Genomic DNA, 57,671 nt, shown 5'->3' with positions numbered 1-57,671 from the left:
TATTTTCTCGACCGGTTCGCCCAGACCATCTACGAGATTGAACAAGGCCGGACTACGAAATATGCGGGCAATTATACCGATTATGTACGTCAAAAAGAAGTGATGTTGGCTCAGTTGGAAAAGGTCTATGAACAGCAACAAGAAGAGATTCGAAAGATGGAGGAATTCATTCGGCGCAACATCGCCCGCGCTTCCACGAGCAAACGGGCGCAAAGCCGGCAAAAGGCTTTGGAGAAAATGGAGCGAATCGAGAAACCGTTCCGGTCGGACGCTGCAGCCGCTATCCGGTTTGAAACGTCCGTCACTAGCGGTCGACAAGTGTTGCAGGTGGAAAACCTGTGCATCGGCTATGACGCTGCAGCTCCATTAGCCCGAAATCTCACCTTTCAACTGGAGCGAGGCGAACGCGTGGCATTGATCGGTCCGAACGGGGTGGGGAAAACTACCCTGCTCAAAACCATCGCGGGCAAGATTGCACTGTTGGATGGAAATGTACGCACGGGTACCGGTGTCATGATGGACTTTTACGACCAGGAACAAGAAGAGCTCGATCCGGCATCCACCGTGCTGGATGAACTGTGGAATGCCCACCCTGAGCTGAACCTGACCCAGATACGCACAGTGTTGGGACAATTCCTCTTTCAGGGAGATGACGTGTACAAACAGGTCAAAGAATTGAGCGGCGGGGAAAAGGCCCGATTGTCCCTGGCCAAACGAATGCTCAACCGCGCCAACTTCCTTCTAATGGACGAACCGACCAACCATTTGGACATGAGGAGCAAAGAACGATTGGAAGAGGCGTTATCGGGATATACCGGGACTTTGCTGTTCGTCTCCCATGACCGGTATTTTATCAACCGGTTGGCCACCCGCATTTTGGAACTGTCGCCGGACGGGGTGCGATCCTATCCCGGTAACTATGACGATTACCTGGTGAAACGGAACGAAGAAACGCCTAAATCGGTGCAAAACGATGTCAAACCTGCGGAAGCGCATCGGGAAGAAAACCGCAAAAAGCGGCAGGAGGAACGCCGCCGTCAACAGATCATCGCCCGGTTGGAACAAGAAATCGAGGAGCTGGAACAACAACGGGCAAAGATCCACGAACAGTTGTGTCAACCCGATGTCTATACCGATCCGGAAGAGAGCCGACGCTTACAGGAGGAGTTGGCACGGGTAGAAACCGCATTGAATGAGAAAACGGAAGAGTGGGCAGAAATGGCGGAGTGAAATGTACGAAAGGTTGCCGATCTGTTTTCAACAGACAGCAACCTTTCTATTTATCCGATGATCGTACCCTCACGGCCATTGATCAGGTTTGTGATCGATCCAATCAATATCATTCATTTTAAAAAATATGAAAAATATATTATCATCTATATCAGGGTTGGTTTCTCCTCAACTGATCATCAGGTACAGAGATCTTAAAAATCCAGTAGGAGGATCATCAAAAAATGCAGCTCCATTCACCCCTGCGAAAAGAACGCTCCGTAGCCCAACCATCCTCTTCGTATCGCTGGCTGATTTTAGCGGTTGCCACTTGGGCACAAGCGACGTCTACCTTGGTCACCTACGGAGTAGGTCCCCTTGCGGCGATTTGGCAAAAACAATGGGGATTGACCGCTGCACAAGCCGGACTGCTAGTGTCTGCCGTTCAAGTCGGTCCACTGTTTTCGATGCTATTGATTGGCCACGCATTGGACCGTTATGGGGAACGGTGGCTGGTCAGCCTTGGGGCTTGTATGCTGGGGATGACGTTTTTCCTTGTCTCCTTTACGACTCACTACCTCCTGCTATTGTTGTTGCTTGGCATCGTCGGGATCTGGTACGGTACAGCCCAACCTGGGGGAAGCAAAGTGATACTGCGTTGGTTCCCGAAAAAGGAAAGGGGACTGGCGATAGGTGTGCGACAAGCGGGCATCCCAATCGGGGGAGCCATCGGCGGCACATTGCTGCCATACTTATCCCTCCACTTCGGTTGGCCCTCCGCCGTGTATGCTCAATCTGTTCTTGCTGTTGCCGGAGGACTGCTGTTTCTGGCGTTATATCGGGAACCGCAGGTTTTCCATGAACATCAACATCAGACAAACAGCCGTTTACGGAAAAAATTGAAAGAGATCACCAGCAATCGAAAAGCGGTGCCCATTTTATGCACCGGTGTGATCATGGTGACACTTCAGATGGTGTTGGTAGGTCATTTGATGCTCTTTTTTGGAAATGAAAAGAAAACGGGACTAGTGCTTGCAGGACAGCTATTGTCCACCACGTTGATTTCCGGTATGGTGGGGAGAATTGTCCTCGCTCACATCAGCGATCGGTGGTGGAAAGGTAACAGGGAGTCTGCGCTTCAACTGTCGATATGGGCATCCGTATTCGGTATAACCGCACTGATTTTCCTGCCCGCCGCTCCGCCCATTTGGTCGCTCTTTGTGCTGTCTGCGTGGCTGGGCTTTTTCGGCATCGGTTGGTTCAGTTCATTTCTTCTGGCTGTCGCGGAACAGGCTCCTCCGCATTCGGAAGGACTGATGGTCAGCTACGCATTGACGCTGAATCAGGTTGCCATCATCCTGGCACCTGCAGTTTTCGGGTGGATCGCTGATCTGCAATCCTACTCCTTTGCCTGGTCGCTGTTGATCCTGTTGCTGATCGGAAACGGACTGTTGCTTGCGAAAAAGAGAAAGGAGGAGATCGGATGAAACTCTTCTGCGAATCCGCAGATCTGAAAGACTATTTGTGTGAGTTGGAAGAGTGGATTTTTCCCATCCCCTGATCCAGGAAAAAGTGCGGGAAATTCAAGCGGCCCACCATTCACCGCTGGAACGCGTGAGAATCGCATTTGAGTTTGTACGCGACAAAATTGATCATTCTTGGGACATCCAACGGGATTTTGCTATCAGCGGTTGACGTTGGGTGACACTCCGGATACCGGGTATGCCGTTCATGCGTTAAACGCCTTTTACCTGGATACCGTAGGCAAATGGGTACGTCTCGATGCCAGGGGCAACAAACCGGGTGTGCAGGCCGAATTTTCAATCGACGAAGAAAAACTGGCTTTCCCTGTCCGACCGGAAATGGATGAAATCAACTATCCCATCATCTACGCCAGACCGCAAACATCCCATGTGTTGAAGAAGCACACCAACGCGCTTGAGATGTATCAATACCATCTGCCGACGCGGCTTTAGGGCATACCTGATCCATATCGTCCGCATCGCTTTCCCAGCTCGCTCCAACTGAGCCCTGAAAGAAAGGAGATCATGGCAGCCCTAGGAGTCCCGGGACGAGATCAAAGAACGCTTCGCTTAGAGAAAATGACCCACGATGATAATAAAAAACGGCCAAACCCCAAAGATTCGGCCGTTCTTCTATCTACTTTCATCTTAGATGGATGGATTGCGACGGTGAAACCCCTTATACACCGAGTAGGCAAAGGTCAGCAGTACCAACCAGCCGATCCCGGTATAAACAGCAAAGCTCCATGCCGGATCAAGCAGCATGCTGAACAACACCAACACTAACACAACCGCACCGATCCACGCGAGAGAAAAGCCTTTCTTCTGGTAACGAGAGTAGGTGAGAAAGATAATGATCCAAGTGAAAATCCCGCCGAAAATCGAAATGCCAAACAGCGTATTGTAAGCTTTTGGATCGGATAGATTGAGGAGAATCGCGATACCCAATCCAAAGGAAGATGCGAGCAAGGCAACAAGCGGAACCCCTTGACGATTCACCTTTCCTAAAACGGCGGGAGCATAGCCGCTTCTGGACAGGGAAAAAATCATGCGCGTGCATGCATACAAATTGGCGTTCATCGTCGAGAGCGCAGCGGTGAGTATGATAAAATTCATCACTCCCGCTGCGTAGGGGATATTTAGTAATTGCAGCACTTTTACAAATGGGCTTTCCTCAATCCGATCCCCCCCGATTTGATTCCATGGGACGATACATACCATGACCAGCATGGATAAAAGATAAAAAACAACGAGGCGGATCATCATCCATTTCATCGCTTTGGAAAGCGCCTGCTTTGGTTTTTTTGCTTCGCCTGCCGTGATCGCGATAATCTCGGCTCCCATAAAACTAAACATCGCCATGGCACTGCCCATCCACACACCCGACCATCCATGAGGAAGCATGCCGCCATGGTCAAGCAAATTGTGAGTGCTTTGCGGAAAATGACCAAAGATGAGAGCGGTACCCAGCAGGATAAATCCAACGATGGAGACTACCTTTAAGGTGGAGAACCAGTACTCAAACCAGCCGAAACTCCGCACCGAAATTGCGTTAATCCCAATAATCAACAAGGAGCATCCAATGATCCAGATCCAAGAAGGGAGGTCTGGAAACCAATACTTCATATAAACCCCAATCGCCGTCGCTTCTCCGCCGATCGTAATCGCGTTGGCAGCCCAATAGGTAAAACGCACGACAAAGCCAAACCAAGGTCCCAAGTATTTTTCTGCATGGATACCGAATGAACCCGCTGTCGGATGAGCAACCGACAATTTGGATAAGCAAAAAACCATTGCCAGCACAATCATGGAGCTGAGAAGATAACTGAACAAAACACCCGGTCCGGCATAATGGATCGTTAAACTGGAACCCATAAATAATCCGGTTCCGATTGCACTCCCCAAGCCGATCATGATCAACTGTCGCTCAGACAACTCTCGCTTGAGAATATCCTCTCGTTTCTCAAACTCATCTCTGCTAAAACTCAACTCTACCACCCTCAGCATTATTTGATTGTAAATGGAATATATCGCTCTGCTCTATTTTACGGGAAATGCTCAGGAATTGCATAACACATTCCGGTTTGAAAACCATCGGAAAAATAAGGATGCCTTTTCAGGAATCCGGTCAACTCCTCACGCCGGCCATCAGCAAACGCAACAGTTGCTCTCGTTCGACTGCCAACCGCTGTGCCTCTTCCACACTGACCGCTTGAAAGGCAATGGTGCCACCGGGAAGTGTTTGGGCCACTAACGGTAAATCCACGGAGATGACGGTGGCGATCCGGGCATATCCGCCGGTCGTTTGCCTGTCTGCCATCAAAATGATCGGTTGACCGTCGGCAGGTACCTGTACCGTACCCATCACCGTTGCATCAGAGAGAATATCAGCCCCGCGACGGTGCGTGATGGGCGGACCCTGCAAGCGATATCCCATCCGATCGGCTTGTGTCGTCACGGTAAACCGGTTGTGCAAAAATGTGTGGACACCCTCTTGGGTGAATGACTCATGATCCGGTCCCAACACCACTCGAACCGTCGGATTACGTGCGTAGCGGGGAAGGTGGCGACGCGACAAACATATTTTTCTCTCTTTCGAAACGTTTCCCGATGCCGTTCCGACGACCAACGTATCTCCCTTTTGAAGCGCTCGCCCGCCCAAACCACCGATCTGTCCGCGGAGATACGTCGATTTGCTTCCCATCACCTCGGGCACATCGATCCCGCCTGCAACAGCCAGATAAGCACGAACGCCACACACCGGTCCTTGGAAGCGCAACACCTGTCCTTTTTTCACAGTAAACCCGCACCACATGGGAACAGGCTCTCCGTCCACCGTCGCCCCCAAATCCGCACCGGTAATCGCGATGAGGCAATCCCGGTGAAATCCGAATACCGCACGTCCCATGGTAATTTCCAGACCCGCATCGCTCCGGTCGTTTCCAACCAAAACATTGGCAGCCTGTAAAGCGAAGGGGTCCATCGGTCCGGAGACAACCATACCATACTGTTGATACCCCCAGCGACCACCGTCCTGAACCGTGGTCAACAGGCCCGGTTCCAGCACTTCCAGTGACGGCTTCACAGCTCTCCCACCCTTTTTACTTGAATGCGGTTCGCTTCAAATGCTTGCCGCAACTGGCGAACAAACGCCACCGCCTCGGGCTGATCGCCATGGACGCACACCGTGTCCGCCCGGATGTCCAGTTCGGAGCCATCAGCAGCTGTTACTTTTCCTTCGCGAATCATGCGGATCACTCGGGCCACAGCACGGTCCGGATCGTGGATAACCGCATCCGGTCGTGTTCGCGGCGTCAGTGTGCCATCCGGCTCATATTGACGATCGGCAAACACTTCTTCTGCCACGCGAAGTCCCACTTGACGCCCCGCCCGAACCAACTCGCTTCCGGCCAAACCGAACAGGATCAGGTGATCATCCACACGGGCTACTGCTTCCGCCACGGCCCGGGCGATTTCACCGTTGACGGCGGCAACGTTAAACAACGCTCCATGCGGCTTCACATGTTGGAGCTCTCCCCCGCAAACCCGAACAAAAGCCGATAAGGCCCCCACCTGATACACCACCAGATCGAACACTTCCTCCGGTGTCAGCTCCATCCACCTTCTGCCAAACCACTGACGATCGGGCAAACCGGGGTGAGCCCCGATCGCCACCCCTTTTTCCAGTGCCAACTGCACGGTACGATGCATCACATGGGGATCACCTGCATGAAAACCGCATGCGATGTTGGCTGACGTAATCCAGTCCATTACATCGGTATCACGCCCAATCCGATAGATTCCGAAGCTTTCACCCAGATCACAGTTGAGATCGATCCGGTCAGCCATGCTTCCACCCTCTTTCTCCGGTGATCCTTCGTAATATTCCCCAATCACGTCTTCTCCTTCAGCCACTCTCCCATATTCCACACATCTTCACCTTTTTCCACCGCATCCGCGATTCTGAGATACTCCGTCCGACCGACGGGGCGGAATCGCAAACGATCCCCTGCCTTTAGAAGGACCGGCGGATTGCGGGTCGGATCGTAGAGTGGAATCGGCGTTCGTCCGATGAGCCGCCAACCGCCCGGTGTGGAAATCGGATAAACACCTGTCTGTTCACCGGCAATTCCCACCGATCCGGCCGGTACCGATGATCGCGGCGTTGCCAGTCGGGGGGCAGCAATCTCTTTGGGCAGGCCACCGAGATAGGGAAATCCGGGGGCGAACCCCATCATGTAGACCACATATTCCGCCGAGGAGTGAATACGGACGACTTCTTCCGGTGTTTTGCCACACAGCTCGGCTAACGCTTCCAGATCGGGCCCGTATTCGCCACCGTAGCAAACAGGCAAGGAAATGATCCGAGGCTGCGGCAGTGGTTCTTCATCCAGCTGCTCCGCCAGTCTTTCAAGCAATTGAATCAACTGCTGATAGCTAACTTCGGCAGGGCGGTACAGCACTGTCACAGCCGTATACGAAGGGACCCACTCGATCACACCCGGTATGAATTGCCTCTCCAGCGCTCTGCACCATCGACGGACCCTGTCGTGAACAGATGGTTCGATGCGATCCCCCAGCCGAATGCACACCGCCTGATCTCCGATCGGTTGAAAGGAGAGCATTCCGATCCTCCTCATGAAACACATATATTCCCCACTCGCTACCGTACCACATTGGCTCCCATGTCATGCCATCGTGTTGACACGGGTGGCTTTTCTTCCCTTAGGTAAAATCCTCCTTAATCCAGGGAGAATATGCCCATATCCGACATCTCCACTTTTCACCGAAATTTTAACATAATTTTGGCGGTCACTCATTCCTCACCGTTCGTCCCTCGTTCACCCCCGAAAAAGTAGTGAGATCCATTACAACATATTTCCCGCGATTCGACTGCATCCTAACAAAACGATGGGATGGTAAAAACAAAATGACTCCTGTGATGCACAGAAGCCATTTCGTAAGATATCCCCGACTGTTTGGTTTGCGTTGATCCAGCTATCACTGTATTGACAGGCACTTTTGTTCCTTGGAGTTTATTTTATCCCTGACTTTTTTCTATCCCCCATTAGATATCAGTCATTTTATCCAACGCGATGACATCTTCAGATTCAAGTTTCCATTCTGCAGCGGCTACATTTTGAATCACTTGCTCTTTGTTTTTTGCACCAGTAATGACTGTGGCTACAGCTGGCTTTGCCAGAAGCCAGTTCACCGCGATGGGATCCTGGCAGTGAACCGGGAAGGACGAATCGTCGTGGCCAATTCAGAGGCGATTCGCATATTCCAACGCGCAGGGATCGATGAAAAACCCATAGGAAAGAGCATTGAAGACTACCTGCCCACTTCCCGTCTGATGCACGTGTTGGAAAGTGGGAACCCGGAGTACGATCAGGAACATTCTTTAAACGGCATGACTATGGTGGTCAACCGAATCCCGGTCAAAGTCGGTCAAGAAGTGGTCGGAGCCATCGCCACTTTCCGGGACAAAACCGAATTGAAGCATTTGGCTGAACAACTGACAGGCGTAAAACTGTACGCAGAAGCACTTCGCGTGAAAACTCACGAATTTATGAACCAGCTGCATGTCGTACTGGGTATGGTTCAGATCGGGGAATTTGAGAAATTATCGTCGTACATCCAGCAAATTACCAACCATTATCAAATGGAGATCGGATCCGTAGCCCGGCTGGTCAAAGATCCCGTCCTCGCGGGATTTTTGTTGAGCAAACTCAGCTACGCCAGGGAACGCGGTGTCAATCTGCACATTCAGGGAGGGCCTGTGTGGCCGTCACTGAGACCGGAACTGACGGAAGAGTTGATTACGATTTTCGGGAATTTGATTGATAACGCGATCGATGCAGTGGAAGAAAGTCAAAAGAAAGAGATTGCTGTTTCTCTCTCATTTGACAGCGGCGTACTTTCCCTGACCGTAAGAGACAGCGGACAAGGCATCCCGAAAGAGCTGCATGAGAAAGTTTTTGAGAAAGGCTTTTCGACCAAAGGGAGAGATCGTGGATACGGATTGTATTTGGTGCGACAAAGCATTGACAGGTTGGGAGGGCGTTTGTCCATGACATCCGACCCCGAAGGTACAATCGTGACGGTTCACTTGCCGTATGAAGACAAGGAGTGAATGGCATGTCAGGTGTTAATCGTGGAAGACGATCCGATGGTGGCAGAAATCAACCGTCGTTATCTGACATCCATACCGGGATTCCATTGCATCGGAATTGCATCCAATGTCACGGAAGCCTGGGAGTTTCTGCGAAACGAATCCGTGGATCTGGTATTATTGGATATTTTCATGCCGGGAAAAAATGGGTTGCAGTTGTTGACAGAGATCCGCAAGGAAGGAAAAAGTGTTGATGTAATCGTCATTTCCGCAGCCAATGACATTCAAAACATCAAACGGGCTCTCCGGCTCGGAGCGGTCGATTACTTGATCAAGCCCTTTACGTTCGAACGGTTGAAAACCGCATTACAAACCTATCAAAAAGAACAGGAACTGATTCAAGAACAGAACGAGTGGAGCCAAGAGGAGCTGGACAAACTGTTGCTTTATCCAGATCAAACACACTCAGCCCCCGCCAAGCTCCCGAAAGGTTTGACACAGGAGACACTGCAACGCGTGGTGGAGTCGATTGATACCTTGAAAAAAGGATTTACGACGGAAGAACTGGCCCAAGTCATCGGCATTTCTCGCGTGTCCGCCCGGAAATACCTGAGGTTCTTGACGGAAATCGGCTTCTTGTCGGTTGAACCGGTTTATGGAACGGGCGGTCGTCCAGTCTATCGGTACGATGTGAATAAAGACCATACCGCTCGGATCGCTCCATACTTGAAAACGTGATATCGCACCCGTTAAGAAATCGGGTGCTTTTTTACTTATTTTAGTTACAAAATAATTTTCTTACTTTCGCATGATTCACGAAATATCCATTTTCACGTAACATGATAGACACAATACAAGAAACATTGGTATATTCAATGATGAAAGCGATTACCATTTTCAGACCTGTATGATAGTAAGATATTTTCCAGTAATAGGATGCCCGATACAGCAAAGGAGGTTAACCTGGATGAAAAGATTGGTCACCAATCTGACCTTTCAAGTGCTGACCGCCATTACGCTCGGAATCATTTTGGGTACTTTGGCTCCTGATACGGCCAAAGCCATGAAACCAATTGGAGACGTTTTCATCAACATGGTAAAGATGGTGATCGCCCCGATCGTCTTCCTGACCATCGTTGTCGGGATTGCCAAAATGGGCGATATGAAAAAGGTGGGGAGAGTCGGCGGAAAAGCGCTCCTCTACTTTGAGATCGTAACCACCATCGCTTTGGTCATCGGCCTCATTGTTGCCAATGTGGTGAAACCGGGCATGGGAGTTCATCTGGACCCGAGTCAAGGTCAGGATCAAGTTTCTCAATATGTCAGTGAAGGGAAGAAAATGAATCTGGTTGACTTCCTGGTTCATATCGTTCCCTCCAACATCGTGGATGCCTTTGCCAAAGGCGACACCTTGCAGGTAGTCTTCTTCTCCGTACTGTTCGGGTTTGCTTTGGCTACGCTCGGCAATTTCGGGAAACCGCTGATCGATCTGTTGGACCAGATCTCCAAAGTGTTTTTCAAAATCGTCAACATCATCATGCGAGTAGCTCCGCTTGGCGCCTTTGGAGCGATGTCCTACACGATCGGAAAATACGGCCTGTCCTCCCTCATTCCGCTTGGAAAACTGATGCTGGCCGTCTACATCACCATGTTCCTGTTCGTGTTCGTTGTCTTGAATCTGATTTGCCGGATGTACGGGTTCAGTCTGTGGAACTACCTCAAATTTATCAAAGAAGAATTGCTCATCGTGCTGGGGACCTCCTCGTCCGAATCCGTTTTGCCCCGCATGATGAAGCGGATGGAAGAATACGGTTGTTCCAAATCGGTGGTCGGCTTGGTTCTGCCGACAGGATATGCCTTCAACTTGGACGGTACATCGATCTATCTGACCATGGCCGTCGTGTTCCTGGCCCAGGTGAGCGGCGTAGATCTGAGCTTGACGCAGGAGCTGACGATTCTCGCCATCCTGATGCTGACTTCAAAAGGAGCGGCGACAGTAACGGGCGGCGGGTTTATCGTGCTGGCCTCCACGCTGAGTGCCACACATGCGATTCCCTTGGAGGGATTGGCCCTGTTGCTCGGTGTAGACCGCTTCATGTCTGAAGCGCGGGCAATCGTCAACATGATCGGAAACGGCATCGCCACGATCGTCGTGGCCAAAAGTGAAAACGAATTCCATCCTAATCATCCGCAAGTCGGCAAGCATGATGGCTCCTCTCCTTCCGATGCGGTAGGAGTGGACGCATCGTGAACTTGAAAAATTTTAAAATAATATAAACACGAATGAACCGGCTCCCTGTACGTGCAGGAGCCGGTTTTTTGTAACAATATATTTCACCATTTTGACCGTTGTATATAGCTATCGTCTATTTTTTTCGACTAGAGTATATTTTAGTGACTTGCCCCACAATTGTCGCACGCTTTGTTCAACTTTTTCATTTATTTAAAACAAATCTAACGAAAAAGGAATGGACACCTGTTACCAGTGTCCTAGTTCCTTTTTTCACTCTTATGGTTTTACCCAGCGGGAGAGACTGGTTCGCCGCTGGAACCCCATACCATAACGTTTTCAAGGAACGGAACCCATAACCAGTGGGATGAGCACCGCTCATACGTTCGATTATACTATAGACAAGTTGCTCTTGCTATCCCCACAAGGGGGATTCCGAGCAACGCCGCCTTTCATCCACGATTAAAATACCCCAAGGGCACTTCCGATGGGCGCCGTGGGCTTTTAGGCAGCAGTTTCTGTAAAATCCACAAAATGGCGTCCAATCCTATTTACCAATGTATCAAAAGGCCATTGTGTCAGAAATAAAACCTATGGTGGTTCTCAGGAACCAACTGCCCCTTTTTTCAGTGGTTCCTCCGTTTTTCACGCCATGTTCTCCATCGTTCCCTCAAGCGCGGAACCCAATGCATCATTACTCCACCCAAGCCGGTCAGAAAGATACCCGTAAGTACCAACCACCCCACCGCCGGAACCCAAGCCAGGTGGGCCAACAAAACAGCCCCCAGAATCAGTGTTTTCCAGCGTGCATCAGTCAACCAGTTCAAGCGATCCGAAACGAGGGTTCCGACATGGACCGCCAAGGTGGTGAATCCGATGCCGGTCGCAATCATCAGGACCACCATGAGAGCCAAGACGACCGGAATCCCCACGATGGATATGCCAAGCAAAAACGACACTGCCGCGGTAATCAACACCGTCAAAAAACCCATCCAAAGCGATTTCCATGGAGCCGTCGTCACTTGTTCCTGTGTCTGGTCCATTTCCCGCCGCAAAAACGTATCAGCGAGTACCACCAGGGAGATAATTCCGATCAATGTGGGAATCCACGCGGCCACGGAGCCCATTCCTCCCCTTCTTCCGTGATTCCAATCCCCGGCCGCGTGTCCATGGAAATACGAATTCTTCATGCCTTCACCCGGCATGCCGTGCTTTCCCGTCCAACCGTGCCAACCGAAGGAACCGTCCCCATGCGGGGCTACTGTTCCAAACACATGATGAGCCAACGAGCCCCGCTCCAAGAAACTGAACCCCAACAATAAACCGGCCGCCAAAACAAGGATCAACAACCCTGAAATCCATCGATTCACAATATTCCCTCCTTATTTGCGTGATAGGTTGCCTTGACCGTCCTTCACCAGAAAGGGACTGTAACCATCAAACAAATGATCGCAAATCCCAACTCACCGATCGGTGTCAAAGAAGCCCTCCATTGAATCCATGGTCCCAAAGCATCCAGAGACTTTTTCGCACCCATGCTTTCCCAAACGGGGAGGGAGACCTCCCACAAACCGGCCACTGGTTGCAGAAACTATGGAATGGTCGCATCCCCCAAGGGATCAAGCATCCCGGATAGTTCCAAAAAAACCGAATCAGAAGATCCCCACCAAAAGCAGGGTCAACACCGAAACCATACCGCTTCCCAAAATTCCCGGCAGAAGATCCCTCCGGACCAAATCCCTTTCGGGGAGGTTTTCCCGTATCAGGTCCGTACGCCGTAGAATTTCCTCTGTCAAACCCGGAGGCAATAATTCCATTGACAATGCCGAGAATAGGATGTTGTCAAGAAACCGAATTTCTTCTTATTCTTTCCTGCAATCCTCGCACACGTCGAGGTGTTCCGCCATCTGTTCACGGATTTCGACCTTTAATCGGAGACGATCGCAAAGTTTATTTCCCCCCATCGATCCCCTTCCTCTACAGTAAAACTGACATCCCTAACCGCGACTTGCTTGCCGTACCTTTACGAAGATGGGAAACCTCGATGGCCGCTTGGGAAGTACTGAGTACTCTTGAAATGGGGAATCACACCTCATATCAATTGCTCATTCCGACATCATTTGAAGGACACCTTCTTGGCCGAAAGGCGAGCAGAAGGGTTATGATGGGCAATCCCCACAAAAAGAAAGCATACGGGAAGTAAACGAGTGTTGGTATACCCATAGCCGTAGAACAGAGGATGCCATGTAAATTCCAAGGGATCAGCGGCGAAACGACGACACCCGAGTCTGCTAAACTTCTCACCAAATAACGAAGAGGAACTCCCAGCTTCTCAAATGTGGAACGAAGAGTTCGTCCCGGCACAATCACGGATAATGACTGATTGCATGCCAGTAATGACATAGAGATACTTAGTAAGACAGTCACGCCGATCAATCCGCTTTTCGAGCGGATGCGCTGCAGTAACGAATCAAGGATCGTATGTAACATACCACTTTCCTCCATGACCCCGTTTAAAGCCCCCGCCGCGACAATCAGTAAAACCTCGTTGAACATCGGCCAGATACCTCCGCCGTGGAGCAATACTTGTCCATTCACTTGAAAATCATAACCGAGCCACAGAGAACGTAAAACCGAGAGCCATGAATCTCCTTGCAGCGTGACGGCGAAGAGGGTCCCCAATACGATGCCGATCCCGAGGTTCAGCAGAATAGAAACACGAAACATGGCCAGTATGAGCACTAGAATAGGAGGGATCAACACGTACCAGGGCATTTGAAAATGTAGGATTAATTCTTTCAGTAAGGGATGGCTCATGGGATGAAGACTCCCGGAAGCTTTGCCATACCCAAGGTAAAAGAAGAGAAGGATACATAGGACGATCATCGGTATTCCCGTCTGCCACATTGGTTTGTAATTATCTTCCGCTTTGGTTTCTGTCATATGGGCAACCAAGTGAAATGTTCCTGAAACGGGTGATGTGCGATCTCCAACCATCGCACCGGAGATGAGTGCACCTCCGATGAGTGCGGGGGATAGATTAAAAACTTGTGCTATCCCTGCAATAGCAATTCCCATGGTGGATAGGGTCGCTACAGAAGAGCCTAGTGCCATCGACGAGACCGTTGCGAGTAAAAAAGCGGTCACAACAAGAAACTTGGGGTGAATCAATTGTATCCCATAGCAAATCATGGCCGGGACCGTCCCAGAAGCAAGCCATACTGAGATGATTCCAGCAATCAGCAAGAGAATGGCGACAACGAAAAAAGTGCTCTTCATCCCTTGAGATGTCGCGCGAACCACTGACCTAAATGTCCCTCCATGGAAGAGGGATATCACTACGGCTGTCAGCCATCCCGCCATAAGTCCAGAATACAAAGGGATTTTTATAAATTTTAATGCAGCGATCAATCCCACGATGGAAACAAGAAAAGGTACGGTGGACAGAGAAAAAGGAACGGTTCGGTTTTTTTTATCCGTTTTCTCCTCATGTAGACTCACTGGAATCGATCTCCTCTATAGGCTTCATCACCTTTTAGATAACCCCCTAGGGAAATAACATCAATACGATTATCATGAACATGGAGACAGTCGTAAGGATAGCGAGAAAGCGAACTTTTCGCATCCATGGTTCAAGTTCATATTGACCGGGGGACTTAAGAAAATGACGGATGTGATAGCCAAACAACCCACCGAAAGCACCGATCGCCACATAAGTGAATGCCACAAGCATCGTCCACCGGGTGGAATATTCTCCTTGCGTATATAAGAAACCGCCCGTAAACAATTGAACGACGAGAATCCATTGAGTGATAAAGTTCATCCGGTACAATACTCGGAGAACGGATCTTTTTTGAATAAACATTTTTTGCAATAAAAAGGGCAATAAGAGGTAGAATCCCATTCCAATCGCCCCTAGGACGTGAAAAAATAAAATGATCTTTACCAAAATCGTTTCCCCTTCTCAAAATAGATTTATCCGTCTTTAAATTTATCATCGGCTTCGTTTTCTCTATTCAGCATGTGGTAAATCGGTTAGCACTGCATTTATTATAATAAATAAAATCAACTCAGAGAAAGGAATATTTTTATGGAAAATGGAATGCATTGCAGCAGGTCCCTTTATTCCGAGACTTGAACCCGCAGGCCCGTGTCCAAGGAATCTCCATTTATCGTTTTTTCCGGAAAAAGAACCGCGATCCCTACTAGCGGTTTCATAGGTAACCCCCTACTCTTAAGTAAATTGAGTACCCTATTCGTTCCTTCTGTTTTTTGTTCCTGTTTCCCAATAGCGATAATAAATCGCGTATCGAAAGTTAGGGCGATGGAAAAACATTGTTGGAGGCCAACTTCTCCATGTCATTTCCACTCGGGCATTTTCGACTGAACCGGCAAAATTGGAGGGTGAAAGACCCGCCCCATCATGGATCAGCCTATGTGCATCGAATCAAAAATGCTCCCTGTACGCCACCACGGTCAAACCGATCACCACCAACAAGTACTGGATGGAGCCGACCAAGAGCGGATTCCTGAATACCTTATGCTCTTCATGCTCCATCTTTATCCCGGTGGACGCTTGAACATCCAGATTCACCGCGGACGAACCGAAACCACCCTGGCTGCTGAATAAATACACCACGACTGCACCGATCACGGCGATGAAAAATGCGATTTCTTCAAAAGGCATGGACAGCGCCCTGGCCACCGCCCAGGTCAGCCCAGCCTCCACCAAGACCGTCACAAGCGCCCACAGCGTGTACTTCACAGTGCGGTTCATCAAATGATCTTCCTCTCCAAAGAATCAAATAAATGGTTATACCAAATATTATAACTATTTAACATCATTAGCACGGATATCCGAACAAACCCCATGATGAGTTTTGTTTCCGATCTGGAACCGAGAGAGGCCTTCGCAAAACCCGTCTAGGGCTTGCAACCTAGCGGATTCTCCTTCATTGTCTCATAACTCGTTGAAACGGTCGCTATTGAGACTTTGATTTTGATACTGAGTTTTGAGACCGAAATAAAGCCTGTTTGTCGGCAACACAGGGGGTTTCGTCGGTAAAGTATGAAAAACGATCGTTTTTGATACTACTAAGGTCTACTGTGGTCAGGCATACTGTCAAACAAACAGTGAAATATGGCAATAAAAAACGCCACTTCTTGTGGCGTCGCGGCGAATCCTTGCTATCCCACTGATCGATGGCAAAAAACTTGCCAGTAAAGGGATTAAAATGTGGCTTCTTTTTTGTCTTAAAATGGGATTTTTGGTCGAATGGAAGGAAATGGAGTGGGTGGCTGACGAAAGATTGTGTAAAAAATTGACGGGAGGTTTCCTTAATTGGAAAAGGGACAAGAAGTAACCATGTCTTTACACGAAGCTGCCCGCCGTCTGAACCTTAATTATCGGACTGTCCGCTTGTTGCTATCTAAATATCTTGATATTGCTCCTAAAATAAATAGTGTGGGGCGTTTTGAGCTTACAGAACGAGACTTTAACCGGCTTCGACTACATTACATGAAACTTGTACTACAGGGAACATGGAGCTCAAAACCCTCTTGTGACGTCTACCACGGCTAAAGCCTGACATCTGCAATTCCGCGTATATACGCCCAAATTCGAATCGGTTTTAACATACCACCCATGATAAAGACTTCAATTTCAAATCGACCCCGTTTAATCAGAAATCATCCGCATGCAGCAGGAATGAACAGATGTTTTGAAAACCTTTATCGAAAGGGTAGCCGCATATTCCAACATCCTCTATCCTAGATAAACAAATACAACTAATACCAGTGAAAAGGACTGAACGTGCATGCGTATAGGATTCGTCATGCCGTCCGTATTTAAAGAAAGACTGATCATGGGCAATGTGATTGTTTCTTATTTACCGTCTTGGAAACGAATCCCCACGTCGTTTGGGGACGGGGTCTGATTTATTCAAATTAAAATGTTAGGTTCCAGTCAAACATTGTGAGAAAAATTTGATTAGACACGTAAATCAATGGAGCATGGCTTCCTACAGCCCTATGATCTGCTTCACCCGTTCCATGTCCACATACTCGCGAATCCAACGGGACAGTCGGGCATACATTGCGTCCCTGTCCGCGCGCCGACCAAGATGCTCCTTGGAACGGGGCGGCAAACCCTTTTTCCTGCGTAAACGATTGATCCAGGCGTGGGTAAATGGCACGTTATCGAACAACCCGTGCAGATAGGTGCCCCATACGCTTCCGTCAGCCGACACCGCGCCATCCATGCGCCCGTCCGACCATTGTAACACCGGGCTCGCATCCGTTCCCCGCTCGGTTCTGCCCATGTGGATTTCATATCCGGAGACGCTTACCCCACCGGCCCATTCGATCAGGATTTCTCCGGATGCCCGAACCGTCCGTTTGTCCGAAATAAAGTGCGTCCGGATGTCCAACATGCCCAACCCCGGGTGGATGCCGGGATGGGATTCCACTCCATCGGGATCGTGCAGGGAGTGCCCCAACATTTGATACCCTCCACAGATGCCGACAATTTCCACTTCTTGGTTTCGCAGGAGTTGGATGGACTCGGCCAACCCCGATGCACGCAACCACGCCAAATCCTCAACGGTGTTTTTGGTGCCGGGAAGAATCACCGCGTCGGGTTCGCCCAGTTCTTTGGCCGATCGGACATAACGGAGACGGACGTCGGGGGCGTCAGCCAACGGAAGAAAGTCAGTGAAATTGGAAATCCGGGGCAGGCCAATCACGGTGATGTCCACAAACTCTCGGGATGCGGGCATTTTCAACCGGAGCGACTCCAGTGAAAGCGAATCTTCCGGGTCAATTCCGGTTTCCAGATAGGGTACCACACCCAGTACGGGGATGCCGGTCCGCCGTTCCAACCATTCAATTCCGGGATCAAGCAGTTCCCGTTTGCCGCGAAATTTGTTGATGATAAAGCCTTTTACCCTTGCCCGCTCATCCGGGTCCAGAAGCTCCAATGTGCCCACCAACGAAGCGAACACGCCACCCCGTTCGATGTCCCCGACGAGAATAACGGGGGCATCGGCCAGTTCAGCCACCCGCATGTTGGCGATGTCCCGATCTTTCAGGTTGATCTCCGCCGGACTTCCCGCTCCCTCGATCACCAGCACCTCGTATGCTTCGGACAGAATCGACAGGGACCGGCGTACTGCGGGCAACGCTTTTTCCAATACGCTTCCGCGATAGGCGTCCGCCTCCATGTCGGCATAATGGCGCCCGTGCACGATCACTTCGGAGACCATATCCCCTTTTGGTTTGAGGAGAATGGGATTCATATGGACGGTCGGTTCGATCCCCGCTGCTTCTGCCTGGACACCTTGGGCACGCCCGATTTCGCCTCCATCGGCAGTGATGGCGGAGTTGAGCGCCATATTTTGCGATTTGAACGGCGCCACCCGATATCCTTCCTCAAAAAAATAGCGGCAAAAGGCAGTGCACAACACGCTCTTGCCCACATCGGAACCCGTACCCTGCAACATGATCGCCTTGGCCATCCTGATCTCCTTTCCCTCTAAAACTCAATCCCTTTGACGGCGGGAATACCTTCATCGTAGTAATGCTTGACGGCGTGAATCTCCGACACGAGGTCGGCCCGACAGATTACTTCCGGGTGCGCATGCCGACCGGTCAAGACCAGATGAACGTGGGACGGACGATGCTCGATCACCTCCAACACCTCGTGTAGCGGCAATACATCCTCAATGGGAAACTTCTGAATGGCCAGTGCGTTGTTGATCTCATCGAGAATCACCAAGTCGTACTTGCCGCTCATGACAGTTTGTTTGGCGGTCTGCCAGGCGGTTTCCAAGGCGGCCCGGTGCTCTTCCGGCGTACGGGTCCAGGTAAAGCCTACGCCCAGTTGACGGATTGGCACCCCCAACCGCTCCAAGGCGATTTGCTCACCATAGGTTCGTTGCGGGGATTTGATAAACTGCAACACCGTCGTTTTCATGCCCCGGCCCACTGCCCGCAGCACCAGTCCCAGCGCGGCCGTGGTTTTGCCTTTTCCTTCACCGGTATAGACCAGCGTCAAACCTTTTCGCGTCTTCGGTACCAATGTTCCCGTCCCCGGGTCCATATCCAGACGTTGTTCGTTCACCTGTGTCATACACCGCCCCTCCGCTTGCCGTATTCCCTGCAGATCGACAACCATCGCCGGACCATCTCCGGACGGGAAGCGAAATGGAGATGGACATACCCGGCCAACACGTTTCCCCTGACGTAACCCTCCAATCGGGTGCCAAACCGACCTTCGCAAGCGTATGCGCGGGGGTAGTCTTCCGTTTCTGGCGTCAGGGCAGAATAATGGAATTCGTGTCCTCTCGCCTTCTCCCCTTTTTTCAACAAGACGGAATCGGACAATGCTGTCACTTCCCGGTATCCCAACGCCGTCAACCGATCCCGCATCGTTACCTTGGCAGGGATTACCCCGATCATGGGATGTTCACGTCCCTGACGGTCGATGATCGATTCGCAAAGATACATGTAACCGCCGCATTCGGCAAACGTGGGCAAACCCGCGGCGATTTTACGGCGGATGGAGTCTTTCACGTCCTCGGCCTGTGCCAGCTCCGTCACAAACTCCTCGGGAAACCCGCCGCCGATCATCAATCCATCCGCCTCCTCCGGGACGGTCTCTCCCGCCAATGGGCTGAAAAACAGCAGATCGGCACCGGCGAGTGTCAACAGCTCCAGATTTTCCGGGTAGTAAAAATGGAAGGCGGCGTCGCGGGCGACTGCGATCACCGGGCGCTCACCCTCGACCACGGCGACAGGAACGAAAAGGCGCTCCTCCGGCCACGCCATCGCTGGAGCCTCATCGGCGAGAGAGAGCAAGGTATCCAGATCCACTCCTTGCTCAATCACATCGGCCAACCGTTCAAACAAGGGTTGCAGCTCCCCACGTTCGACGGCGGGAATCAAGCCAAGGTGACGCTCCGGAATGTCCAGTTCGGCATGGCGGGGAATCCATCCGAGGACGGGAATGCCGCATTCCTGCTCGATGGCCGCTTTGGCCAACCGGTAGTGTCCTTCACTGCCGGCTTTATTGACGATGACACCACGGATGGCCACCTCGGGATTGAGTTGTTGGAACCCCATCACGATCGCCGCGACGCTTCGTGCCATGCTGTGGATGTCGACGACCAGAACAACCGGACTTTGCAGAAGGATGGCGATGTCGGCCGTACTGCCGGTGTCGCTCAGCGGATCTTTCCCGTCATAAAGGCCCATCACACCCTCCACGACCGACAGGTCCGCTCCTTCACTCCCGCGTAAAAAAATTTCCCGAACGCGGTTGCGGGGCATCATCCACACATCCAGGTTGCGTGATAGTCTGCCTGTCAACGCAGTATGATAAGTGGGATCAATGTAGTCCGGTCCTGCTTTGAACCCCTGGACTGTCATGTTTCTTCTGCGAAGCGCCGCCATCAACCCCAGTGTAATCGTGGTTTTACCCACACCGCTACCTGTCCCGGCGATGACGATTCTCGGTCGATGTTCTTTCACCGGACGCCCGCCTCCATTCGCTCATGGGGTACCACAGCAACGGAAATCGTGACATTGCCGCTCTTTTTCTTCTCCATCAGCCACGTTTCCGCTCCGGCCGACAGCAGTGCCGCCGGCTCGCTAACACCGTACGCTCCCGTGTACCGGTACACGACTTCCGACGGTTGAGGGAGTGGAACCGTGTTCAGTTCCTCCGGCGTGTACACGATGAACGGCCAGCCGTATTTCTCCGACAGCGCCTTCAGCCCCGGTTCGTCCCTTTTCAGATCGATCGAAGCGAGATTGCGGACGCTGTTGACCGAAAGTCGCAATTCAGCGAGCGTCTCCAACACCACTTGCTCGATTTCCTCCATCGACGTACCCCGGTTGCACCCAATCCCCAGCACGATCACTTTGGGACGGTACAGCACACCGTTGGTCAAAAGGACCCGCTCTTCCTCCTCTGTCAACAACCGGTGGGTCACCACCAGTGCGGCGTCAAATCCATTCTCGATCGCTTCCGCGGCCGTACGGAACACCCGGATGTGGGCAGGCAACAGTTTGTCATACGTCCACCAATTCCGCTCTCCCGATTCCTGCACGATGGCGATCCGTTCCTCATTCACCACAGCGGCACTGACGGGCGTCACCTTGTCAAAGTTTTCGATCTCCCAACCGAAATCGCGACCGAACAAATCCACCGCGATCGTTTGCTGAACGTCAGAAGCGGTGGTGATAACGGGTCGCGCCCCAAGCAGAGAAGCGACGCGCCGGGTCAACGCATTGGCCCCACCGAGGTGGCCGGACAGTACACTGATGGCATGTTCCGCCCGGTCGTCCACAACAACAACCGCCGGGTCCGTCTTTTTGTCCTTGAGTAAAGGGGCGATCATCCGCACAACCGCCCCGAGGGAAATGAAGATGATCAGTCCATCATAGCGTTGAAACAGATCGGGCAAAATCAGCCGGACCGAACCGGTGAACAGGTGGATCCCCTCGTCTGCCTCATCCCCTGTGGCGAATTTCTCCATATAGTAAAGATCCGCTCCCGGTATCTTGTCTCTCAGTGTGCGGGCCAGCGCCGTTCCATGCTTGGTGATGGCGACGATCGCCACGCGCTCCGATGTCTGGGCAGGATCACGGCTCACGGCTGCTTCACTCCTTTCCTGTAACTGTGCGTAAAGGTTTTGTCGTACAGTTTGGACCGGAATGTTCCCTTCTCCTCCAAATCTGTGTCCAGTGCCCATCCGGCCAAAATCATTGCGTGATTGCGTATGCCCGCTTCCCGCATGTCCTGATCCAATCGGCCCAGCGTGGTGCGCACCACCTTCTGATCGGGCCACGTCGCCCGCTGAACCACGGCCACAGGTGTCTCTTCTGACCAACCGGCAGTGATCAGCTCGTGGGTCACCTTTTTGGCCAATGTCGCACTCAAAAACAAGGCGATGGTGGTATGGTGCCGGGCCAGCTCCGCCAGCCGCTCCTTCTCGGGTACAGGGGTACGCCCTTCCGCCCGGGTGAAGATGACGGTTTGGGTAAGTTCGGGGATGGTCAGCTCCACTCCCAACACGGCGGCTGAGGCAAACACCGAGCTCACCCCCGGTACCACTTCAAACGGAACCCCTTTTTTGCGCAGCAAGGCCATCTGCTCAAACGTCGCTCCAAATACGGCCGGGTCTCCGGTGTGCAGGCGTACCACGCTCTCGCCACGTCGGACGTGGGTAACCATGGTTTGGATGATTTCCTCCAGCGTCATTCCCGCACTGGGAACAATCCGTGCATCCGCTTTGGCGCGGGTAACCAAGTCTTGGCTCACCAACGAATCGGTGTAGACGACGACGTCCGTCTCTTGCAAAATCCGCAGCCCTTTCACTGTAATCAGATCGGGATCGCCCGGGCCGGCGCCGACGATGTATACTTTCGGTTCCAAGCTCATTTTCTCACCACCATCAGTGATAAATATCCCAGACGTGCACCGGCCAATTCCTCCACACGGCGCCAGATCATTTCCTGTTCCGAGGTGGCCTTGCTCACCACCATCGCTTTGTCGGTCAACCCCAATTCTCGCAACAAGTCGATCATCTGGTCGAGCACCTTGGCCACTTTGAGAAACACCACCGCATCATGCTCCAACAGGGCTTTTTCCATGGCCGCCCGGTCTTCAGTCGCCGGCACGATCGCGATCTGCTCGTCTCCGTCCGCCAATGGGATGTCGAGGCGGGAAGCGGCGGCGTTGACAGAGGAGACGCCGGGGACGGAGACGATGTTCACCTCCGGGTGTGCCTCCCGCATGCACCGGCTCATGTGAATAAACGTGCTGTACAGCATCGGATCGCCTTCGGTGACAAACGCCACGTCTTTCCCCTGAGAGAGTCGCTCCCACACTGTCGCCACCGTTTTTTCCCACTCCCGACGCAATATCTCCCGATCCCGCGTCATCGGAAACACCAAACCCAGCATCTCTTTTTCCGCCGGATTGACGTAGGTTTCCGCGATAGTCAACGCGTAGCTCTTTTCCCCCATCCGCTTTTTGGGATAGGCGATCACGGGAGATTCACGCATAATGCGGAACGCCTTGACTGTGATCAGTTCCGGATCACCCGGTCCGACGCCCAATCCGTACAAAGTCCCGATTTTACTCATCCGAATCTCTCCTCCAATCGCCAAGGCGCGTCTGCTCATTCGCCTTTGCCCGGATAAAACATTTTCCTGCTCGCTTCCTTACGGAATGACCAGACACACTCCAGGGTTTGTCGAACCCCGCAGACTCCGTTCATCGCCATCCGACAATGATGAAAACAGGGTTGAAACCCTCCAGTCGAGTCAGATTCAATATCGGCTTGCTGCGGGCGGTTTGCACCATGGTGACGCGTGTGTTGAATCCGGATTCATGCAAGCCTTCCCGTGTCTGATGCAGCGTTTCTAGTGTCGCCGCATTTACCACGATCCGACCGCCCGGTTTCAACCTGTCACAACAAACCTGCAGCAATTCCCGCAGTTCACCGCCGCTGCCGCCGATGAATACTGCATCCGGATTGGGTATTTGATCCAGTCCGTCCGGCGCCTTGGCGTGAATGACGGAAAAGTCGGCACGAAATTTCATTTTGTTGGCTTCGATATTGGATAAATCCGCTTCATTTTTCTCAATCGCAAACACCTGTCCATAAGGAGCCATCCGTGCAGCCTCCACCGAAACCGAACCGGAACCGGCACCGATGTCCCACACCACGCTGTCGGGGGCCAACCGCATTTCGGACAGACTGAGTACGCGCACCTCTTTTTTGGTGATCAGCCCTTTGTCCGGTTTGCGCTGAGCAAACTCATGGTCATCGATGCCCAACCCCCATCGCGGCGGATCGGCGTCCGACTTCCGCTTGAGAATGACAATATTGAGAGGAGAGAATGATGCTTCGGCCATCTCCTCCAGCTCCCACCAACCGCACCGCTCCCTTTCGCCGCCCAGATTTTCGGCGACGAACGCCCGGTATTCGGTCATGCCGAACCGAATGAGATAACGGGCGATGGCGGAAGGGGCGTTGGCGGCATCGGTCAGTAAAGCCACTTTCTCCTTGCCGTCGATCCGCTGTGCCAATCCCTCCAACTTGCGGCCGTGTACGCTTTCGACCACTGCGTCCTGCCAGCTCTCTTTCATGCGGGCAAACGCCAGTTGCAACGAGCTCAAATGCGGGTGAACCTCCACATGCTCCTGTCCCAGTTTCCGAGCGATCAGCCCGGCAATCCCGTAAAACAACGGATCGCCGGACGCCAGCACGACGACCCGTCCGTGATGTCTCGCCCGGTCGATCCGTTCCAACACTTTATGGAGCCCGTTTTTGATCGGAATTCGATCGGCGGAACTCTCAGGAAAAAAAGCCAAATGCCGTTCTCCTCCGACCAGGGTGTCCGCCTCCTCGATCCACTGGCGGTAGGTTGGGAACAACCCATTGGCTCCGTCATCCCCCACACCGATGATTTTCACGGGATGCATCATGACCATACCGACCTCCCCAACAATGCGCCTTTCATCGTAACCAGCACCGTTTCCACAGTGATACCGCCGCCGGCGTGCTCCCATCCCCGGCGACAAACCAATTGGCTCAACCGTTCAAAAAAGGCCGGATACCCCGCCTGTTCCATCAATTGCCCGGCATGCGTCGCCGTATTGGCCTGTCGGACCGCCTCCACCGTCTCGGGCGGCGCGCCCACCTCCCGGGCCACATCAGCCAAGAAGCCGAAATCGACGGGAGCGCTTTTGGAATGAACCATCATCACACCTTGGGCCACTTTGGAGAATTTGCCCATCATCCCCACCAGTGTGGCTCTTTCCGCCCCCGCCCGTTTGGCTTGCTGCAAAGCAAATCCGACAAAATCGCCCATCTGGATGAACGCCTCCTCCGGGAGATCGGGAAACAGTTTCATGGCGTGTTTCTCACTGCTTCCCCCCGTCGTCAACACAAGGTGACGACACCCGCCCGCCAGTGCTACTCGGATCGCTTGGGCCACGCTGGCTCGATAGGCCGCCGTCGAAAACGGAACCACAATGCCACGCGTTCCCAAGATGGAGATGCCGCCGACGATCCCGAGACGTTCGTTCAGCGTTTTTTTGGCGATCTCCTCACCGCCCGGGACGGAGATCACCACTTGGACCCCCCGCGCAATTCCATAGCGGGTCAACACTTCATCCACCGTTTGGCGCAACATTTTTCGCGGCACGGGATTGATCGCCGCCTCTCCCACCGGGACGGGCAAACCCGGTTTGGTGACGCGGCCCACTCCAGGACCGCCGTCGATGTACACACCGGGCTGCTCCCTCCACGAGACGGTAGCAACGATTTCGGCACCGTGAGTAGCGTCGGGATCATCTCCTGCATCCTTGATCACACTGCACCGGGCTTCCTTTGCCGTAACCGTGCCGTTTTCCACGATAAAAACGGCCGTTTGTCCGACCGGCAATGTGATGGTCACTTGATCCGGAACCCGTCCGGTGATGAGCGCCGTCAGTGCGGCTTTTGCCGCGGCGGTCGCACACGATCCGGTCGTATATCCGTACCGCATCTCCCGTTGATCGGTCGCTTCCGACGCCTGTTTCATGACCGCTCCCTCACTTCTGCCGTTCCGCCATCAACGACAATGCGTTGACAATCGCGACGGCTGTCGGACTTCCTCCTTTTCTGCCCCGGTTGGTGATGAACGGTACGTCCAGTTTGGTCAGCTCTTCTTTGGATTCGGCGGCTGACACGAAACCGACGGGAACGCCGACGATCAGGCCGGGCTTCGCCTCTCCCGTCCGAACCAGCCGGATCAGCTCCAAGAGGGCTGTCGGGGCATTGCCGATCGCGAAAATGCCGCCTTCCGCTTCACGCACGGCTTTTCTCATCGACACGATCGCCCGCGTCGTTCCCAATCGTTTCGCTTCCGCCGCCACATCCGGGTCAGAGATGTACACCCGTACGTCACCGCCGAACCGCTGGATCCTTGGTTTACTGATCCCCACCTGCACCATCTGAACGTCTGCCACCACCGGCTTGCCTGCACGAATTGCCTCGATCCCGGCTCGGATGGCATCGGGGTGAAACATCAGGCTCCGTCCCAACTCGAAATCTGCCGAAGCGTGAATCACCCGCTGGACGACGGGAAATTGTTCGTCCGTAAACGGGTGTTTGCCCAACTCCTCGGTGATCATGCGAAAACTGAGTTGTTCGATCTCCTCAGGACGTGTGGTGACCGGCTGAAACTCCCGTGGTGTCACGGTTGTCCTCTCCCTTCCATTGCTGTATGTGTCGGATGATCTTGTCCGGTTCGGCATAAACGGTACCGTAATCCAGACGAGGGCGGGAGATGAGAATCACATGCAATCCCATCTCCAACGCCGTCGTCACCTTTTCGTCCACCGCCCCCACTTTTCCGCTCTCCTTGGTCACAACCACATCAACACCGAAATGGCGGTACAACGCCCTGTTCAACTCGGGTCCGAACGGCCCTTGCATGGCCACGATCTGTTTTTGCTCGATCCCGAGTGCGGCACATTTCTCCATGTTTTCCTTGCGTGGCAACATCCGCGCCACCAGATGTACACCGGGTTCATGCAGCAGCCGTTTGGCAAACACGTCCAGTGTCTTACTTCCGGTCGTCAACATGACGACCCCTTTCAACCGAGCGGCCTCTTCCGCCGCCGCCTCATACGAATCGACAACTGTCAGGCGTGGATGATCGTCATATACCCACGACGGCCGTTCGTAGCGAACATAGGGCACACCCGCGGTTTGGGCCGCCTCCATCGCGTTGCGGGAGGCTTCTTCGGCAAAGGGATGACTGGCATCCACGACGCCGTATGCATGTTTTTCCCGGATCAGTGCGGCCATCTCCTCTGCTGTCAGTCTTCCTACCCGCACCTGTAAATCAGCATCCCGCAAACTTTTGGCGGCATTTTCGGTAACCACCGTCGCCAGCAGTGGATGTCCCGCTTGCCGGATGCGAACAGCCAACGCCCGCGCATCACTGGTACCGGCCAAAAACAGGATCATCCTCTCCCCTCCCGTCCTGTAAGTGGATTCCGTGTAGCGTCTACGATACCAGGTGCATTATGCTCTTCTCTGTTTCGTCCAGTTGCTTCGGGTGAGTCCCTCTCTCCTCTTTCGCAAAGCTCAACGGTCGCTCGCCGGAAAACGACAATCCTTCTCTCATCCAAGCACTGGATCGTTAGGCTGAAAGACCACCTTCACGATGGTTGGTCAACAGCCGACTCATGAGGGTGATGGTGATGGTCATGATTATGGTGATGCAAATGATGACCGTTAGCCTCAGCGACCGACACCAACTGCTCCCAATCCAATCCCTGACCTCCGGCGGCTTCCAACAGCCGGTTCATCATCACGCCGACCAATCCGTCATCCAGCCCGAGATAGTCAGTCATACTCAAATGAACACCTGCATACCGTTTACGAAGGTCGTCCAAGCGGCCGTTCATCCGTTTGATGAGCACTCCGGTAAACAGCAGATAGGGCAGAATGATGATGTTTTTGGCCCCCAGCCGGACACATCGCTCCACTCCCTCTTCCCATCCGGGATCCGTGACCCCGACAAATGCCGTTTCCACCCACCGCACTGGCAAGCGCTCCCACAACAGCCGCGCGATTTTGAACAAATCGCTGTTGGCCTCCGCATCGCTTGATCCCCGGCCCACGACCAGCACAGCCGTGTCGCTTTCGTTTCGGTCTTGCGGCAGATCGGTGACAGATCGGACACGCCGTTCCAATATGGACACCACCGATTGATCCACCCCAACCGGCCGCCCGTATGTGAACGTGACATCGGGATACCGTCGGGCGGCTTCCCGGATCGGGAACGGGATATGTACCTTGGCATGCCCCGCAAACAGGAGCATGATGGGGACCACTGTAATCCGTTTGGCCCCTTTTTCCACACAGCGGCGGATGCCTTCGGGAATGTCCGGTTCGGTGAGTTCCAGAAAACACGTCTCCACGATGGGAAAAGAGAGGAACCGTCCCACTCGCGACGTAAAGTCCAGCAACTGGGCGTTCCCTTCCGGGTCTCGACTGCCGTGACCCACAAACAAACAAGCTTCCATCGGTTTTTCCTCCTCGTTTCAGTCCCCGCAGACGGTATCCACCGCTACCGGTTGAGGTTGTTCCCGGTACCGGAACCCGTTCACCTCTTGGACACGTTTGAAAAATTTGTGGAAACGCTCGTTGGGGTGCCCTTTTTCCGCATATTCCCGCACGACGTTTTCCACCGCCACCAACATCTCTTCCGGTGAGAGTCCTTCCGCCACCCGCTGGGCGGGATGGGCATTGCGGCCGATCCTTTTACCGCCCAGAAACAAATCGTACGTGCCGCGTCGGTAGACAATCCCGATATCTTCCGTCACCGCACCATAGCAGGCCATCGCACAGCCGTTGAAGCCGATTTTCAATTCCTTGGGGATGTTCATCCCGCCCAACCGGCGAGTCAACTCCTCGGCGTGGGGAATCGACTCACCTTTATCGCCATCGCAAAAATCGCATGCTTTTACCTGCACCACATCGCCGACGGGGTGAACCGACCATCCCGCATCCGTCAGGCGACGAACCACTGAGTCGGGATCATCGGTCGGGATCCGCAGGATCATTTGATGATCGGGTGTATACGTGATCTCCCCTTTGTCTCCCGCCAGCGATGCCAGTGCAGCCATTTGGTTCGGCGTCCACTTTTTTTCGGCGACGCCGGAAGAGACGGCCACTTCCAAAACCGGGGTGACATTGGGCACCGCAGTGGGAGGAGTACCGGTGACAGGAACCTTGCCTGCGACCTGAAGAAGTGCCAACGCTTCCTCGGCCCATGCAACCGGATGTTTCGCCTCTTTGGTTCGGGGTTTGTCCAATTGCTCTGTTTGCGCGTTGAGAGACCACGGCTCGGTGTCCGTCCGCAGGCGTTCATGTGGCTTCAAGGCCTGTTCCTTTTGGGTAAGCGTATATTTTCGCTGATAGCCGCGCGGTGTGATCATCAAACCGTGATGAACAAAAGTGGTGGAATTGCCGATCAACACCGTAGTCAACATGCCAATCTCATGTCCCAGCATCTCACCCAGCTTCGTGATCACCACGTGTTGCCGTTCCCGATAGGCGCTTTTCACCAATCCGACAGGTGTGTCCGGTGACCGATACTGGAGCAGGATGCGTTGAGTCTCCACGATCTGGCGGGTACGCCGTCCACTTTTGGGGTTGTACAAAGCGATGACAAAATCGGCTGCTGCGGCCGCTTCAATCCGGCGGGCGATCGTTTCCCAGGGGGTGAGATGGTCACTCAGACTGATCATGCAAGCATCGTGCATCACGGGCGACCCCAAAAGTGCCGCGCAGGAATTGATTGCTGATACCCCGGGGATCACCTCCACTTCCACACCTTCGCCCCGATGCCTTCCTTTTTCCACCAACACCTCGTACACCAGTCCGGCCATGCCGTACACGCCTGCATCTCCGCTGGAAATCACGGCCACCTTTTTTCCGCTCTCGGCCAGCTCGACCGCCGTCTGTGCCCGACTGACTTCTTCCGTCATGCCGGTTTGCACGATCTCCTGATTGTCCAACAAATCCCGGATGATGTCGACATAGGTGTTGTACCCGACGATCACATCGCTGTCGCTGAGTGCTTCCCGCGCCCGGTGCGTCATGTGGTCGAAATGACCCGGACCGAAGCCCACCACGTACAACTTGCCGCGGCCTTTCTCACTCATTTCCGCTTCCTCCTATCTTGCCGTGATGGATGGTTGTTCCCTCTCCGTGTTGCGTTTGCCGGAACACATCGGCACCGACGATCCATGTCGTTCGTAAAACGGACGAATCCACGCCACCGCTTTTTCCACATGGGACGGCATGACAGATCGGCTCCAGCATCTGCTGCCAAATCGCCCTCATCATCTGATCCATGAGTGATTTGGAACGTGAGATGTCACCCATTTGGAAAACCTGTCCGCTTCCAACCTACAACCCCCATCTCAATTGCCTCGCATCCCATAAGAGTGCCCCAGAAAAATGCTCCGCCACGACACGAATCATAAACTGCCTACTATACCAAAAAAAATAAAAGCACTTCCAAAATGGAAGTGCTTAAATCGCGCAGTTGTTATCCCTTAACCTAGCTAAATGCAGCGACTCCCGTCCGAGGGCCTGAAAAAGGTACACGATTCCCCAGGCGGGCTGCTTTCATTCAGCGGACAGTCGTCCAGCCCGATCTAAACACCTCCCTATCCTCGTAGGTCAACGGTGTTGTTGGAAAAGGCAGGTCTCCTGGCTCATGGATCATCGCGAAACCATACAGGGCCTTCCCATCGCACACTGGCGACAGTGACCGCAGTATCGCTCCCCATTCACAGTGGCGGGACCGCGCCGGATTTTCACCGGCTTCCCTCTTCGGGAGTGGGCGAACCACTCCACCTTTTCCCTTTCAATATGCAATTGTCAAAATCTCGATCAAAATCTCTCTTTATTGTATCGAATGAAAAAGAGAATAGCAACTCGGAGTTTTTGGTGTTGGCTTCTGTAGTTATCAACGTGCAACCTCCACATATACGTTTTTCGTCTAGGCCATCACTTTCTCCATGAGTTGCTGTTTTCTTCACCTGATACATGTAACCCTACAAAAGGACGATCAACTCTTGTTCGATAGGATACCCATGCAAAAATGAAAAGGAAGAGCAAAAAAATGATGATCCCCACCACTTCAAAATCCAATTCTGCCCAAGGGTTAAAGAATGTAAAGGCTTCGTAGAAAGAGACTCCATATGCTAAAAACACAATGATCCAACCCATCACTCTGGAGGCAGATTGCCCAAGTTTACTGGATTGGCGAAGTATTTTATTGGTAATCAAAGAATCAATGGTATCTGTGATCATCATCCCCATCATAAATGTGATTCCCAAGATGTAAGGCATATAGTTCGCGTTGTTGTTCGCTGCCAACACCCAGACGGACGCTTGACTAACGGTCTCTGATGCTAAAGCAAACAGTCCTCCAATCAATATAATGAGAAGTGGGTTGCTTGTTTCCTGTAATTTTTTCGGAATGAGTTTTCCTTTGATACCTTGAGGTCGATATTCGTCCTGATTCCCTAATCGCGTCTTTAACAGATTATTGATGTTTAATGTTCCAATCAGGAATAGGGACAAAATAGAAAACCATGTCACAAACAGGTCGACGTAATCCGGTAACCGAAAGTTCTGACTGATGTTTCCTAGAATAATCCCAATACTGGCTACTACTAAACCGTGTCCAAAGGAGAATAAGGTACCGACCCAACGCGCAATCGAACTTCCTTTACGCCAATTGTAGCGAGCCAAACCATCAATACAAGCTAAATGATCAGCATCCAAACCGTGACGAAGACCTAAAGTAAATACCAGTATGAGAAGAGATACGTTTTCCATCTTTTCTCTCCTTACAGAATATTCATTCAAAATTGTGACCTTAACCCTTCCATCCCCAAATACTGAAAAAATAAAAACACTTCCCGTTATGAGAAGTGTTTGATGATCACGTATCCACATACAAGTACACAAGAAGACTCACGGCCTATGCCAGGCCAATCGACACCAATTTGACGGCATGCGGCGTCATCAAACACCTCCCTATCCTCGTAGGTCAACGGTGTTGTTGGAAAAGGCAGGTCTCCTGGCTCATGGATCATCGCGAAACCATACCGGGCCTTCCCATCGCACACTGGCGACAGTGACCGCGGCATCGCTCCCCATTCACAGTGGCGGGACCGCGCCGGATTTTCACCGGCTTCCCTCTTCGGGAGTGGACGAACCACTCCACCTTTTCCCTTTCAATATGCAATTGTCAAAATCTCGATCAAAATCTCTATTTATTGTATCGAATGAAAAAGAGAATCGCAACTCGGAGTTTTTGTCATCAGGAATAACCCTCCCACAATCTACCACCCTTCGGCTTTGTCAGGGTGTATTTTTTCAATCACACTTTTTATCATAATTCATACTTGTCAAATCGGAATTAATGGATTATTCTTATACTAATTTATCCGTTGGGAGGTTTGATTTCATGCCTAAGATTACTTTTGTGTCTGATGTAAAATGGTCCGGTGAGGGAGTGCGCTCGGTGGCTGAGATCAACGGCAAACAGGTGATCATCGACGAGCCCCCGGCTTTAGGCGGAACGGATCAAGGGCCCAATCCGGTGGAACTCATCCTGGCTGCCCTGGGCGGATGCATTAATGTGCTGGTCTCTCTGTTTGCCAAACAGCACGGAGTAGAACTGAAAGGAAGCCAAGTGCATGTGGAGGGCGATTTGGATCCCGACGGTTTCATGGAAAAAGCCGATGTCCGCCCTGGCTTCCTGGAAGTCCGCTACCATATTCAAATTGACTCCCCGTCCGACCCGGAAAAAGTCCAAGCATTGATCGAACACGTAGAGCGGGTCTGCCCAGTGAAGGACACCTTACAGGGCGTGCCTACCGTGGCGGTGACGGGGCAGAAGACGTCATAATCCCAACGGAAAAACCACCCTCATTGTGGGTGGTTTTTCGTTTTCAGGAACTGTGTCCTGGAGAATGATCTACCGTGATTCCGGTATTACCTTGGATTCTTTTCGGTAAACTTCGAGCATATGATGGAAGATGTGCGGGGCGATAAGGATTACAGAGATATCGACAAGATTTGTAATGCTCACGCTCAAAGTCGCCCGGATTTTGGCCACCCTTCTCTCGAGTTTAGGAGGGGTACAGATGGGTTACTACATTCCAGTTGAACGAAACGTAAATATCTTCGTCGAGGATTGCGATCCTGGGCATGGAAAACCAATCCTTTTTATACACGGATGGCCGCTTAACCATAAAATGTTTGAATATCAATTCAACCAACTCCCCAAAATGGGCTATCGTTGTATTGGGATTGATTTGCGCGGATTCGGGAAGTCGGATCGTCCCTGGGAAGGATATTCGTACAACCGATTGGCAGATGATGTCCGTATCGTGATTGATACTCTACAGTTAGAGGATGTCACCTTTGCTGCACATTCGATGGGAGGAGCTATTGCCATCCGGTACATGGCTCGGCATGCAGGGCATAAAGTCTCTAAACTAGCCCTCATAGGAGCTGCGGGCTTCACCAGACGCCCCGGAATACCGTATGGACTAACAAAAGAGGAAATGAAACGTTGGGAACGGTCATGGAGTAAGCTAATGGTCGCTACCTATACCGATCGCCCCAAAATGCTGGATGGCGTTGGGGACATATTTTTCGCACGTTATGTAACGGAGAGTTTCAAAAACTGGTTCCACGGATTGGGAATAGAGGCGTCTGGCCATGCATCGGCGATGTGTGCAGTTTCCCTTCGAGATGAGGATTTAGGGAGAGATTTTTCTAAAATCAATGTACCAACCGCAATTTTCCATGGTGTACAGGACAAAGTCTGCCCATTCTCATTTGCCAAATTGATGCACGCCGGTATCAGGGAATCGGAACTCATCCCCTTTCAATACAGTGGTCATGGATTGTTCTACGAAGAGTTGGAGAAATTTCATCGCGAGCTTATACGCTTCATCGGATAAAACGGGGATGTTGTGATGGACCCAAAAACCCTGTTATCAGATAACAGGGTTGAGACTCCACACGGCTGAAGTACCACAGGCACTCCCTATGGTCGCCGTAGGATTCTTGGGGAGTTCACGTCCTCAGTCCATTTCTGTTTCGGACAACTCCCAAGTTCAGGGCTGTCTCATCAGCCCATCCCATGCCGTTCTACAGCTGGGCTGTATGTACCCGCATGGGCGGGACACCAGCGACCAACGGAAGTGCCCGTGGTATTACCAGTGTCCTAGTTCCTTTTTTCACTCTTATGGTTTTACCCAGCGGGAGAGACTGGTTCGCCGCTGGAACCCCATACCATAACGTTTTCAAGGAACGGAACCCACTACCAGTGGGATGAGCACCGCTCATACGTACACAAGTTGCTCTTGCCATCCCCACAAGGGGGATTCCGAACAACGCCGCCTTTCATCCCACGATTAAAACTGTGGGCTTTTAGGCGGCAGTTTCTGAAAGAAACTGCTGACAAAGTGGTCAAACCACTCGTGATTTCGTGTGCGCTGTGATCCCTCTTGCTCCTGAATCGCTGCGCTCAAAGGTCGCTCGTGGGAAAACGCTCACCCTTTTTTAGGAGGGCGGGGCCGAGAGCCCACGGACTATCCTTGCCACTCGCCTACACGCTGCATTCACACCAACGGCAGATTGGGTTCCGCGTTGAGCGACAAATCACCCACTTGCCCGTCAAAGAAGCGGTAGGTTCCCGCCGCGGCGATCATCGCCGCGTTGTCAGTGCACAGCGACAGTGGCGGTACACGCAGGGTGATCCCGGCTTCCCGGCACCGTGCGCCCAACGCTTCGCGCAAGCGGCTGTTGGCTGATACGCCGCCCGCCAATACCAACTGCTTCACACCGGTGTGGGCGACTGCTCTCATCGCTTTTTCCACCAGCACCTCGACGACCGACTCCTGAAAACTGGCGGCCACATCCGCCGGATTGACCGTCTCTCCCCGTTGACGCGCGTTGTGCAGGTAGTTGATCACCGCGGATTTCAACCCGCTGAAACTGAAATCGAAGGAGTCCGGCTCCAACCATGCCCGCGGAAAATCCAGCACATCACTGCCATCTTTGGCCAGTCGGTCAATCTCCGGTCCGCCGGGATATGGCAAATGGAGCAGCCGGGCCACTTTGTCGTAGGCTTCCCCGGCTGCATCGTCCCTTGTCCGGCCCAGTCGTTCAAACCGGTTGTGTTCCCGCATCAGAATCAGCTCGGTATGGCCGCCGGATACAACCAGCGCCACCAACGGGAACGCAAGCGGCTCCACCAGGTGGCTGGCATAAATGTGACCGGCGATGTGATGCACCGGTACCAATGGAAGCCCACGTGCAAACGACAGCGCCTTGGCAGCAGAAACCCCGATCAAGAGCGCTCCCACCAAACCGGGACCCTGGGTGACGGCCACGGCGGACAAGTCGTCCAATGTGACGCCGGCACGATCCAACGCTTCTTGAATGATCTGCGTGATCCGCTCCACGTGGCGGCGCGAAGCCACCTCCGGTACGACGCCTCCAAATTTGCGGTGCACATCCACCTGGGAAGAAATGACGTTGGACAACACCCGTTGTCCGTTTTCAACTACGGCGGCAGCCGTCTCGTCACAGCTCGTTTCAATCCCCAGTACCAGTGTTCTTGTTTGATTCAACTGTATGTTCTCCGTCATCTTCATCCAATGTCACCCACATGATCAAGGCATCCTCCTGATTGTCCGAATAATAACGGGGACGAATGCCTTTGGCTTCAAATCCCAATTTGCGGTACACGTGCTGGGCCACATGATTGGATACCCGCACTTCCAATGTCATTTTGTCGGCGCCCAACAACCGGGCCAATCTTTTCATATAGGCCAACGTAGCCTGCCCCAGCTTTTTCCCGCGGTATTTTGGATGGATCGCGATATTGGTGATGTGCGCTTCGTCCACTACAATCCACATACCGCAATATCCGGCGATTTCCCCGTCGACGGTGACCACGGTGTAATGCGCAAACGGGCTGTGCAACAATTCGTTGACAAACGCCTCTTTCGGCCAGGGTGTGGGAAACGAGGCGCGTTCCACTTCCATGATCATCGGCAGATCAGCCATTTTCATCGGGCGAAATGCAATCCGCGACCGTTCCATGACTGTTCACTCCGTTTGTTGTCGAGCCGACCATTTGACTTCCGCTTCGGTCTTCTGCAGATAATTGGGTGCAAACGCCTCATCGGCCACCTCACCTCTTTGCCATCGGGCATATGCCAATTGCCCCAGCATCGATGCCCGCGGCACGTTTTCCGGCGGGTAGCCGAACACCGCCTGGTTGCCGAGAGCAGCCTCAATTTGATCACGAAAACGGTTCACATCGTCACCGAGAAACAGCATCGGCCCCAAGCCCGACAGTTCGCTCAACCACTGATCCACCGGTACGACTCGCTCCTCCCGGGCTGTCTGCACCAACCCGTCGTCGGTTCGTTGATACAGTCCCGTATAGGCTCGATTACGCCTGGCATCAAACAACGGGACGATCCCGCCGTCAAAATGGCGACCGTTCATCGCCAATACAGCCAAACTGGAAACCCCGATCAACGGCAATTTCCGGCTCCAGGCAATCGTTTTGGCCGTCGTGACACCGATTCTCACCCCGGTGTACGAACCCGGCCCTTGCGCCACCGCCACCGCATCCAAATCATCCACCGAAAGTGCCAACTCCCGTAACAAACGGTCAATCGCGGGCATCAAACGGACAGAGTGATTTCGATGCAAATTGGTTGTCCATTCCCCGAGTACGCGATCTTCCTCCAAGACTGCTACGCCCATCACCAATGTGGACGTATCCATCGCCAGGATTTTCATATACCGCTCAGCTCCTCACACATCCGCTTGGAACGGGCGTTGCGCAAATGAAGGCGGATTTCCCGTTCACCAGTGGACAGCACATGAAACGTGAACCAGACGGTCTCCTCCGGCAACAGCGGTCGGATACGGCTCGCCCATTCCACCAGCGTGACACCGTCACCATAAAAATACTCGTCCCATCCCAGATCCTCATCCGCTCCCTCTAGCCGATAAACATCCATGTGATACAGTGGAAGACGCCCGTGATATTCCTTGATCAGGGTGAAGGTGGGACTGTCGATGTACGTTTCGATTCCCAAACCTTGGGCCACCCCTTGGGTAAATGTCGTTTTTCCCGCACCCAGGTCCCCCTCCAGCGCCAGCACGTCACCGGGTTGAAGCAGCGGAGCCAAGCTTCGGCCCAGCTCTCTCGTCTCCTGTTCCGATTTGACGATCCAGCGACATGGTACTTGCATCTCCATCACCCGTCCGTGAAGTGGTTATATCCCCGTCGTTCCAGCAAGGTCCTGCCTTGATCTGTCACCCATTCCACCGCAGGTTTGCCCTGTTCCGTCCAACCAATCCGATATAGGGTCACACCTTCATTATGCGCCGTTTGTTCCAAGCGCGCAAACTCTGCTTCCGGCACGCACCCCACCAATTGAAAGTCTTCCCCTCCGTACAGAGCCCACTCGTACGGATCATAACCTGTTTGGCTGGCATAGTCGACCAACGCATCGGATAAGGGGATTCGATCTTTTTCCAATACGATGCGAACGCCACTCGCTTCGGCGATCTCCCAACATTCTTGTGCCAAACCATCACTGATGTCATTGGCCGCTGCCCCTGCGTTCAATGACAACAACAAACGACCGGCCGCCACCTGGGGAATGGGACGGCGGTGGGCACGGATCAAGTCGGAAAACCGCTTCTTTGTCCCATCGTTTCCGTTCAACAGCACATGCAAACCCGCGCTCGAATCCCCCACAGTACCCGTCAGAAACACCACATCGCCCTCACGAGCTGCAGATCGTTTCAGGGCTTGTCCGCCCTCCACTTCTCCAATCACCGTCAAAGTGACAGTCAGATCATGAGGCGCCTTCACCGTATCTCCGCCGACAATCACCAAACCAAACCGATCTGCCAAATCATACATCCCCCGGTACAGATCGACCAGCGCATTCATCTCCCAATGACGGGGAACAGATAACGAGACGACACCGTAACGTGGCAATCCGCCCATCGCCGCGATATCACTGATGTTGGCCGCCGCCAGTTTCCAACCGATATCCGCGGGGTTCATGGTCTCCGGCAGGAAATGAACGGTTTCGATCATGGTATCGGACGTGATGACAAGGGAACGATTCAAGGGATGGACAACAGCGGCATCGTCACCCACATCCACCTCAACGGACGGCGGAGGGGACGGTCGATATTGTGTCAACAAGTGGATCAAGGCAAATTCGTCCCGCAATGGAGAGCCCCCCGATCTTCCTGCAAATAAAAGAAACACGACCGCAGCCCATCGCCACGGTCGTTGTTTTGGAGCGGGTGATGGGAATCGAACCCACGCATCCGGCTTGGAAGGCCGGTGTTCTACCACTGAACTACACCCGCATTTCATCAACTTGTCCTGAGTAAGGGAATGGTCGGGGTGACAGGATTTGAACCTGCGACCTCCTCGTCCCGAACGAGGCGCTCTACCAAGCTGAGCCACACCCCGGAACAGTAGTATCTATTGTATCAATTGGCTGTATCAATTGGCGATTTTTCAAAACTGGTGCGGTCGGCGAGACTCGAACTCGCACGGCCTTACGGCCACTACCCCCTCAAGATAGCGTGTCTGCCAGTTCCACCACGACCGCATGTTTTCATCCGCTTGGTGCGGGTGGAGGGACTCGAACCCCCACGCCAGAGGCGCTAGATCCTAAGTCTAGTGCGTCTGCCAATTCCGCCACACCCGCATAGAGATCCGGAGGCGACCGGCCGTCACCCAACCGGCACCAACCGGCCTATGTGGGAAAAACCGCCGCTGATTAATATTGCTATGATGATGTGGTGAGCCATCCAGGACTCGAACCTGGGACACCCTGATTAAAAGTCAGGTGCTCTACCAACTGAGCTAATGGCTCGCAATGGCTGGGGAGGTAGGGATCGAACCTACGCATCACGGAGTCAAAGTCCGTTGCCTTACCACTTGGCTACTCCCCAGTATCATGGGGCGACCAGTGGGAATCGAACCCACGAATGCCGGAGCCACAATCCGGTGCGTTAACCACTTCGCCATGGCCGCCATAATAATGGCGGAGCTGACGGGACTCGAACCCGCGACCTCCGGCGTGACAGGCCGGCGTGAACTCCAACTTCACCACAGCTCCGCGTAGGAAGGGGAGTATTCCCCGTATTTGGTGGACGGTGACGGGATCGAACCGCCGACCCCCTGCGTGTGAAGCAGGTGCTCTCCCGCTGAGCTAACCGTCCATATTGGTGACCCGTAGGGGATTCGAACCCCTGCATGCCAGCGTGAAAGGCTGGTGTGTTAAACCACTTCACCAACGGGCCACGTAACATTTTATGGGCTCGACCACTTTAAAGGCCTTCTGGCGGAGAGAGCGGGATTCGAACCCGCGCGGGGTCATTTGACCCCCTAACGGTTTAGCAAACCGTCCTCTTCGGCCACTTGAGTATCTCTCCAGGAAAAGATGGCTCCTCAGGCAGGACTCGAACCTGCAACCTACCGGTTAACAGCCGGGCGCTCTACCATTGAGCTACTGAGGATCGTTTCGAAGCGACATCAATTATTATACTGGATTGAGATCACATTTGCAAGTGGTTTTTTTATTTTCTTTTTGGCTGTCTCCATTGGACTGGCGTCGCGGAGACGATATATAAATTAGCACAGACATCGAATCGCTGTCAATAGGGAAAATACATTTTTTTAACTTGAAAAATACGCCATCATAAGGAGATTATACCTAACTCCCATATCCAAAACAGATCGGCTGAATTCGGGCTTCCTGCTTGGTTTCCCATCTTATTCTCCGTAGCGACAGCTAGATTTTGCTCGCAGGAATTCGGCCACTTCTTGCTTAGAACTACGAATTGGACTCACAATCCCCGACAGGAGATTTCCGTAGACACCATCAGCGCTGTTTGGGGGCCATACCGGACAAGTCCCGCCGCAACAGCTCTTCCGGTCGGATGATGTTGCGAAATCCAAAGGAGGCAGGTTTTTTCGCATCTGCTCCGTCATACGCCACTGCTTCCACTCGGACAATCGATTTGACGTTCAGACAGTTGCTGTCCCCTTGTGGCACATACAACCTCACAGGATACCCTTTTTTCAACGGGCGACCGTTTTGCCGGTACAGCAAAAACGCATCCTGCAGGTCAGTTACGGGAATTTCAGCCTGAAAATCATCGGCACCCAAAAAGCGCAGGTGGGTGGTTTCAACCCGCAATCCCACACGCCTGAGCAAAACCCACAACCGTAATGCGTTTCCCTGCACACCCGATACCCATTTCTCCGGTTCAACTGTTTCATCGTCCATCCGCCGGAATTCCTCGTAAGTAAACGCTGCCGGCTTGAGAACCGTACCATACACTTCGATCGTCCACGATGAATGCATCCATCCCGCTCCTCTCTCTGTTTATCCCCGGTAGGGGATAAGAAATTGCCCCGCCTGGACAGTATTGTCGCATGACGGGTTTCACCTGAATCACTCAGGGTGGGTGTGGTCATTCACGAACTTGAGAGAAGGGTGGCCAAAATCCTGCGAGCGACCTTCAAGCGTGTGCGTTACAGAAGTGAGAGGGAAAAGGCACACTCCAATCAACATGATGGATCAGACCCACTCTAGTGCTCCGTCTGACCTTTCAAGAGATCCAGAGCATGCGGCAATACGTCCAACACTGCCTCCAAACATTCTGCGGCACCTTTGGGACTGCCGGGCAAATTGAGAATCAGGGTTTGTCCCCGTGTTCCTGCCACAGCCCTGGACAACATCGCAAACCGTGTTTTGCCAATCGTGGCGGCGCGCATGGCCTCCGCCAACCCGGGTACCTGACGTCGAATGACGGACAACGTCGCCTCAGGCGTCACGTCTCTGGGACCGAGCCCCGTTCCGCCCGTGGTCAACACCAAATCCAGTTTTTTCTCATCTGTCAAATGGATCAACATCTCACGGATGGCATCCATGTCATCCGGAATGATTTCATATGCTTCCACTTCTCCGTCGATGCGCTGCACCAGCTCACGGAGCACTTGCCCACTCCGGTCCTCGCGCTCACCGCGCGCTCCTTTGTCACTGATGGTCAGGATCCCTACGCGCCTCATGCGTTCACTCTCCCTTTCGGATGAAGTCACCACTTTTGCCCCCCGTTTTACGAATCAGGCAAGTCTGTTCCACGGTGATTTCTTTATCAATGGCTTTGCACATGTCGTAGACGGTTAAAGCAGCTACACTGACCGCCGTGAGCGCCTCCATCTCCACTCCGGTGACGCTGTCAGTTTTCACTTCTGCTTCAATAACAAGCGTAGAATCCCCTTCCTCGGAAAAACGGAGGTCGACACCGCGAAGAGGGATGGGATGACACATGGGAATCAGTTCCGAAGTTTTTTTGGCCGCCATGATCCCGGCCACCTGGGCCACAGCCAACACGTCTCCTTTTTCCATGTTCCCCTGACGAATACGACTCAATGTTTCCGGCTTCATGCACACGCGCGCCCGTGCCACAGCGACACGCCGCGTCACCGGTTTTCCGGAAACATCCACCATTTTGGCCCGTCCTTGTTCGTTGATGTGCGTCAACTTTTCCACGCCATCATCACTCCTTAACCACCGATATAAGACATCTCCACTTTCTTTTTCTGTTTCGTTGATTGGCCCCGTTCTTCCGAATAGCGGTCATTACGGTTTTGCCAAATTCCCGCGATCCATCGGCGTATCTCTTCATCCGGAGCGCCCCCTCTCAACAAGGAGCGCAAGTCGTGCCCCTTTTCGGCGAACAGGCACGTGAACAGCTGGCCGTCAGCCGATAGTCTCGCCCGCGTGCATGTGCCGCAAAACGCGTCCGTCACGGAAGAAATCACGCCGATCTCCTCATCCGTCCCCACATATCGGTATCGGTCGGCCACTTCCCCGTAATAGCGGGACGGAAGGGGCTCCAACGGCATCTCACGGTTGATTCGTTCCAATATTTCCTGTTTGGATACCACTTGATCCCAGCGCCACCCGTTGGTATTTCCCACATCCATGTATTCGATAAAGCGCACGATGTGACCGGTTCCGCGAAAATGGCGGGCCATCGGCACGATTTCGCTGTCGTTGACGCCTCTTTGCACCACCATATTCACTTTGACGCCCAGCCCTGCATCCGCTGCAGCACGGATGCCGTCCAGTACCTGCCGGACGCTGGCAGCCCCGCCGTTCATCCGGTGAAACACCTCATCATGGATGGCGTCGAGGCTGACGTTGATCCGCTGCAATCCCGACTGTTTCAGGGCTGCCGCGTATCGGGGGAGCAACACCCCGTTGGTAGTCAACGCGATGTCTTCAATGCCATCCACTTCATTCAGCATCCGGATCAAATCGGGCAAGTCACGACGCAGTAGCGGTTCGCCTCCCGTGATCCGAACCTTTCTCACTCCGAGGGACGCGAACAGCCGAACCAAGCGGACAATTTCTTCAAACGTCAACAATGCCTCTCTCGCAAGAAACGGATAATCCGGTCCAAACACTTCTTTCGGCATGCAATACGTACAACGGAAATTGCACCGATCGGTCACCGACACGCGCAAATCATGAAGCGGCCGCTGATACCGGTCCAGCGGACGGCCCAATTGGCCGGGCATTTGCCTCACACCCTTTCGATCAGAAGCTACCGATCATTTCCCCACTCTTCCCGCACCGATAACCACCCATCATTTCCAAACGCGTACGGAAAGAAGGGGACTGCAACTCCTCCATCAACAAACGCCCCATCGATGACCGGAGCCAATCCTTCGGCGCGACAAATTGGACATCCTCTTCCCACGCAGGGACAAAGAGCAAACCGAATTCGCGCGCCACTGCCGGACATCCGATGCCGATATCCGCAGCCCCCGCAGCGATGGCAGCGCCAATCTGCCGGTCATTCGCCGCCACTCGATATTGCATGTCTTCAGGATTGATCCCCCAATCGGCCCACTGTGCCTCCAACCATTGCCGGGAACGGGTACCACTGGGATGGATCATCAATTGAGCTCCCTGCCTCAGCCATTTGGAAATAGACCCTGGGCCGGAAACGGATCGCATCATCCACCCGCGCACCCGGCGCCATCCATGGATTCGCACCCATGATGGGTCTTTCATTTCCACTTTCTTCGTTTCGGATATGTCGCCAGCCGACAACACGAGATGGCAGCGTCCTTCCCACAGCGTATGCCAACCTTCCTCCTGCCCCATCGGCAAAGGAAAAAGGGTGAACCCGCGAGACGATAGCTGATCTGCCAGCACATCCAATCCGGCGTCAGGCTCACCTGCTACCAACAAACGGCTTTTCCATGATCCACGGGGACGGATCAGCTCCACCGTTACGCTTTCTCCGGCCTTCCACCCATTGTGATCGGTCGGTACGCGAAGCCAACCGTCCGCACGGGACAGCGAGGAAGCCACTCCCGCCCCTTTGGCCAAGGGATAAGCCACCATTTCGCCTCGAACCTCTCCGACAGCGACACGCACAAAATCTTCCGCTCCTGTTTTGACCACCACGTCTGTTCCCAATCGGACACGGATTTCATTTGCTTCGCCCATTTTTACACCGAACCACTTTTCGATCAACGGTCTGACGAACCATTGGAGACCAAGATAGGCGGAGATGGGATAACCCGGAAGACCCACCACCGGCTTCCCTTCCACGATGCCGAGAATGACCGGTTTTCCCGGGCGTGTCGCCACACCGTGCTGAACAACGCGGCCTAACTTACGTATGACGGAAACGGTAAAATCTTCCGAACCGGCAGAAGATCCGGCATTGAGAACAACCATGTCACATTTTTTGACTGCCGACTGTACGGATTGAAGCAAGTGATCCGGCTCATCGGGCACGATACCACAGTAATCCGGAACGGCCCCCCACTCCCGCAGATAACCCGATATCATGGTTCCATTGCTTTCCACGATCTGCCCACGCTCGGGAGCCTGCCCGGGCAAAACCAACTCACTACCCGTCGGTATCACGGCCACGCGCGGGGGCTTCCATACCGAAACTTCCTCCACACCAGAGGCCAACATCACGCCCAAGTCGATCGGACGAATCCGATGGTTAGCCGGAAGGATCGTTTCTCCCGCGCATACGTCTTCCCCAACCATTCGTATATGCTTCCACGATGGAACTGGATTAAAAATCTGCACCTTTTGTTCATCCACGACCCCGATCTGTTCGACAGGGATGATCGCATCAGCGAAATCGGGCAACGGATCGCCCGTATCGATCCATATCGCTTCCCGCCCCAAGGACAATTGCACCGGGTTGTCCGGTGCCGCTTGCACCGTCATTTCCGCTCGAACGGCAACGCCGTCCATCGCAGCCAAGGGATATTCCGGAACAGACCGCCGGGCCACCACTGGCTTGGCTGTAATACGATCATGCGCCTTAAGGACGGGCACCGACTCGACGGAAGGGGAAAAGCGAACCTCCCGCAAAAAACGTTCCCGCGCCTCGTCCAACGGGGCCAGTTTCCACTCCGTTTGACGCAAGGGCGCTTCACCTCTTGATAAAAAACTTAACATAACTATACCATTGCCCATCATTAGCGTCGAGCTGGTTTGTTTCATGAAAAAAGGCCCGCAACGGGGCCGAAAACAGTTGATCAGATGGTACAAAAAAATGGGGCAAGAATTTCTTAGTCCCGATCACCGATCAAACGCAAGAAATAATAAAACAGGTTGATAAAGTCGAGGTACAAAGCCAGCGCACCGATAATGGCCGCTTTGGTCACTTCCTCGTCACCGCCGGCCACATACATTTGCTTGATACGCTGAATGTCGTACGCCGTCAGACCGACGAAGATCAGGATACCCGCGTACAAAATGACGGTGTCCAGGATGCTGTTATCCATAAAAATATTGACGATCGTCGCCAAGATCAATCCTAACAGTGCGAAAAACAACAGATTGCCCAAACTGGACAAATCCCGTTTGGTCAGGTAACCGTACAAGGCGAAAATCCCGAAAATACCGGCCGTGACAAAGAAGGTGTAGACAATCGTCACACCAGTGTACGGGGCGATGATCAACGAAAAGTTGATACCATTGAGCGCAGCGTACAAAAAGAAGAAGAACGTGGCTGTGAAAGCGGAAATTCGGTGCAGGATCGAAGGTAATAAGAACAACAGGAGAATTTCCGCCCCCAGGATGCCATAAAAGACCAGCGGATTCTGATTAAAATATAAGTATACGTCCGGATTGGCCACCAAAAGGAGACCGATGATTCCCGTCAACGACAATCCGGCGAACATCCAACCGAAGACCTTCATCACAAACCGCTGTTGCGCAACCGCCACATTGGTCCCGGTATTGTAGTGGTATGGATGCAATAGTGTCCCCTCCAATTTTTGGACTACTACTTCCCAGTATATTCGATCAATCATGTGTGATCAACCGCATCCCGACTTCCAATTCAAAATTGTGTTTACAATCATACCGATTTGGATCAGACGGAAGAACTGAATAAAATGACTTCGTACAGAACGGATACGAAAACGGCCGCACCGGATAACCACGCAATCACTTCGCTTCTGGAAATAGTTACCTCGTATGATTGTATAACACGTTCCTTACACAAATACAGCAGAAGGAATCCCACAATCAATATATAAAACAGACTCATATCGACACTGGTGGATGGACGAAACAACGCGTCAATCCCATTCCCTGCCTCAGATAATAAAAGATAGGATAGATATCCTGTACTCATCCACCAGCCCCAAGTTTTTTTCAACAACATGCCGAATCCGCCCATTACCGGAACCAACCCGATCACCATAACCACAAACAAAAGGTACTGATGAGTAACTGTAATTCCCCCGCAGCCTCAAATCGGTGTACAAATGGATTCCTGCATACCGATATGTGTGCTCCATCCTTGCGCCAGAGCAACAACCGATCCGTAAATGATCTGTATAACAGCTAGAACACGTACCCCCCACGGAGTTTTCATATGTCTCCCCTCTTGTTTACCTGTACTCCTCAATCCCACTCGCAATAAACTCTCCCATTCCTGTCACCATCGGACCACAAAAAATGGCCCGATGGTGACAGTTTACATGAACCAGATCATCCCTTTACCGAATCAATGGTATTGGCTGCTACGGCCATTTTCACTGGGATTGATAAATTTCTTTATCCGAAATTATCCCAAATCCTCATCAATGCGAATCAATGCCTCGCGTAGATGGTCAGCCAACTTGTTGATCATGTAGGCGCGCTTGTCCCATGGGAAATCCGGCGTAGCCTGCTGCACGTCCCGCATCTTGCGCTGGTCGTACTCCAAAAAGTTCAGAACGGCTTCACATGCCTCCAACAGATTCTCCCAGTCCTCCACGGAAATTTGGATGGTATTGTTCTCAGCGGATGACGCGTTTTCCATCTCAGACTCTCCTTTCGCTCTCCAATCCAAATCGGCACGTTCGACGCGGACCTTGAATCCTTCTCCGCTTTTCATCAATATGTCCAGTGTTTCATCCAACACTTCCAGTCGTTTCACGACACGCTCTTCCTCGTCCATCTTCTCTAAATCCTCGACCAACAATTGAAATAGCCAATAGGCGATCTCTTGCTCTTTGACCATCCTTTTCACCCTTATCCATCACGAGGGTTGCATTTCTTGTACCTGAAGGTTTCATTCTGGGAACTTCTCGTAGTAAGCTAAAGACAAAGCAGCTGAATGGCGTGCTGAGACGAGATCAACACGTCCGCATAATCACCTTTAAACGGGGAGGGAAGGCGTACGCCAGTACGATGAAAATATCCATCCTTTTGTTCGCCGGAATCGCTGAGGAGATCGGTACCCGTCAGCTGGATATGGAATTGCCTGATGATACCACTGTCAGTGACTTGCTGGCACATCTGGCGAACCAATATCCGAATGCCGCATCATTGCTTCGTCAATCGTTTGTATCCATCAACCATGAGTACGCCGCTCCGGAACGACCCATCCCTCCGGAGGCAGAAATTGCGATCATCCCGCCTGTCAGTGGCGGGGAAGAGGTAGATGATCATCTGATTATTACGGAAGAGCCTTTGTCTGCCGACTTACTGATACAAAAAGTCTCCAACCCACACGCCGGGGCGGTGTTAACCTTTGTGGGAACGGTACGCGAGTTTACGCGCGGTCGCCGCACCGTCCATTTGGAATACGAAGCGTACGCGCCGATGGCCCTCAAGAAAATGAAGCAAATCACCGAAGAAATCAGTACGCGATGGCCCTCCGCCCGTGTCGCAATGGCGCATCGAGTGGGCCGTCTGGACATTGAAGAGATCAGTGTGATCATCGCCGTGGCCACCCCGCACAGGGACGAAGCTTTCGCCGCCGGACGCTATGCCATTGAACGGTTGAAGGCCATCGTTCCCATCTGGAAAAAAGAAAAATGGGAAGATGGGTCGGAATGGATCGGTCACCAACAAGGCCCTTGGAATCCGATGGACCCGCCGGAAACGGATGCCGACCCATCCTCAGGGAAGGAGTAATCACGGTGACAGATCATGTACGATATTCCAGACAAATCCTGTTCGCTCCCATTGGAGAAAAAGGCCAAAGGAAACTCCAACAAGCCCGCATCGCCATTGTCGGCATGGGTGCTCTCGGCTCCGCGCTGGCCAATCATATGGTTCGTGCAGGAGTCGGATTCGTCCGATTGATTGACCGCGACTTCGTCGAACCCAGCAACCTGCAACGCCAAATGCTGTATGACGAATCGGATGCGAGAGAAGGCCTTCCCAAAGCAGTGGCGGCAGAACGGAAACTACGTGCCATCAACTCGGGGGTCCGCCTGGAAGCACACGTCACCGACTTAACATGGCAAAACGCCGAATCGCTTCTGTCCGACGTCGACCTGATTTTGGACGGTACGGACAATTTCTCCGTACGATTTTTGATCAACGATGTCAGTGTCAAACACGGCATCCCGTGGATATACGGCGGCGCGGTCAGCTCCCGGGGCATGGTGTTCACAATCAGGCCGGGGATCACTCCTTGTCTCCGCTGTCTGTTTCCGAATCCTCCCGCTCCGGGAACGACGGAGACATGCGATACGGCCGGTGTGATCGGTCCGATCATCCACATCGTGGCCGCCCACCAAGCGGTGGAAGCGCTCAAATTGTTGGTTCGTGACGAACAAGCCTTGGATACGCGGCTACGACATTTTGAATGCTGGTACAATCACGATACCGCGATGGAAGTAAGCCAAAATAGAAAGCCCGATTGTCCGACATGCGGCCAAGGCATATGGGAGTTTCTGGACCCAGCGGACAAAGAACCTCAAGCCGTTTCCCTTTGCGGGAGAGACACCGTCCAGATCTCCCCATCCGCGCCCCAACCGATGGATCTGGAACAATTGGCGAAACGGCTGGCACCGCTCGGACGGGTGGAAAAAAATCGCTTTCTTTTGCGGGCAGATATTGATCCTTACCGATTGGTCATTTTCCCGGACGGACGCATTTTGGTCCAAGGAACGCAAGATCCGTCGATGGCACGCTCTGTCGTGGCCAAATATATCGGGGCGTAACCGTGATTGAGGGAGCCGGAGAACAAGCCGGCTCCCGTCTGCTCTTCAGTGCATATCAGTTTTGGCTCCATCGTCCAGTTTTGAACCGGTTATTTCTTGTTCCGTCCTCATCGGGTAAAATCCAGTCTGGCCAACCGTTCCATCACCCGAATCAGCGCATGGGTTCCGTCATCATCCCCACCATAAGCCTGCACCGACCGTAGCAACTGTTGCACAACCGCTGTACCCACCAACGGCAGGTTCATCTGTTCCGCCTCCTGAAGCACGATGCGCAAATCTTTTTGCTGGAAACGGACCGAAAATCCAGGGGCCAGATCTCCCTTGACAATGCGAGGCGCCAGATTGGCCAACGCCCAGGAACCTCCCGCTCCCTGCGTGGTCACTTCAATCATCTTTTCCAAATCGACGCCCGCTTTTTTGGCGAATGCCAAGGCCTCCACCACGCCCAGCAGATTAAGCCCGCACAAAATCTGGTTGCACGCTTTGACCGTCTGCCCGGCTCCATGCGGACCGCAATGTACGATGTTTTTTCCCATCGCCTCCAATACCGGGCGAACCGTTTCCAATACCTCGGCGTCTCCTCCGACCATGATGGACAACGTACCTTGCCGTGCGCCGATATCTCCTCCACTGACAGGGGCATCGAGCATGCGGACGCCTTGTTCCGCGGCACGAGCAGCCAATTCCCGGGTTGCCTCAGGTGCGATCGTACTCATATCCACCCAGATCAACCCTTCACGGGCCCCTTTCAGCAACCCTTCTGGCCCTTCCGCTACTTCCCGCACATCCGGCGTGTCGCCAACACAGGTAATGACCACGTCACTCACTTCTGCCACAGCCCGGGGCGAAGCAGCCGTTTCCGCCCCCCATTCCCTTGCTTCCGCCATTTTTCGTTCAGTCCGGTTCCATACGGTAACCGGAAATCCTGCGCGGTGAATGTTACGAGCCATCGACCTGCCCATAATCCCCAATCCGATAAAACCGACACGTAAAGATTGCATCCCGGTCTCCTCCTTATCGCAGCGCTTGTTCCAACCGCGCCCGAATGCTGCGGTTCACCGTCTCCCACAACGACTGATCGGTCAGTATGCGTTCCTTGAATCCGCGAAACATTTCTTTCTGCTTTGTCTCAAACCGGGGATCCGCTTTGTCCGGTAACTGACTTCTCATCTCATCCACCAACCGCTGCACTTCCGGAGAGCGTGGGCCCCATACCGCCTGTTCCCGCCCTTCCCTGTCAATAAAAATATAGATGGGAATGGAGCGGGATTTGCCGTTGGTCAAATACTGATCCATCAACTCCAGATTCTCGTCACGGATCAGGAAGGAAAGCTCAAGTCCTGCCGCCTCCGCAATCCGCTTCAAAACCGCATTGCACAACATGGCATCTCCGCACCAATCCGCCGTGAGCGCAATCACCCGCCATTGTCGATCACGCAACTGCCGGTAGAACAACTGATCTTCAGCAGGCAGGCGGTATTGTTCGTATATGTACAGCAGGTTTTCTTTGTTCACTTGCATGCCGCTCACATATTCATCCCAGGTCATGCCCTTATCAAACCAGCCCCCCAGAAGCTTCATGCGCCTGTCCTCCTTTTCCCGTATTCTGCTTTCATTGTAACTGTTTCCCGATCAAACCGCTAGAAACGGTTACAAACCCACAACATCATCATAACGCTTTTATATAAAAGTTACAATTAATATATAAAAATATACCAAATCTTTGCTGATTGCACCAAAAGATGAAAACCCGCCTCTTTCGCTTACCACACATTGTCATCCGGATATTCCTTTTCCATTCGAGTGAATATATTTTTGAAATTATAATCCATATTGTTGCGTACCTCTGCAGTCCCGCTCACTTTTTTCCCGTACTGACCCGGATCTCAAACAAAAATCCCCTGCTCCACAGGGGGAAAGGGAAGTTTACGATCATTGTTAAGCGGAAGCTCACACGACGAAAACCGTTGTTTACGGTTCATATCGTAATGTGGTATAACCATAAAAGTGACTGTGCAAAACCCTTTGTACGCTACAAAAGTCCGATTTCGGCGGGAAGCACGGAATCGGACTTTCCCTTTGTCCATTGCAAAACGGAAGAAGAATGATTCGATGAACGCATCCCGATGGCTGTCCGGCACAGCCGGAATGGTCATCACCGCGTTGCTGGCCACCTTTTTGTGAGGCAGTGCTTTTCCTTTCATCAAACTGAACTATCATATGCTGGCGATTGCGCCCCATCAGACCGACCGGCAAATTCTCTTCGCGGGTTACCGATTTTTTCTGGCCGCTTTGATGATCTTCGTCGTGATGAAACTATTGGGACATCCGGTTCGTTATCGAAAACAAACGCTGATCCCATGTCTGCGGATCGCGCTGTTTCAAACCTTTCTGCAATACGTCTGTTTCTATGTCGGACTTACCTACACCACCGGCATCCATGCGTCGATTCTCGCAGGTACGGGTTCCTTTTTTCAGATTCTGTTTGCCCACTGGATGTATCCCGACGACAAAATCGATTGGCGCAAAACCGTCGGTTTGATCACCGGTTTTTCCGGTGTTTGGTTGGCCAATCTCTCCCATGGTGCGCTTTCTTCCTCGTTGGGAATCGGGTCTCTGTTGGTGTTGGCATCTGCAATGTCCGGATCGTTCGGCAATCTTTTGGCGCGAAACGAAACACACCGCATGGGCGTCTTTTATTTGACGGCTTGGCAAATGCTGATCGGTTCGATCGGACTCATCGCCGTCGGCACGGTTCGGATCGGGTTGTTTCCATTCCACTTCGACCCACGCTCCCTATTGATTCTCCTGTATCTCGCCTTTGTGTCGGCCACCGGTTTCCTGCTGTGGAATTCGGTAATGAAAGTGCATCCAGTGGGCAAAGTCTCCCTGTTTCTGTTTTTGATCCCTTTGTTCGGCTCACTGTTGTCAAGCGTACTGTTGCATGAGTCGTTTTCCCCTTACACACTGGCTGGGCTGTAATCGGCGGGATTGTGATCATCAACCGGTCCCCGGCCCGCACTCAGAAAGGAGGAAGGGGATGTCCGGCCGAATCGAATTGAACGGTGTTTCGTTGTATGTTCAATCGGTCGGGGAAGGACCGACCGTCGTGTTATTGCACGGCATGCCGTTGGATCATCGCATGTGGGATGAAACCGTCAGGGTGTTGCATCGTCGCTATCGCGTCATCCGTTACGACTTGCGCGGCGCAGGGCGTTCAGGAGACGGCGAAGGCCGGTTCGAGCATCACGACGACTTACGCGCACTTCTCGAGGCATTGGAAGTGGATCGCGCATCCATCGTCGGTATCTCGGTCGGCGGCAAAATCGCGATCGATTACGCCTTGCGATATCCGGATACGGTACGGAGCCTGGTGCTGATCAACCCGGGGGTGAGCGGCTATCGTTGGTCGGACGCGTTTCTCGCCAACGAGAGGGAAATCCAGCGGCTTCGTAAAGAAGGACGGTTGGAACAAGCGTTGGAACGGTTTTTACAAACTTGGGTGGAAGGTCCCTTTCGCAAGCAGTCGAAAGTGGTTCCTTCAGTTCGACGATACGTGCGACAAACCGTATTGGATTACTGGAAACGCGAAAGCAAAGGGATGCCGCATTTCCCACCCGCTGTCGACCGCTTGTCCGAAATAAGCGTACCCACGCTGGTGATGCGGGGAGATCGGGATTGGGAGGAAATCCAAACGCTTGCCCAACGGATTGCATCCGCCATTCCGCAAGCGGAGTTGATCACGATGGCGGGGACGGGACATCTCCCGCCTTTGGAACAACCGGATTCGTTTCACGCTCATCTGCTCCGTTTTTTGGAACGGCACGCACAGAGTTGACCGAATCAGGGGGAAAGTCCGCAGAAAACAGGAAAACGGTTCGCCTACGGCTTTTTCCGAGACGAAACCACGAAGGTCTCAACCAGCCGTTGGGGAAACCGTTTTTTGTTATCGCTGTTTGTTATAGTACACAATCACATTTATTTGACTGTTATAATATACTATACCAAACTTCCTTCTCAAGGAGTGGCCTTATGAAACTCGAATCGCCCCCCCAACCGGTCTGCCCGACCTGCGGATTGCCCATTTCATCAGATCAAGAGCCGTTGGATGATTGCTGTACCCAAGAGTGGATCAGACAGCAAATCGCCGAACATTACGCTTGACCCGGTGAACGAGACCAAGTTGATGACAAAGTCCTTGAGCTCCGATTTCCCGTCCAGCGATTCGCAACAGCTAAAGTCGCTCGACGGGAAATTCGGCTCCGCTCACAAAATGGCCTGTAGTTCAACCACCTTGTCGGTAAGCTCATCTGGTTAACCGAAAACAACGCCTTCACATTTGTGATCCCGACAGTCCCGATCGCTGTTCACGCCGACCAGGGCTTTTTCATACCCTGTATTGAGAGAACGTTGATACCGGGAGGGATCACCATGCCCAAATGGTTGCGCAACCAGCTGATGCGCGCGTTTTACGGGAAAGACCGCAAGCAGATCCGGTTTCTTAACGCGTGTTGGTTCACGTACCGAGAAAAGGAACAGGGTTCTTTACCACCCCGTCGTCATTGATCCGTCGATGCTGAACAGACGACGTGCATTCTCCGTCGTTTGCTGGCACACTTGCCGAACCGTCACACCCTTCACCCTGGCCACTTCCTCCGCCACTTCCTTCACCCACGCCGGCTCCGCTCTTTTTCCCTCGTATTCCCACGGTGCATCCGTCTCCAATAACAGCTGGGACAAAGGCACTTGACGGGCCAACTCACGGTCCCGTTCCCTGCGAAGCACATCTGGCGTCACCGAGATGAGATAACCATCATCCACGATGCGGTGCAACACATCAGCGGGCGCTTTGAGCCAGTGAAACACCGCCTGTTTTACCCCATGTCGGCGCAATAGCTGTCGGACTGGTTCCGCCGCTTCGTGGACGGCATGCAGCACCACCGGCAAATCGAGCTCTGCCGCCAACGAAAGAAAACGGGACAACCGGGCAATCGCATCGGGAGAGGGCGGTTGTTTTCTCTGCGGTTCCGGCAGGGTGTAATAGGGCAATCCCACTTCTCCAATGGCACTGATCTCCTCACGATGTCTTCGGATCAACCTGACCACCGTTTCCACTTCCGCATCATCCGTCTCCCGCTCCGGGTGGACGCCGAAAGCAACGGTGAGCCCATCCGGAAACCGTTGTTTCCACTCTAACAAACGGAGGCATGAGTCTGCCCCCGACGCCACGGCCACTACATGGTTCACCCCCGCTCGCCGGGCCCGCTCGATGAATTCCGGTACTTCTTCGTCAGGGAATTGATCGAGATGAACATGGGTGTCAATCAGCGACATTCCCTTCTCCATTTATTCTCCCTCCTCCTCTATATGTAAAAACGGGGGACAAGCCCCCGTTGTTTGAGAAAAGTTTAAAAAACCCCTGACAGATCAGGGGTTTTCCGACTTCGAATTTACATATCGTCCATATCGAATGCATTCTTCCACACCTTGGCCGATGGCTTGAAAACAGCCGATGCGGCACCTTCTCCCAAAAAGCGTCCGAATTTGTCTCCGGCAAGGCCACCCACAATCGATCCCACAACAGTACCAATTCCGGGTATGACCATGGTACCCAACAGTGCCCCATACTCGATCCCAGCCGCCAATCCCGCAGCTCCGGTGATATTGCCTACAGTATGCACCTTGTAATCCGCTTTCCGGATTTCTCCGTGCCTATACGCCTGCGTATCTTTCCACTGTGACAATCCGCCAGCTATGACCCCCGCCCAGACGGAACCGCTTCGTAACATGTGCGACCACCTCCTAGCCGTTTGTCAAGATCCGGAACCTTCCGGTTTCTGATTGTTTTCCATTTGATGGCGAAGAGCCTCCAATTCTTGCTGTTGCTTTTCCAGACGCTTCATCAACGATTGCAGGAGCTCTTCAAACCCATCCAAACGCAATTCCCCGCCAACAGGGGGTTGTTTGTCGACCTCTTCCCGCGTTGAATCAGGAACATCTTCCAATTCCATGGGATCCCGCTTTATCCATGATTTCACTTGTTGTTGCATCCCGATCGCGGTTTCTTTGACCTGTTCAGCCATATTCATCGCAGTGGCCGTCCCCTTTATCGCCATCCGCCGGGCGGTTTTTCTTGCTCCTGGCGAAAAGGCAAGGATAAGAGCTACTGCTGCAGCCCAACCTACGGGCGACCTGATATTCATCCATTTTCTTAGGTCCACGCCATCCACCTCCTTATCTAATTCAAAGGGTGCCCAAAACAACAGCTGCATACTCCGGTATATAGATAGATCCTTTGGTTAACACTACATCCTGTTAAACCGAAAATTGGTGGGAATCAAGGTGAAAAACGAACCTATTCGCTGCATTCACGCGTTACCTGGACGGATCCGTGTCCTGGTATCATCATGTAAAGGAAATCAGAAAAAGGCTTCTGAATTAGCTGCGTTATTGACGGGGCAAATCGGAATCCGGAAAGTGAATCCATGTTTTGTCACCGGTAGTATGCTGATCTTTTATGATCCAACCCAGTTGACAAAAGACGGAGTACTGGAATTGATTCTGTCTGCAGTTCATCCCAATTCCCCCGATATGTCGGTATCAGAGGCCGAGAAACGGGCGAAAGTCTGCTCTTCGCAATTCCGTCACCGGGCAAAGGCGGAAGTCGCAGCTTCCAGGACACCCTTGCTGGATGATCAATCGACTCTCGGAATCGATGCTGTCCAATCCCATCGGACGACATCACTCCCTTTAACCGTTTCTCTGTTGAGTTTAGGAGCCATCGGAGCAAAACAGGCGTGTATGGGAAAATCTGCCCTGGCGAAAGCATCGGTTCCTTTTTACCTGTCCAGCTTCTTCTCTGTGGCTACGGGCTACCCTTTTTTGAAACGGGGCCTGCAAAAATTACGCGTGCGGAAGAAGTGGAACACCGATCTCATGCTCGGCACAGCAGCCTTTGCTCTGGCGCTTGTTCGCGAAAATTTGGTTGTATTAGCTGGCCTTAGCATCATCCAATACATCAACTGGAAATATCACCAGAACCGAAAAGAATCACCCGAAACCCCTGACTATGTCTCATCCGATATCCAAGATTACACTCGACGAGCGGAAAAGTGGGGAGGATTGTTGGCAGGGGCTACCTGGGCGGTAACGAAGGATCCGCTTCGGGGGTTGGCTGTCTTGTTGGGGGCCAATCCACGAACCGCAACCATTTCTGTAGAGCCGGCTTGGAAAAGCGCAGAACTCCGCTGCCAGGAGAAAAGATTGGCCATCCCTGAAAACGGTTCGCTTCCTCAATTGGCCCGAACCAAAACGTTTTTGTTTGAAAATGATTCACTTTTATTCACCCCGGACAGCCAGGAACTGTCCTGCATGACGGATGGAGAAGACGAAGCACGACTGTGGTGCTGGACCGCTTCTCTGTTGCAAAAAACGAAACATCCCTGGACAGAGGAAATCCTTCAAAAGGCCGGTGAAACGGGACGGACCATCCGGACCGCTTTCCACGTTCGGGAAGAAGATGAAGGTGTGTATGGACGTATCCAAAACCATGACGTCTTTTTCGGTACGCTCCGATACCTGCAGCAGCTCGGATTGGACGGTGGACCCTATCTTCTCCCGGCTAAACGGTTGATGCGAAAAGGATATCAAGTATGGTTCACCATTGTCCGAACCGGGGATGTCAGCCAAGTACAAGGGATTCTGTACCGTTCCACAGGAGGAATCACCCCGGTCTTTGAGAGATTTCAACGATATCGCCAACCTGATTGGACCGTTGCCGTATTGGAAACCTCTGATGCCAAAGCGGATGTATTGCGCAGAAATCGGATCGACTCAAGTTGGTCCTCCCTCGGTCCCGATGAAATCAAAGAACGGATTGAATACCTCCGGCATCGCGGAGAAGATGTGATTTGGGTGGCATCTTCCCGTACAGCTTCCACAAAGGAGACGATGTTAGGCCAGAAACTTCCACGTACCACAGGAAATCACCTTCATTCGGTGATGGAGGCCCGCCGTATCGCGGAACGGACCAATCAATTGATCAAACAGCATGTTCGAGTATCCAAATTTTGGAATATATTAGGACCCTTGTTGGCTCTTCCGTTCCGGGTCAGCGCATTCACCATCAATTTGATGGCTGATGCTCTATCTCTCTTATTCCTCTCCAGGGTAAAAATGAATGAAAAGAGATTGGAACCCACCGTTTGGAGAACCAATGAACAGGCCTTGCAGGAGGTTTGTGCCACTTCTGAAGGTTTGCTGCTTTCCGAACCCGATCTCCGCTGGCATGAGAAAACAGCGTCCGAAGTGCTGAGACATTTTCGTGTGGAACAAAGCCAAGGGTTGGACCCCTTCAGAGTGCAGGAGCTGAAAAAGCAATACGGGGAAAATCGACTGCAAGCCCGTGAGAGAAAGTCATGGTGGGTATCTTTCCTGGAGCAGTTTAAAGAGTTTACTACCCTGTTGCTGGTAGGAACAACCGCACTGTCATTTTTGACCGGAGACGTTTTTCATGGCCTTGCCATGGGAGCGGTATTGTTGGCCAACGCCGCTGTCGGGGCCATGCAGGAGCGGAAAGCGGAAAAAGTGGTAGAAGCGTTGAACCAGTACCAGCCACCGGTGACCAGTGTCATCCGTAAGGGACAAACGGTGGAAATATCGGGAGCTGATTTGGTTCCGGGGGATGTAGTCTGCCTGAAAGCAGGAGATCGTGTTCCTGCTGATCTGCGTCTTCTTCTTTCCTGGAATCTGGAGGTCAATGAATCGGTGTTGACGGGAGAATCTGTAGCCGTCAGAAAAAGTCCGGAACCCGTTGCACCTGACTCCCCTCTTTCCGATCGAAACAACATGCTCTATATGGGAACGGATGTCATCCGGGGCAAAGGGATCGGAATTGTGGTCAACACCGGAACCCATACGGAAATGGGGCGTGTCCTCTCAGGAGAATCTGAGAAGCAACCAACGCCCCTTCAACAGCGGATTACTTCCATGAGCAAAACCTTCGTAAAAGGAGCGGTGATCGTTGCAGCAGTAGTGTGCTTGGCTGGCATTATACGGGGTATTCCCCTTGCCGAAATGGTCAGCACGTCCATTGCTTTGGCGGCTTCCGCCATTCCCGAAGGACTTCCCGTAACGGTCACGATCGCGTTGAGTGCCGGCATTTTTCGGATGGCCCGGAAAAACGCACTGATCCGTCGCATGTCCACTCTGGAAACCTTAGGGCGAGTCACGGTGATCTGCTCTGACAAAACCGGCACGCTTACTCAAAATGAAATGACTGTGACCAAGATCGCTACGTTGAACGAAGATTGGCGTGTGGAAGGAAGCGGTTATGCTCCAAAGGGAAACATCATCGCCGAAGGTTCGGGAAAAACGCTACAAAGGGACCATCCAGAAGTCAGTCGAATGATGC

The 57,671-nt window shown here is 52.8% G+C and carries 55 protein-coding genes, 12 tRNA genes, 2 pseudogenes and 2 riboswitches (2 of these 71 running past the window's edge); of the genes and pseudogenes, 16 read left to right on the top strand and 53 right to left on the bottom strand.

Annotation, left to right across the window (positions count from 1 at the left end):
- The 3 genes and pseudogenes from KI215_RS01770 to KI215_RS01760 form a co-directional block, all read left to right on the top strand.
- Positions 1 to 1,230, top strand: the 3' portion of a protein-coding gene (locus KI215_RS01770) for an ABC-F family ATP-binding cassette domain-containing protein (protein WP_212773905.1). It extends 672 nt beyond the left edge of the window; only the last 1,230 of its 1,902 coding nucleotides appear in the window; its start codon lies beyond the left edge, outside the window; the stop codon is at positions 1,228 to 1,230.
- A gap of 224 nt (positions 1,231 to 1,454) precedes the next feature.
- Complete coding sequence (locus KI215_RS01765; protein WP_212773904.1) at positions 1,455 to 2,696, top strand: MFS transporter; 1,242 nt, start codon at positions 1,455 to 1,457, stop codon at positions 2,694 to 2,696.
- A pseudogene (locus KI215_RS01760) lies at positions 2,693 to 3,185 on the top strand (transglutaminase-like domain-containing protein). The gene KI215_RS01765 and the pseudogene KI215_RS01760 overlap by 4 nt, the downstream one beginning before the upstream one ends.
- A 195-nt stretch (positions 3,186 to 3,380) precedes the next feature.
- Here KI215_RS01760 and KI215_RS01755 read toward each other — a convergent pair.
- The 5 genes from KI215_RS01755 to KI215_RS01735 form a co-directional block, all read right to left on the bottom strand.
- The gene (locus KI215_RS01755; protein WP_246512160.1) at positions 3,381 to 4,721 is read right to left on the bottom strand and encodes an amino acid permease; all 1,341 of its coding nucleotides are present in this window, start codon (positions 4,719 to 4,721) and stop codon (positions 3,381 to 3,383) included.
- 139 nt (positions 4,722 to 4,860) lie between these two features.
- A complete protein-coding gene (locus KI215_RS01750; RefSeq protein WP_275956729.1) occupies positions 4,861 to 5,817 on the bottom strand; it encodes a 5-oxoprolinase subunit C family protein in 957 nt (318 codons plus the stop codon).
- Positions 5,814 to 6,581 carry a LamB/YcsF family protein gene (locus KI215_RS01745; RefSeq protein ID WP_212775009.1) on the bottom strand — a complete coding sequence of 256 codons (768 nt, stop codon included), beginning with the start codon at positions 6,579 to 6,581 and terminating at the stop codon, positions 5,814 to 5,816. Before KI215_RS01745 ends, KI215_RS01750 begins: the two co-directional genes overlap by 4 nt.
- 44 nt (positions 6,582 to 6,625) lie before the next feature.
- Complete coding sequence (gene pxpB / locus KI215_RS01740) at positions 6,626 to 7,357, bottom strand: 5-oxoprolinase subunit PxpB (RefSeq protein ID WP_212773902.1); 732 nt, start codon at positions 7,355 to 7,357, stop codon at positions 6,626 to 6,628.
- A 443-nt stretch (positions 7,358 to 7,800) separates the two neighbouring features.
- The gene (locus KI215_RS01735; protein ID WP_212773901.1) at positions 7,801 to 7,947 is read right to left on the bottom strand and encodes an aldo/keto reductase; all 147 of its coding nucleotides are present in this window, start codon (positions 7,945 to 7,947) and stop codon (positions 7,801 to 7,803) included.
- Between KI215_RS01735 and KI215_RS01730 the strand changes: the two genes are divergently transcribed.
- The 3 genes from KI215_RS01730 (at position 7,882) to KI215_RS01720 (ending at position 11,098) form a co-directional block, all read left to right on the top strand.
- Positions 7,882 to 8,868, top strand: coding sequence for an ATP-binding protein (locus KI215_RS01730; RefSeq protein WP_275956728.1), 987 nt, complete (start codon positions 7,882 to 7,884; stop codon positions 8,866 to 8,868). The genes KI215_RS01735 and KI215_RS01730 overlap by 66 nt on opposite strands.
- Positions 8,869 to 9,585, top strand: a complete 717-nt coding sequence (locus KI215_RS01725) for a response regulator (RefSeq protein ID WP_212773899.1) — start codon at positions 8,869 to 8,871, stop codon at positions 9,583 to 9,585.
- A gap of 229 nt (positions 9,586 to 9,814) precedes the next feature.
- Positions 9,815 to 11,098 carry a dicarboxylate/amino acid:cation symporter gene (locus tag KI215_RS01720; RefSeq protein ID WP_212773898.1) on the top strand — a complete coding sequence of 428 codons (1,284 nt, stop codon included), beginning with the start codon at positions 9,815 to 9,817 and terminating at the stop codon, positions 11,096 to 11,098.
- A gap of 605 nt (positions 11,099 to 11,703) precedes the next feature.
- Here KI215_RS01720 and KI215_RS01715 read toward each other — a convergent pair.
- The 3 genes from KI215_RS01715 to KI215_RS01705 form a co-directional block, all read right to left on the bottom strand.
- Positions 11,704 to 12,447 carry a DUF8173 domain-containing protein gene (locus KI215_RS01715; protein WP_212773897.1) on the bottom strand — a complete coding sequence of 248 codons (744 nt, stop codon included), beginning with the start codon at positions 12,445 to 12,447 and terminating at the stop codon, positions 11,704 to 11,706.
- Positions 12,448 to 13,174: 727 nt separating this feature from the next.
- Positions 13,175 to 14,578 (bottom strand): Na+/H+ antiporter NhaC family protein, encoded by a 1,404-nt coding sequence (locus tag KI215_RS01710; RefSeq protein ID WP_212773896.1) that lies wholly within the window; start codon positions 14,576 to 14,578, stop codon positions 13,175 to 13,177.
- Between the two features lie 946 nt (positions 14,579 to 15,524).
- Positions 15,525 to 15,854: a hypothetical protein gene (locus tag KI215_RS01705; RefSeq protein WP_212773895.1), complete on the bottom strand. Its 330-nt coding sequence runs from the start codon at positions 15,852 to 15,854 to the stop codon at positions 15,525 to 15,527.
- Positions 15,855 to 16,442: 588 nt separating this feature from the next.
- Here KI215_RS01705 and KI215_RS16225 point away from each other — a divergent pair.
- A complete protein-coding gene (locus tag KI215_RS16225) occupies positions 16,443 to 16,658 on the top strand; it encodes a MerR family transcriptional regulator (protein ID WP_420830176.1) in 216 nt (71 codons plus the stop codon).
- A 439-nt stretch (positions 16,659 to 17,097) separates the two neighbouring features.
- Here KI215_RS16225 and KI215_RS01695 read toward each other — a convergent pair whose 3' ends face one another.
- The 14 genes and pseudogenes from KI215_RS01695 to KI215_RS01630 form a co-directional block, all read right to left on the bottom strand.
- Positions 17,098 to 18,591 (bottom strand): cobyric acid synthase, encoded by a 1,494-nt coding sequence (locus KI215_RS01695; protein ID WP_212773893.1) that lies wholly within the window; start codon positions 18,589 to 18,591, stop codon positions 17,098 to 17,100.
- Positions 18,592 to 18,608: 17 nt separating this feature from the next.
- Positions 18,609 to 19,175 (bottom strand): cob(I)yrinic acid a,c-diamide adenosyltransferase, encoded by a 567-nt coding sequence (gene cobO / locus KI215_RS01690; RefSeq protein WP_212775008.1) that lies wholly within the window; start codon positions 19,173 to 19,175, stop codon positions 18,609 to 18,611.
- A 26-nt stretch (positions 19,176 to 19,201) separates the two neighbouring features.
- The gene (locus tag KI215_RS01685; protein ID WP_212773892.1) at positions 19,202 to 20,605 is read right to left on the bottom strand and encodes a cobyrinic acid a,c-diamide synthase CobB; all 1,404 of its coding nucleotides are present in this window, start codon (positions 20,603 to 20,605) and stop codon (positions 19,202 to 19,204) included.
- On the bottom strand, positions 20,602 to 21,732 hold the full coding sequence (locus tag KI215_RS01680; RefSeq protein WP_246512159.1) for a cobalt-precorrin 5A hydrolase: 1,131 nt from the start codon (positions 21,730 to 21,732) through the stop codon (positions 20,602 to 20,604). Before KI215_RS01680 ends, KI215_RS01685 begins: the two co-directional genes overlap by 4 nt.
- Positions 21,729 to 22,520 (bottom strand): precorrin-4 C(11)-methyltransferase, encoded by a 792-nt coding sequence (gene cobM, locus KI215_RS01675; protein WP_212773890.1) that lies wholly within the window; start codon positions 22,518 to 22,520, stop codon positions 21,729 to 21,731. Before cobM ends, KI215_RS01680 begins: the two co-directional genes overlap by 4 nt.
- Complete coding sequence (gene cobI, locus KI215_RS01670) at positions 22,517 to 23,227, bottom strand: precorrin-2 C(20)-methyltransferase (protein ID WP_212773889.1); 711 nt, start codon at positions 23,225 to 23,227, stop codon at positions 22,517 to 22,519. Before cobI ends, cobM begins: the two co-directional genes overlap by 4 nt.
- Positions 23,228 to 23,357: 130 nt before the next feature.
- Complete coding sequence (gene cbiE / locus KI215_RS01665; protein ID WP_420830163.1) at positions 23,358 to 24,572, bottom strand: precorrin-6y C5,15-methyltransferase (decarboxylating) subunit CbiE; 1,215 nt, start codon at positions 24,570 to 24,572, stop codon at positions 23,358 to 23,360.
- Positions 24,538 to 25,675, bottom strand: a pseudogene (locus KI215_RS01660) (cobalt-precorrin-5B (C(1))-methyltransferase). The gene cbiE and the pseudogene KI215_RS01660 overlap by 35 nt, the downstream one beginning before the upstream one ends.
- A 10-nt stretch (positions 25,676 to 25,685) precedes the next feature.
- Complete coding sequence (locus KI215_RS01655) at positions 25,686 to 26,333, bottom strand: precorrin-8X methylmutase (protein WP_275956727.1); 648 nt, start codon at positions 26,331 to 26,333, stop codon at positions 25,686 to 25,688.
- The gene (cobK, locus tag KI215_RS01650) at positions 26,293 to 27,108 is read right to left on the bottom strand and encodes a precorrin-6A reductase (RefSeq protein WP_212773885.1); all 816 of its coding nucleotides are present in this window, start codon (positions 27,106 to 27,108) and stop codon (positions 26,293 to 26,295) included. The genes KI215_RS01655 and cobK overlap by 41 nt, the downstream gene beginning before the upstream one ends.
- A 194-nt stretch (positions 27,109 to 27,302) precedes the next feature.
- A complete protein-coding gene (locus KI215_RS01645; protein WP_212773884.1) occupies positions 27,303 to 28,172 on the bottom strand; it encodes a sirohydrochlorin chelatase in 870 nt (289 codons plus the stop codon).
- Positions 28,173 to 28,190: 18 nt separating this feature from the next.
- Positions 28,191 to 29,816: a precorrin-3B C(17)-methyltransferase gene (gene cobJ, locus KI215_RS01640; RefSeq protein WP_212773883.1), complete on the bottom strand. Its 1,626-nt coding sequence runs from the start codon at positions 29,814 to 29,816 to the stop codon at positions 28,191 to 28,193.
- Positions 29,809 to 30,039, bottom strand: a complete 231-nt coding sequence (locus tag KI215_RS01635) for a hypothetical protein (protein WP_212773882.1) — start codon at positions 30,037 to 30,039, stop codon at positions 29,809 to 29,811. Before KI215_RS01635 ends, cobJ begins: the two co-directional genes overlap by 8 nt.
- Before the next feature lie 303 nt (positions 30,040 to 30,342).
- Positions 30,343 to 30,535, bottom strand: a riboswitch (cobalamin riboswitch).
- Positions 30,536 to 30,669: 134 nt separating this feature from the next.
- A complete protein-coding gene (locus KI215_RS01630; RefSeq protein WP_212773881.1) occupies positions 30,670 to 31,506 on the bottom strand; it encodes a HoxN/HupN/NixA family nickel/cobalt transporter in 837 nt (278 codons plus the stop codon).
- 217 nt (positions 31,507 to 31,723) lie between these two features.
- Positions 31,724 to 31,916: riboswitch (cobalamin riboswitch) on the bottom strand.
- 224 nt (positions 31,917 to 32,140) lie between these two features.
- On the opposite strand from KI215_RS01630, the gene KI215_RS01625 reads away from it, so the two are divergent.
- The gene (locus KI215_RS01625; RefSeq protein WP_212773880.1) at positions 32,141 to 32,584 is read left to right on the top strand and encodes an OsmC family protein; all 444 of its coding nucleotides are present in this window, start codon (positions 32,141 to 32,143) and stop codon (positions 32,582 to 32,584) included.
- 238 nt (positions 32,585 to 32,822) lie between these two features.
- Positions 32,823 to 33,647 carry an alpha/beta fold hydrolase gene (locus KI215_RS01620; protein WP_212773879.1) on the top strand — a complete coding sequence of 275 codons (825 nt, stop codon included), beginning with the start codon at positions 32,823 to 32,825 and terminating at the stop codon, positions 33,645 to 33,647.
- Positions 33,648 to 34,310: 663 nt separating this feature from the next.
- Here KI215_RS01620 and tsaD read toward each other — a convergent pair.
- The 26 genes from tsaD to KI215_RS01495 form a co-directional block, all read right to left on the bottom strand.
- Positions 34,311 to 35,348: a tRNA (adenosine(37)-N6)-threonylcarbamoyltransferase complex transferase subunit TsaD gene (tsaD, locus tag KI215_RS01615; RefSeq protein WP_212773878.1), complete on the bottom strand. Its 1,038-nt coding sequence runs from the start codon at positions 35,346 to 35,348 to the stop codon at positions 34,311 to 34,313.
- Entirely contained in the window at positions 35,290 to 35,799 is a 510-nt protein-coding gene (gene rimI / locus KI215_RS01610; RefSeq protein WP_212773877.1) for a ribosomal protein S18-alanine N-acetyltransferase, read from the bottom strand. The genes tsaD and rimI overlap by 59 nt, the downstream gene beginning before the upstream one ends.
- 6 nt (positions 35,800 to 35,805) lie before the next feature.
- Positions 35,806 to 36,510 carry a tRNA (adenosine(37)-N6)-threonylcarbamoyltransferase complex dimerization subunit type 1 TsaB gene (tsaB, locus tag KI215_RS01605; RefSeq protein WP_212773876.1) on the bottom strand — a complete coding sequence of 235 codons (705 nt, stop codon included), beginning with the start codon at positions 36,508 to 36,510 and terminating at the stop codon, positions 35,806 to 35,808.
- Positions 36,507 to 36,968: a tRNA (adenosine(37)-N6)-threonylcarbamoyltransferase complex ATPase subunit type 1 TsaE gene (gene tsaE, locus KI215_RS01600; RefSeq protein ID WP_212773875.1), complete on the bottom strand. Its 462-nt coding sequence runs from the start codon at positions 36,966 to 36,968 to the stop codon at positions 36,507 to 36,509. The genes tsaB and tsaE overlap by 4 nt, the downstream gene beginning before the upstream one ends.
- A 5-nt stretch (positions 36,969 to 36,973) precedes the next feature.
- Entirely contained in the window at positions 36,974 to 37,966 is a 993-nt protein-coding gene (gene thiL, locus KI215_RS01595; RefSeq protein WP_212773874.1) for a thiamine-phosphate kinase, read from the bottom strand.
- A gap of 69 nt (positions 37,967 to 38,035) precedes the next feature.
- Positions 38,036 to 38,109: transfer RNA gene (locus KI215_RS01590), tRNA-Gly, on the bottom strand.
- A gap of 29 nt (positions 38,110 to 38,138) precedes the next feature.
- Positions 38,139 to 38,215, bottom strand: a tRNA-Pro gene (locus tag KI215_RS01585).
- Positions 38,216 to 38,270: 55 nt separating this feature from the next.
- Positions 38,271 to 38,357 (bottom strand) — tRNA-Leu (locus tag KI215_RS01580).
- Positions 38,358 to 38,372: 15 nt separating this feature from the next.
- Positions 38,373 to 38,456 (bottom strand) — tRNA-Leu (locus KI215_RS01575).
- 92 nt (positions 38,457 to 38,548) lie between these two features.
- Positions 38,549 to 38,624, bottom strand: a tRNA-Lys gene (locus KI215_RS01570).
- Between the two features lie 4 nt (positions 38,625 to 38,628).
- A tRNA-Gln gene (locus KI215_RS01565) sits at positions 38,629 to 38,703 on the bottom strand.
- Positions 38,704 to 38,709: 6 nt separating this feature from the next.
- Positions 38,710 to 38,785 (bottom strand) — tRNA-His (locus tag KI215_RS01560).
- 8 nt (positions 38,786 to 38,793) lie between these two features.
- Positions 38,794 to 38,870: transfer RNA gene (locus KI215_RS01555), tRNA-Asp, on the bottom strand.
- A gap of 28 nt (positions 38,871 to 38,898) precedes the next feature.
- Positions 38,899 to 38,973 (bottom strand) — tRNA-Val (locus KI215_RS01550).
- 4 nt (positions 38,974 to 38,977) lie between these two features.
- A tRNA-Glu gene (locus KI215_RS01545) sits at positions 38,978 to 39,054 on the bottom strand.
- Positions 39,055 to 39,093: 39 nt separating this feature from the next.
- Positions 39,094 to 39,186: transfer RNA gene (locus KI215_RS01540), tRNA-Ser, on the bottom strand.
- A gap of 9 nt (positions 39,187 to 39,195) precedes the next feature.
- Positions 39,196 to 39,270: transfer RNA gene (locus tag KI215_RS01535), tRNA-Asn, on the bottom strand.
- A 365-nt stretch (positions 39,271 to 39,635) separates the two neighbouring features.
- Positions 39,636 to 40,121, bottom strand: a complete 486-nt coding sequence (locus KI215_RS01530; RefSeq protein WP_212773873.1) for a molybdopterin-dependent oxidoreductase — start codon at positions 40,119 to 40,121, stop codon at positions 39,636 to 39,638.
- 227 nt (positions 40,122 to 40,348) lie between these two features.
- Positions 40,349 to 40,828 carry a MogA/MoaB family molybdenum cofactor biosynthesis protein gene (locus tag KI215_RS01525; protein WP_212773872.1) on the bottom strand — a complete coding sequence of 160 codons (480 nt, stop codon included), beginning with the start codon at positions 40,826 to 40,828 and terminating at the stop codon, positions 40,349 to 40,351.
- A gap of 4 nt (positions 40,829 to 40,832) precedes the next feature.
- Positions 40,833 to 41,312 carry a cyclic pyranopterin monophosphate synthase MoaC gene (moaC, locus tag KI215_RS01520; RefSeq protein ID WP_212773871.1) on the bottom strand — a complete coding sequence of 160 codons (480 nt, stop codon included), beginning with the start codon at positions 41,310 to 41,312 and terminating at the stop codon, positions 40,833 to 40,835.
- 14 nt (positions 41,313 to 41,326) lie between these two features.
- A complete protein-coding gene (moaA, locus tag KI215_RS01515) occupies positions 41,327 to 42,346 on the bottom strand; it encodes a GTP 3',8-cyclase MoaA (RefSeq protein ID WP_212773870.1) in 1,020 nt (339 codons plus the stop codon).
- Positions 42,347 to 42,365: 19 nt separating this feature from the next.
- Positions 42,366 to 44,231, bottom strand: a complete 1,866-nt coding sequence (locus KI215_RS01510; protein WP_212773869.1) for a molybdopterin biosynthesis protein — start codon at positions 44,229 to 44,231, stop codon at positions 42,366 to 42,368.
- A 146-nt stretch (positions 44,232 to 44,377) separates the two neighbouring features.
- Entirely contained in the window at positions 44,378 to 45,124 is a 747-nt protein-coding gene (locus KI215_RS01505; RefSeq protein WP_212773868.1) for a Bax inhibitor-1/YccA family protein, read from the bottom strand.
- A gap of 62 nt (positions 45,125 to 45,186) precedes the next feature.
- On the bottom strand, positions 45,187 to 45,480 hold the full coding sequence (locus KI215_RS01500) for a hypothetical protein (protein ID WP_212773867.1): 294 nt from the start codon (positions 45,478 to 45,480) through the stop codon (positions 45,187 to 45,189).
- An 87-nt stretch (positions 45,481 to 45,567) separates the two neighbouring features.
- Positions 45,568 to 45,693, bottom strand: coding sequence for a hypothetical protein (locus tag KI215_RS16075; RefSeq protein ID WP_275956726.1), 126 nt, complete (start codon positions 45,691 to 45,693; stop codon positions 45,568 to 45,570).
- Positions 45,694 to 45,885: 192 nt separating this feature from the next.
- On the bottom strand, positions 45,886 to 46,323 hold the full coding sequence (locus KI215_RS01495; protein ID WP_212773866.1) for a hypothetical protein: 438 nt from the start codon (positions 46,321 to 46,323) through the stop codon (positions 45,886 to 45,888).
- A 170-nt stretch (positions 46,324 to 46,493) separates the two neighbouring features.
- Here KI215_RS01495 and KI215_RS16070 point away from each other — a divergent pair, with 170 nt between their 5' ends.
- Complete coding sequence (locus KI215_RS16070; RefSeq protein WP_212773865.1) at positions 46,494 to 47,222, top strand: molybdenum cofactor biosynthesis protein; 729 nt, start codon at positions 46,494 to 46,496, stop codon at positions 47,220 to 47,222.
- 5 nt (positions 47,223 to 47,227) lie between these two features.
- Positions 47,228 to 48,259, top strand: a complete 1,032-nt coding sequence (locus tag KI215_RS01485) for a ThiF family adenylyltransferase (RefSeq protein ID WP_246512158.1) — start codon at positions 47,228 to 47,230, stop codon at positions 48,257 to 48,259.
- Between the two features lie 107 nt (positions 48,260 to 48,366).
- Here KI215_RS01485 and KI215_RS01480 read toward each other — a convergent pair whose 3' ends face one another.
- Both KI215_RS01480 and KI215_RS01475 read right to left on the bottom strand, forming a co-directional pair.
- A complete protein-coding gene (locus KI215_RS01480; RefSeq protein WP_212773863.1) occupies positions 48,367 to 49,260 on the bottom strand; it encodes an NAD(P)-dependent oxidoreductase in 894 nt (297 codons plus the stop codon).
- 13 nt (positions 49,261 to 49,273) lie between these two features.
- Entirely contained in the window at positions 49,274 to 49,840 is a 567-nt protein-coding gene (locus tag KI215_RS01475; protein WP_212773862.1) for a thioredoxin family protein, read from the bottom strand.
- A gap of 639 nt (positions 49,841 to 50,479) precedes the next feature.
- Between KI215_RS01475 and KI215_RS01470 the strand changes: the two genes are divergently transcribed.
- The 4 genes from KI215_RS01470 (at position 50,480) to cmpA (ending at position 52,825) form a co-directional block, all read left to right on the top strand.
- Positions 50,480 to 51,241: a DMT family transporter gene (locus KI215_RS01470; protein ID WP_246512157.1), complete on the top strand. Its 762-nt coding sequence runs from the start codon at positions 50,480 to 50,482 to the stop codon at positions 51,239 to 51,241.
- 58 nt (positions 51,242 to 51,299) lie between these two features.
- On the top strand, positions 51,300 to 52,097 hold the full coding sequence (locus KI215_RS01465) for an alpha/beta fold hydrolase (RefSeq protein ID WP_212773861.1): 798 nt from the start codon (positions 51,300 to 51,302) through the stop codon (positions 52,095 to 52,097).
- Between the two features lie 194 nt (positions 52,098 to 52,291).
- Complete coding sequence (locus KI215_RS16065) at positions 52,292 to 52,423, top strand: hypothetical protein (RefSeq protein WP_275956725.1); 132 nt, start codon at positions 52,292 to 52,294, stop codon at positions 52,421 to 52,423.
- A 267-nt stretch (positions 52,424 to 52,690) separates the two neighbouring features.
- Positions 52,691 to 52,825 (top strand): cortex morphogenetic protein CmpA, encoded by a 135-nt coding sequence (cmpA, locus tag KI215_RS01460; protein ID WP_212773860.1) that lies wholly within the window; start codon positions 52,691 to 52,693, stop codon positions 52,823 to 52,825.
- Here the strand turns inward: cmpA and KI215_RS01455 are convergent.
- The 3 genes from KI215_RS01455 to KI215_RS01445 form a co-directional block, all read right to left on the bottom strand.
- Positions 52,805 to 53,605, bottom strand: a complete 801-nt coding sequence (locus tag KI215_RS01455) for a TatD family hydrolase (RefSeq protein ID WP_212773859.1) — start codon at positions 53,603 to 53,605, stop codon at positions 52,805 to 52,807. The two genes, cmpA and KI215_RS01455, sit on opposite strands and share 21 nt — an antisense overlap.
- A 104-nt stretch (positions 53,606 to 53,709) precedes the next feature.
- Entirely contained in the window at positions 53,710 to 54,048 is a 339-nt protein-coding gene (locus KI215_RS01450) for a hypothetical protein (protein ID WP_212773858.1), read from the bottom strand.
- 24 nt (positions 54,049 to 54,072) lie between these two features.
- The gene (locus tag KI215_RS01445; protein ID WP_212773857.1) at positions 54,073 to 54,480 is read right to left on the bottom strand and encodes a hypothetical protein; all 408 of its coding nucleotides are present in this window, start codon (positions 54,478 to 54,480) and stop codon (positions 54,073 to 54,075) included.
- A gap of 121 nt (positions 54,481 to 54,601) precedes the next feature.
- Here KI215_RS01445 and KI215_RS01440 point away from each other — a divergent pair, with 121 nt between their 5' ends.
- Positions 54,602 to 57,671: the 5' portion of a cation-translocating P-type ATPase gene (locus tag KI215_RS01440; RefSeq protein WP_420830162.1), read on the top strand. It continues 1,565 nt past the right edge of the window; the window shows 3,070 of its 4,635 coding nt (coding positions 1-3,070); its start codon is at positions 54,602 to 54,604; its stop codon lies beyond the right edge, outside the window.

Origin of the sequence: Polycladomyces abyssicola (assembly GCF_018326425.1) — a bacterium.
GTDB lineage: Bacteria > Bacillota > Bacilli > Thermoactinomycetales > JIR-001 > Polycladomyces > Polycladomyces abyssicola.
The sequence above is the reverse complement of the archived record's forward strand: the minus strand, read 5'-3'. Positions and strand labels throughout refer to the sequence as shown.

Excerpts from the sequence above, each read along its gene's own strand:
- KI215_RS01765 (WP_212773904.1), top strand. The coding sequence starts at position 1,455 with ATGCAGCTCCATTCACCCCTGCGAAAAGAACGCTCCGTAGCCCAACCA.
- KI215_RS01745 (WP_212775009.1), bottom strand. The coding sequence starts at position 6,581 with ATGGCTGACCGGATCGATCTCAACTGTGATCTGGGTGAAAGCTTCGGA.
- pxpB (WP_212773902.1), bottom strand. The coding sequence starts at position 7,357 with ATGCTCTCCTTTCAACCGATCGGAGATCAGGCGGTGTGCATTCGGCTG.
- KI215_RS01725 (WP_212773899.1), top strand. The coding sequence starts at position 8,869 with ATGGCATGTCAGGTGTTAATCGTGGAAGACGATCCGATGGTGGCAGAA.
- KI215_RS01720 (WP_212773898.1), top strand. The coding sequence starts at position 9,815 with ATGAAAAGATTGGTCACCAATCTGACCTTTCAAGTGCTGACCGCCATT.
- KI215_RS01705 (WP_212773895.1), bottom strand. The coding sequence starts at position 15,854 with ATGAACCGCACTGTGAAGTACACGCTGTGGGCGCTTGTGACGGTCTTG.
- KI215_RS16225 (WP_420830176.1), top strand. The coding sequence starts at position 16,443 with ATGTCTTTACACGAAGCTGCCCGCCGTCTGAACCTTAATTATCGGACT.
- KI215_RS01695 (WP_212773893.1), bottom strand. The coding sequence starts at position 18,591 with ATGGCCAAGGCGATCATGTTGCAGGGTACGGGTTCCGATGTGGGCAAG.
- cobO (WP_212775008.1), bottom strand. The coding sequence starts at position 19,175 with ATGGACCCGGGGACGGGAACATTGGTACCGAAGACGCGAAAAGGTTTG.
- cobM (WP_212773890.1), bottom strand. The coding sequence starts at position 22,520 with ATGAGCTTGGAACCGAAAGTATACATCGTCGGCGCCGGCCCGGGCGAT.
- cobI (WP_212773889.1), bottom strand. The coding sequence starts at position 23,227 with ATGAGTAAAATCGGGACTTTGTACGGATTGGGCGTCGGACCGGGTGAT.
- cbiE (WP_420830163.1), bottom strand. The coding sequence starts at position 24,572 with ATGCATCCCGTGAAAATCATCGGTGTGGGGGATGACGGAGCCAATGGG.
- cobK (WP_212773885.1), bottom strand. The coding sequence starts at position 27,108 with ATGATCCTGTTTTTGGCCGGTACCAGTGATGCGCGGGCGTTGGCTGTT.
- KI215_RS01645 (WP_212773884.1), bottom strand. The coding sequence starts at position 28,172 with ATGGAAGCTTGTTTGTTTGTGGGTCACGGCAGTCGAGACCCGGAAGGG.
- cobJ (WP_212773883.1), bottom strand. The coding sequence starts at position 29,816 with ATGAGTGAGAAAGGCCGCGGCAAGTTGTACGTGGTGGGCTTCGGTCCG.
- KI215_RS01635 (WP_212773882.1), bottom strand. The coding sequence starts at position 30,039 with ATGGGTGACATCTCACGTTCCAAATCACTCATGGATCAGATGATGAGG.
- KI215_RS01630 (WP_212773881.1), bottom strand. The coding sequence starts at position 31,506 with ATGGAAAACGTATCTCTTCTCATACTGGTATTTACTTTAGGTCTTCGT.
- KI215_RS01625 (WP_212773880.1), top strand. The coding sequence starts at position 32,141 with ATGCCTAAGATTACTTTTGTGTCTGATGTAAAATGGTCCGGTGAGGGA.
- KI215_RS01620 (WP_212773879.1), top strand. The coding sequence starts at position 32,823 with ATGGGTTACTACATTCCAGTTGAACGAAACGTAAATATCTTCGTCGAG.
- tsaD (WP_212773878.1), bottom strand. The coding sequence starts at position 35,348 with ATGAAGATGACGGAGAACATACAGTTGAATCAAACAAGAACACTGGTA.
- rimI (WP_212773877.1), bottom strand. The coding sequence starts at position 35,799 with ATGGAACGGTCGCGGATTGCATTTCGCCCGATGAAAATGGCTGATCTG.
- tsaB (WP_212773876.1), bottom strand. The coding sequence starts at position 36,510 with ATGAAAATCCTGGCGATGGATACGTCCACATTGGTGATGGGCGTAGCA.
- tsaE (WP_212773875.1), bottom strand. The coding sequence starts at position 36,968 with ATGCAAGTACCATGTCGCTGGATCGTCAAATCGGAACAGGAGACGAGA.
- KI215_RS01530 (WP_212773873.1), bottom strand. The coding sequence starts at position 40,121 with ATGCATTCATCGTGGACGATCGAAGTGTATGGTACGGTTCTCAAGCCG.
- KI215_RS01525 (WP_212773872.1), bottom strand. The coding sequence starts at position 40,828 with ATGAGGCGCGTAGGGATCCTGACCATCAGTGACAAAGGAGCGCGCGGT.
- moaA (WP_212773870.1), bottom strand. The coding sequence starts at position 42,346 with ATGCCCGGCCAATTGGGCCGTCCGCTGGACCGGTATCAGCGGCCGCTT.
- KI215_RS01505 (WP_212773868.1), bottom strand. The coding sequence starts at position 45,124 with ATGATTGATCGAATATACTGGGAAGTAGTAGTCCAAAAATTGGAGGGG.
- KI215_RS01500 (WP_212773867.1), bottom strand. The coding sequence starts at position 45,480 with ATGTTGTTGAAAAAAACTTGGGGCTGGTGGATGAGTACAGGATATCTA.
- KI215_RS16075 (WP_275956726.1), bottom strand. The coding sequence starts at position 45,693 with ATGAAAACTCCGTGGGGGGTACGTGTTCTAGCTGTTATACAGATCATT.
- KI215_RS01495 (WP_212773866.1), bottom strand. The coding sequence starts at position 46,323 with ATGGTCAAAGAGCAAGAGATCGCCTATTGGCTATTTCAATTGTTGGTC.
- KI215_RS16070 (WP_212773865.1), top strand. The coding sequence starts at position 46,494 with ATGAAAATATCCATCCTTTTGTTCGCCGGAATCGCTGAGGAGATCGGT.
- KI215_RS01480 (WP_212773863.1), bottom strand. The coding sequence starts at position 49,260 with ATGCAATCTTTACGTGTCGGTTTTATCGGATTGGGGATTATGGGCAGG.
- KI215_RS01475 (WP_212773862.1), bottom strand. The coding sequence starts at position 49,840 with ATGAAGCTTCTGGGGGGCTGGTTTGATAAGGGCATGACCTGGGATGAA.
- KI215_RS01470 (WP_246512157.1), top strand. The coding sequence starts at position 50,480 with ATGCTGGCGATTGCGCCCCATCAGACCGACCGGCAAATTCTCTTCGCG.
- KI215_RS01465 (WP_212773861.1), top strand. The coding sequence starts at position 51,300 with ATGTCCGGCCGAATCGAATTGAACGGTGTTTCGTTGTATGTTCAATCG.
- KI215_RS16065 (WP_275956725.1), top strand. The coding sequence starts at position 52,292 with ATGAAACTCGAATCGCCCCCCCAACCGGTCTGCCCGACCTGCGGATTG.
- cmpA (WP_212773860.1), top strand. The coding sequence starts at position 52,691 with ATGCCCAAATGGTTGCGCAACCAGCTGATGCGCGCGTTTTACGGGAAA.
- KI215_RS01455 (WP_212773859.1), bottom strand. The coding sequence starts at position 53,605 with ATGGAGAAGGGAATGTCGCTGATTGACACCCATGTTCATCTCGATCAA.
- KI215_RS01450 (WP_212773858.1), bottom strand. The coding sequence starts at position 54,048 with ATGTTACGAAGCGGTTCCGTCTGGGCGGGGGTCATAGCTGGCGGATTG.